Raw genomic sequence first — 54,717 nt, 5'->3', positions numbered from 1 at the left:
GGTCACGTCCTTGCGCACGGCCTTGTCCTCCGGGCCCAGCACATACACGTACTTGCGGTTCTGGTCGGTGAGGATCGCGCGATCGTCCACCAGCAGCGCCTGGGTTTCCCCGGCGCCCTCCAGGCGCACCCGCGCATACAGCCCGGGGGTCAGCTTGCCGTCGGGGTTGGGCAGTACCGCCCGGGCGCGGATGGTGCCGGTGGTGGCATCCACCCGGTTATCCAGGAAGTCCACCTGGCCACTGAAGGGAAAACTGTCGCGCTGGCTGGCCAGGCCGACCCGCACCTGATGGGCCAGCCCCGGGCGGGCACCCGCCACGGCCTGGTCGCTGTAGCGCAGGAAGCTGTGCTCGTCGGCATCGAAGTAGACGTATATCGGGTCCTGGGACACCACCGTGGTCAACACTGTCTGGTCGGCCTGGGCCAGGTTGCCGGCGGTGATCTGCGCCCGCCCGGCGCGCCCGGCGAACGGCGCCCGCACCTGGGTGAACCCCAGGTTGAGCCGGGCCATGGCAACATCGGCGATGGCCGCATTGACCTGGGCCTGGCCCTGGCCCAGGGAGGCGCTGCGGATATCGCCCTCCTCGCGAGAAATCGCCGCCTGGCGAACCAGCGCCTGGCCGCGCTGGTCCTGGGCCTTGGCCAGGCGCAGCGAAGCCTGGGCCTGCTGCAGGCGCGCCTCGGCGCTGGCCAGGGCCTCGCGGTAAGGCCGCGGATCGATCTCGAACAGCACCTGGCCCTGGCGCACCTGTTCACCATCGCGAAACGCCACCCGGTCGACATAACCACTGACCCGTGGCCGCAGGTCGACGGTGTCCACCGCACTGATGCGCCCATTGAACTGGTCCCACTCGCGGATACTGCGCAAGGCCAGGGTACTGACCTCCACTTCCGGAGCCTGCGCCGCCGGGGGCGCCTTGCTTTCACCACAGGCCGCCAAGGCCAGGACCACGCCGTACAACGCCACACCTCGCGATACACCACGGGCCCGGTAGAGAACTCGCTGGGCTGAATTCACGAACATGCACTCCCCGACAATCGAACATTGGTTTTTTTGCTGCCGGCACGGTACAAGTTAAAGTCAACTTTAAGTAAAGCCCTCCCAGGAGCGAGCATGTATTCCCAAGGCGATCCTCACCTGACCATCACCGAAATCGCCCGACGCAGCGGAGTCAACGCCTCGGCGCTGCGTTTCTACGAGTCCCGCGGGCTGATCAATTCAGCCCGCTCCGGCAGCGGCCACCGGCGCTATCCACGCTCGGTGCTGCGGCGCGTGGCCTACATAGTGTTCGCCCAGCGGGTGGGCTTCTCCCTGGAGGAAATCAGCGAGCAGCTCGACGGCCTGCCCAACAACCACGCCCCCATGGGCGAAGACTGGCAACGCCTGTCCGCCACCTGGAAAGCCCGGGTGCAACAGCGCATCGCCGAGCTGGAACGGCTGAACATGAGCCTGGAGGAATGCATCGGCTGCGGCTGCATGTCCATGGACCATTGCAAGATGAACAACCCGGGGGATATCTACTCGCGCAACGGCTGCGGCGCCCGGCGCTGGATCGGCGACGAGAAGATCGATGTGGAAGAATTGCGGGGGGAAGCTTGAGTTTCTGGCAGCTCAGTGGCTATCGGGGCTGCCAGCGTGTGCCTGGAGCTAGCCGAAGGTTCTCATGAACGGCTCGGCACACTGCCTGATTGCGGCGACGACCTGCGGTGCTTGTTCAACCCATTCTGGCGAACGGGCCAACACCCGCTCCACAACTTGTAGCTGCTCGCGAATGACCTCTTCGGGCCGCGCTACATCACAGACCCTGGCAAATTCCAGCAAGCCTTGGCGCGAAGAGAACAGAGACTTGTTGCCAAGCAGATCCAGTGCAAGGACATCTTCCGGAATGTACGCGGTGGTATTGACGATGTCGTAGGCCGGCGCAAGCCGTGCGTTGCGCTGGGTAGGATCGGAGTACAACAGGCCAAAATTCTTCAGGTGGGCATCGCCATTACCCACGATGCAACTCAGGCTTACCATGGCAAACAACTGGTCTAACGAGCCCCGCACGTGCTCGGGCGCACAGAACAGGCGGACTGCCTTGGCAATCGCCGAATAACTCTTGCTGTACTTCTGTTCGGTGCCCAGCCCCATCAGCGCAGCCATGTCCTCGAACCCCAGTGGGTCGAGCCGCTCGTCCCGATCGAAGCGACGCATGACGAACAATTTGCCGTTGGCGGATAGATAGAACTCCGGAACCGCAATCCCCGCCTCCCGGGCCATGGACATGCAAAGAAATTCGTTGATCGCCAGCCCTGGAAACTCATCCCGGCCACTTTTGATGATCAAGTCGGAAGTCTTCGAGGTAAAACGCGCTGGCATGGCGTCCTGCTGCTCAGGCACCAGCACCTTGGGCTGAACACCCGAGATACCGGCGCGCAGGATGTAGCGATCCACCAGGCCAGCGAAAATATCCTCGGTACCGTCCCAGGCCAGGATTTCCTCAAGCCGTTCTCCGGCAAACTGCTGGCGTTGCAAGAGCGCATCGATTTCAGGGGAGTGCACCATTACCCGGCCGATGGGAGAACTGCTGCCAGACAGGGCCAACAGCAACATGGGATCGATGCTCACCAACTTGGCCAGACGGTTGCGCAACTGCTCCAGAACATAACCTTCCGGCAGGTTCATCTGGAAAATCGGGTGCAGTTCGCGGTAGCGGTATTCCTCCAGGCGCACAGGCATCAACAGACTGATAGCGGCCTGGGCCACGGCGTCTTCGTGGTAGCGAAACAGATAGTCCCCGGCGGTATTGAAGACCTTTCCGCTCCCACCCTCTGGCGTTGCAACTTGCAGCATGGCCGGCATCACTCGAACACTCCCTGGATCTCGTCCAACGTGGGCATGGCGGCAGGCATCAGAGTGAACTCACAGTCCAGAGCTGCCAGTACTCGTGCGTACGCCATCATGCCCACCGACAAATCGCCCCTTTCGATGGTTATGACTTTCTGCCGGGTAATGCCCGCCAGGGAGGCCAAGCTGGCCTGGGTCAACCCGCGGTTCAGGCGGCGCTGGCGAATCTGCTCACCTAGACGCAATGTAATGAGTGCATGATCCATGTTCTATATACGTAACAATCAAATGTAAAAGTAACGTATACATTACCTACAAAAAAATCAAAGCGACTCAGACCAGTTGCATTCCAGGACCCAGGCAAAGCGGCTCCTGACCATCGGCGATACGGATTCCAGCCGCTATTGCTGACTTCTACGAACAACTGTATTGAGCATACCTGCCTGTTTCCCCCAGGCCGCGCCACGTACCTTGGCCCCACTGCAACCTGCCAAGGACTTTCCCATGTTCAATCGCTTGATCCTGCCCTTCACCCTGGTGTTTTCCATCGGTGCGGCCCATGCCGCCGATACCCAGAAGTGGTACCCCTCCAAATACGGCGCGCAAGACGAGATCGGCGCGGTCAACCTGCTGGATGCCCAATCGGTGCTCGATGCCGCGAAGCTGATCAAGACCGGCAAGACCTATCCGCTGGCGGTGCCCATCGACAAGAACCTGCCGGCCTTCCGCCACCGCAGCTTCCACCTGACCAACGTGCAACCCGGCGAAGCCGGCGGTACCTCCCTGGGGCCCAACAAGTTCACCTTCAACGATGAACTGGTGGTGGGCTGGACCGGGGTCGGCACCCAGCTCAACGGGATCGGCCACATCGGTATCGACAACGTCTACTACAACGGCAATCGTGCGGCGGACTTCGTCAGCGTCGAGGGCGTGAAGAAGCTCGGCATCGAGAAAGTGCCGCCGATCGTGACCCGGGGCGTGGTGCTGGACATGACCGCCGTCTACGGCAAGGCCATCGTCCCGGAGAAGACCGAGTTCACCGTCGCCGATATCCAGAAAGCCCTGGACCTGCAGGGCGTCAGCATCCGCAAGGGTGACGTGGTGCTATTCAACACCGGCTGGCTGGAGCTGATCGGCAAGGACAACCAGAAATTCCTCGCGGTCGAGCCCGGTATCGGCATGGAGGCCGCCAAGTGGCTGGTGGACAAGCAGATCGTGGCCTTCGGCGGCGACACCTGGGCCTCGGAAATCTACCCGGCCAAAGATGGCCAGGAGTTCCCGGTCAACCAGTACATGCTGGCCAAGAACGGCATCTACAACCTGGAGCTGATCGACAGCCGGGCGCTGGTCCGGGACAAGGCCTGGGAGTTCATGTTCGTCCTCGGCCAACCGCTGTACAAAGGCTCGACCCAGGTCAACATCAACCCGGTGGCGATCCGCTGATCGGCTGACCCGGATACGACCCGGCCGCGCCCTCCCCCGGAAGGCGCGGCTTTTTTATCGCCCTTGCTCAAAGCGGGCGCTCCATGACCAGGGTCCGCTCCTGGCCGTCGAACTGCTCGCGCACCGTGCGAAACCCCAGGCGCGCATAAAAACCTTCGGCGGTGATCGAGGCCGGGACGATCAACGACTGCTCGCCGGCCTCCCTGGCCGCTTGCTGCAAGACGGTCATCAGGTGCCGGCCGACACCGCGCTTATGCCAGGAGGGCTCGACGAACATGGTACGCACCACATTGGCGTCCAGGCTGGCGGTGCCCACCAGCACGCCATCGACCCAGGCGACGAACATCCGCCGGCGCTGCATCAGCTGCAGCACCCCGGCGGCGGTGAAACTGTGCCGGACCCGTTCGTTCACGCTTGCCGGGTAATCCCGGGCATTGCTGGTGAGCAGCGCCGCCAGGATCACCTGGCTGATCCGCGGGGCATCGGCCGCTGCGGCTTCACGTACCTGACACTGCATGAGCGCTCCCTGCCTGGCCCTGGTCAAAGGGCCAAATTACGTTGTGGCGCGCCGGCTGCCAAGGCGCTAGGGCAACTTGAACACCAGGCAGGGATTATCGTTCAAGCGCCCCTCGTACACCGGCTGCAGGTGCTCCAGCGCAGTGCCCTGGAGTTGTCCGCGTTCCTTGCGCGCGACAATCACCCAAGAGCCATGGGGCAGCCGATCCAGTTGTTGCACGGCGTCGTCCATGACGAACAGCGGTCGTTCGTCATAGTCCAGGTTCATCATGTAGCGCACCGCCCAGGTGTCCTGGCCGAGGTTGAAGAACACCAGCGGCCCGGGCCGTTCGGCCCGCAAGCGCTCGACCTGGGAGACGAAGCCCTGGGTATCGAACTGCAAGTCCTTGGCCGGATCCACCACCGATACCAGCAGCAGCCATTGCGCCGCCAGGGCCAGGCCACTGAGCAACACCAGGCGGCGTCCCCGGTCTGCCATGGTGCGCCGCCAGTGGTACAACGCCAGCACTTGCAGCAAGGCGAAGATGACGACCAGCAACGGCATCGACACCGGCGGCCAGTAGCCGTGCTTGTGCCAGCTATGGCGCAGGATGAACAGCACCACGATGCACAGCCCCGGCAACAAGGCCACCAGCCACTGGTAGCCCTGGCCCACGCGGGCCAGCCATCCCTTGGCGTTGAGCAGGCCGTAGGCCGCCACGGCAGCGAACATCGGCACCATGGGCAGGATGTAGTAGGCGCGCTTGAAACTCGGCACAGAAAGCCCGAACAAGATCATCAGGCCACAAGCCCCCAGGCGCAGCACCAGTTGCAACTGCGCATCGACATGGCGTCGGGCCCACTGGCGCCGTAGCACCCAGAGCGTGGCCAGGGCCAGGGGCACGACCGGAAAGTAACGGTACAGCGACAGCTGGAAGTAGAAGTAGAACGGCTCGCCGCTCTCATCCAGGCGCCCACGCACCTGCATGCCGTAGACCTGCTGGACAAAACCGTCACCGCCACTGATATAGGCAAGCTTCATCAGCAGCCACCAGCAGCCGGCCAGCAGCGCGAGCCCCGCGATGCCGTAACCCACTACACGCATGAACATCGCCTTGCGCGCTTCTGGGGTACGAGCATCGCCCAGCAACCAGTAGAAGCAGATCACGCCACACACCTCCACCAACCCCAGGGGCCCGCGGATGGCAAAAGCCAGCACCAGCAGCGGCAACACCGCCAGTTGTCGCCACCGCGAGCCCAGCTGCTCGCCGGAGTGCAAAAGGTAGAAGGCGCCCAGGCACAACAGGGAAATCATCTGGTCCAGGCAAACCGAACGCGACTTGTCGAGCAACTGGCTGGTCAGCGCCGTGAGCAGTACCGAAAGCAGGGCCCAGGTCCGCCCCTGGGGCGCCAGCAAGCGATACAGCAGGGCCAGCACCCCGGCCGACGCCAGGGCCGTGGGCAGGATATTGGCCAGGTGGTTGGGGGCGCCGAACACCTGGGCGAACAGGTAGCTGAAAAAAGTCGCAGTCCCCAGGTAGTCCGGATAGGGCTGGCCATAGGTGGTGGGAAACAAACTGGCGCCGTGACGGAACATCTCCTGCAGAAACAGTGCCCAACGCCCATCGAAGCCCTGGGGCTGCTCGTCCCAGATGCCCCAGGTGAACAACACCAGCGCCACCAGGTATACCGCCCAGGACTCTGCACCGAAACGCTTTTCTCGAACCATCTTCGCTCTACCAGAAAGTGCCGGTGCCTGGGCTCGGCGGGAAGCAGGCAATGTTGCCGGAGCGACCACTGAACAGTGCCTGAACGACCTTCTGAAAATCGCGGCGCTTCGTCAGCGGGCCAGGGAGCACGCGGAACCGGATCGCCAGCGACGCGGTGCCAAGGGCGACGCCCTGGCTCAGGTTGAACAGGGCCACAGGGCGCCCCTTCACTGCTGCCGCGCCTTGCCGGGGCGGCCAGCCTGCCTCTTGGCCGCGGTGGTGCGCCTGGGCTATAGCAGCCCGAGCGCCTTCACCGGGGTGTTTCGCAAGCTCCTGGGGCAGGCGCCCAGTCGCTACTTCGCCCGGGACCGGGCTTGAAAGGTCGCAGGCCCGGCAGTTGACCTGCCAGGCCCGGCCTGCGAGATCCGCGCTACAGGAACACGGCGGACAACATGCCCAGCGCGCCCAGGCAGAAGCCGATCAGCGCACCGCGCCCGGGCATCTGCTGGAACAGCGCCCAGATCACCAGCGGTTCCAGGAGCAGCAGCGAAGTCACCGAGACCACGGTGACGATCCAGATATCCCCCACCGCCATGTATCCCAGCCAGTAGGCCGCCAGCAGGCAAAGGCCACCCAGGCACATGATCAGCACCGGCACCAAGAGTCCGCTGCTCCCCGTGTTGCCGGCATGGGCCAGCCGCGCGACCACCACTTCACTGTAGATGGCGCAGAACTCGCCCAGCACCATCAGCCCTACAGCAGAAACTCCGAGTAATTCTTTAGACATGAAACAAACCCCTTCGTATTGAGAGCCCGATTTTTCAGCTCCCAGGCATTGATCGCTCCGTTGACGGAGCCGGCGTGGCAATGCACAGGGGTACGGGGCAACTCGGTTACGTTGAGGAACTTGATCATCTCCATCTCCTTCTGGGTGACTGACGCCAACATGGATCACAGCCCTGCTTGTATAAGTGATTTGCTCCCCCGGCGTCATCCGCCCGTGAGCCTTCGTCGCAAAAAAACCACGCAAACTCCACAGTCCACCAGCGCGCTTACCGATAGCCTGGGGTGGTCATCCTCAACCTGCAGCCATTGCCTACCATGTCCCAGCCTTCCCTCCCTGTTCGAACCGTACAACCCAGTGACTGGGTCGCCACCTACTTCATCGGCGTCGCGGCGCTGGCCCTGGTACTGACGCTCACGGTCTGCGTGATACTGCAGGTCTCCAACCGGGATCCGTGGAGCGACCTGGGCGGCTCGATATCGTTCTACGTGGTGGTGCTGCTGCTGAGCACGGTGGTGATCGGGATCAGCGCCGCCCTGCCCAGTGTTCTGTTCTTCTGGCTGGCCCAGCGGTTCACCTGGCACCGCCTGCCGATCTACCTGGTGTGCGGCGCCCTGGCCGCCCTGCCCACCATTGCGGTGGTGAAGAGCCTGCTTTCCGGTTTCATCAGCCTTTCAACCAACGCCCCCGGCGTGGCCCGCTATCTGCCCGCGATGCTGCTGTTCAGCGCTTCGGGAGCCTTTCTGGGCGCCATCTTCTGGTGGCGCAGCGGACGTCACCTGCGCTGACGCCATCCCCCAGACACCGGCTTGCCGACGAACAGACACGGGCCATGACCTTGGCCAGCCCACCTACCTGCTGAAGCGATATTTCCATGTCCTCGACACCCCCGACCCAACGCACAGTGCAACCTGAAGACTGGTTCGCCGCCTACTTCATCGGCGTCACCGCCCTGGCCGTGGTCGCGTCGGCAGGACTCATGCTGATGATGCTGGCCGGCGCCGGCACCGTGCGCTGGACCGAGATTTTCCAGGTGCTGTTCATGGGCCTGCTGACCCTGGTGGCGAGCGGCCTGGTGATCGGTATTCTCACAGCCCTGCCTTGCACCCTGTTCTTCTGGCTGGCCCATCGTTTTGCCTGGCGCAACGTGCTGATCTATCTGTTTTGTGGTGCAGTCTTTGCCTTGCCGACCATTCCCGTGGTGATGACCCTGATGCCCGATTCCTACGTCGACCTGCCCGAAGAGCCGCCAGTGCCCAGCCAGCTGGAGAACTACGCGTCCATGGCGCCGCTGTTCAGCACTTCGGGGGCCTTCCTGGGGTTGATATTCTGGTGGCGCAGCGGGCGCCATCTGCGCTGACGCGCCAGCGCCCGACACTCTCCTGCGCTTCAATGAGTTGCAATGGCGCCTGCCCGGGATTTCCCAACGCCCGCCGACCAGGCAGTTGCGTGACCTGGAAGCCGTTGGCCTGATACTGGACACGGCGTACGCCGAAGTCCCGCCGCGGTTGCAATGCCGATCAGTCAAGGAAATGGTAGGGGCGAGGCTTGCCCGCGATGGACTTGTGAACGCTGCGTTTATCCAGCCAATACGCGCTACCGTTGACGTCCCTCGCGAGCATTCGAGCGTCGACCGGCTGCTCCTACCGGGATCACCTGAGGCCCCTGGCCGGCGCCCCAACCGCCCCCTGACCGCTAAGCACGACTGTCACCAAAACCCTCCACTTGTTCACAATTCGTTAAGACTCGCCTGCGTATACTCCGGCGCTTGCCCGCAGCCCTCGCCTGCCTCCCCGGACGCCATCCATGTCACGACCTGCCCCGTTGTTGTTCCTGCTGGCCTGCCTGCTGTTCTTCTTCGCCCTGGGCAACCATGAGCTGCAGGGTTCCACCGAAACCCGGGTCGCCGGGATCGCCATGCAGATGCACCTGGACGATGACTGGGTCACTCCGCGCCTGTTCGGCGTGCCCTTCCTGGAGAAACCGCCGCTGAGCCTGTGGCTCGATGCCGGCGCCATCCGCGCCTTCGGCGGTACGCCCCTGTCGGTACGCCTGGCCTCGGCCTTTGCCGGGCTGTTCAGCGTCATGCTGCTGTATGGCCTGTTGCGGCGTTTCGGGCGTCCCGCCGCAGTGGCGCTGATGGCCGGGCTGATGCTGGCGACCATGGCCAGCTACTGGAGCAACGTACGCGGCGTGGGCGAGGATGCACTGCTGAGCCTGGGCGTGACCCTGGCCCTGCTGGCGTTCTTCCAGGCCCACCGGCGCCAGCAGGAGCGCCAGCCAGCCCCCCTGGCCTGGCTGGCATTCGCCGCCGGCATCGCCATCGCCACCCTGAGCAAGGGAGTACTGGGCCTGGCCATGCCGGGGGTGGTGATCTTCGCCTACCTGCTGGTGGACAGCCTGCTTGCCAAGCGCCTGGCCCTGGGCCATTGGGTACGCCCCGCCTTGCTGACCCTGCTGGGCCTGGTGCCCCTGGCGATCTGGCTGGCGCTGCTGTACCAGCGCGGCGGCACGGCCGCCCTGGCGCAAGTGCTGTGGACCAACAGCATCGGACGCTTCAGCGGCTCCTTCGTCGAGGCCGGCCACTACGAACCCTTCTATTACTACCTGGCCAAGCTGCCCCAGGCCTTCCTGCCGTGGAACATCCTGGTCTACCTGGGCCTGTGGCACTGGCGCAAGGAACTGGCGAACAACCGCTACCTGCTGTTCTTCGTGCTCTGGCTGCTGGCGCAGTTCACCCTGCTGTGCCTGGCGTCGAGCAAGCGCACCGTGTACCTGATGTCGCTGACCCCGGCAGCGGCGGTGCTGGCGGCCGAGTACGGGGCGGTGCTGTACCAGCGCCTCGCCCGGCGCGCTGCGGGCAATGGGTTCTGGAGCGCGGTGGGACGCCGACGCAAGGGCCTGGTCGTGGGGCTGATGGGCCTGGTGGTGGCCGCCTACCTGGCGAACGCCCAGTGGTTCGCGCCGCGCCTGGACCGCGAGATGTCCTTCGTGCCGGTGACCGACCAGATCAAGGCGCTACGCGCCGAGGGCCACCAGTTGGTGCTCTACCAGGCCCGCGAACGCATCGCCGGAGCCAGTGTGTTCTACGTCCAGACGGTGCTCCAGGACCTGGAGTCCGAGGCCCAGCTCATGGCGTTTCTCGCCGAGTCGCCCAAGCACATGGCGATACTGGGCGGGCTGGAGCCACCCAAGTCGCCGCTGCAGGTGCAGAAAATGATGATGGTGGGACGCCAGGCCTACTATTTCGTCAACCTGGCACCCACCCACTGACACAACGAAAAACGGCACCCATCGGGGTGCCGTCGAGCTTGTCGGAGCGAGTCGGTCGCACCCGGCAAGCGCAGGATTACTGCGGGTTCTTCAGCTTGACCACGTCACCGGAGACCTTGGTGGTATAGCCATTGAGCACCCAGGCCCAGAACCAGTTTTCCTGGACCTGGGTATTGATCAGCGCATCGCCGCCCTTGGCCTTGATGGCAGCATTCTGGGCACGCACGAAACGGCTGTTCTGCTGGATCGGGATGAACCCGAACAGCATGATCCCGGTGGCGGTCGCTTCACTGTGGCCGATGACCGTGTACTGGCTGCTGTCCAGCTGCTGGGTCTTCATCGGAGCGCCGGTGCAACCAGCGAGAACCACGCCGAAACAGACAGTGGCAACGACTTTATTGATGTACTTCACGACACGACTCCATGAGCAAAACGCCGGGGAATCATTTCCCGGGCGGCGGCACTCTACTCGGCAAATTGGCAAATAGCCATTATTCGGCCCACCCCCGGAATTTCTCCTTTTATCATTCCCCCCCGCTATAGCTCGCGCCCTGGCGCCCCTTGGGCGGGCGCAGGAATTGGCGACCACCTGGCGCGCACCTCCCCAGTTCGTCGGACGCGATCCAGCGCAGCAGCGCTGGGGCCGATACAACATCGGGGTGTAATAGTTCCCCGAAATAAGGGAGAGATTTCCTACTGCAAACCGGAATGGACATCTCCTTAGCATCGAACCGGCTTTATCCATAATTCCAAGGAGGTACCAAATGGACGTGAAAGACCTCAGCCTTATCGATGTTCGCCAACTTCCCCATTCGCTCCAGGCCCTCATCGACTGCATCGGCCTGGAAAACGCCTATCGCCTGACCTGCGAATACGGCGGCCGCCCCAAGTACATCCCCAAGCACGCCCAACGCACCACCCTGGCCCTGATCCTGCCGGCCGATGCCCTCAATGCACTGATCGAGCGCTTCGCGGGCCTGGCCCTGGAAATTCCCAAGGCCGACCACTTCTGCCGGCAGATCCGCAACCAGAACATCCAGTTGGAGAGCATGGGCGGGATTTCACGCAGCGTCCTGGCAGACAAATACGGCCTGAGCCTGCGCCAGATCGGCAATATCCGGCGCCTGGACGCCAGTACCTCCCGCTGAACGAGCACCTCTGGCCTGTGCCGATGACGCACCCGGCAGACCAGGGCAGGCTCATGCCATGGGCCAGCCAGAGGCGAATCGGCAAGAGTCGCGTCCACTCGGTGACCTCAGGGCTTGAGGCTCACCGAGCGCCAATCGCTGGCTTCGATCGACCCGAGCATCTTCGGTGCGCCGTCCAGGGTGTCGGTGGTGACGAACAGGGCCGCGCCGTATCCCAGGGTCGGAGTCGCCAGCTTCAGGTCACGTTCCAGTTGCGCCATGCATTCACTGTGGGTCACCAGCACCAGGTTATGTCCGGCGACCTTGTGCGCCAGGGCGTCGCGCAACATGTTGCCCTTGCAGTTGAAGAGCCAGTTGTCGCCGCTGCTGACCTTGCTGAACATGTAGCCGGCAGTCTGCGCGGTGCGGGTCAGGGGGCTGTTGTAGATGTCGGCATGGGCCAGGCCCAGTTGCTCGAACCGCGCACCGAGCCCCACCGCCACGTCCCGGGCGCGGTCGGTGATACCGTCGGCCGGCCCCAGGCAAGGGGCATTGGACTGGTCGCAGCGCTCCACATGGCGCACCAGGACGATCATGTCGCCCTTGGCCCAACCGCTGGCCAACGCCTTGAGCCCACTGGCATTGCCGTGGGCCAGGTCGGGAACCGCCGCCGACTGGAGCAGGTACAGGCCCGCCAAAAGGCCCAGGCCCAGGCCCAGCAACCACGCCAGGTGCCGCTTGTAACGGGCCAGGGTGCGTCCCAGGGATGGGCCCCTGGCCTGCGCCAATACCAGTCTTGTGGTCACGTTCCAGTCGCCCTTTAGAGAATGATCCGGGTTATCGAGCAGCCCGTGCCGAGGCCAGGCAGGCCTGGTGGCAGACGAGCTGCGCCGCATGCCCAAGGGCAGCGACCGGCCAGACTCTAGGGGGATGACCGTGGGGCAGCGGTGAAATCAATGTGAAAAAAAGCTCAACGCAAAGGCGGTGCATCCCGCAAAATAGCCGTCAAAGCCTGAAACATTGTCTTGGCGCAATGCCGACGAAATCGTTTTAGCTATGGCACATCCCGCCGATACACCCCCTACAAATCACCTTGCTGGTCACCAAGAACAACAATCTTCCGGCCAACTGAGATCAAGAAGCGCTACGTTCCTGGAGGAATTCAATGAATAGCTGGTTCGCCAACATCAGCGTCAACCTTAAGTTGGGCCTGGGCTTCGGCCTGGTCCTGGCCCTGACCACCATTCTTGCACTGACCGGCTGGACCAGCCTGGGCGGCATGATCGACCGCAGCAACTGGATGAGCGACATCACCCAGTTGAACATCGGCCTGACCAAGCTGCGAGTCACACGCCTGCAATACATGCTGACCAACGGCGACGAAACCGCCGCGCAGAATGTCCAGGTCACCCTGGACGACTTCAGCGCCCAGCAGAAGAAGCTCCTGGCGTCGTTCCAGAGCCCGGAGAACATCAAGCTGCTGCAAGGCCTGGGCGCGACCATCGCCGCCTACCAGGACTCGCTGAACAAGATGCGCAACGCCTACCGCACCGGCAACGCCGCGCGCCAGGCCATGAACCAGAATGCCGACGACGCCAACGACCTGATCAACGGGATCAACGAGCGTGTCAAGCAGATGCCCCTGAGCGACGAGCGTTTCGAACAGTTCCAGGCCATCACCGAGGCCAAGGAAGCCTTCCAGCTGGCCCGCTATGAAGTGCGTGGCTACGTCACCACCAGCAACCCGGAGACCGAGCAGAAGGCCGTCGCCCAGCTCAACGCCGCGATCACCGAGCTCGAGCAGCTGAACAAGCACTTCAGCCGCACCCAAGGCGATGTCCTGCAACGCCTGACCACGGCCCTGACCGGCTACCGCAGCTCGCTGCAGACCTTCAAGGCAGCCTTCTCCGACGCCGTGCAGGCGCGCAAGGAAATGACCGACCAAGGCGCCGATATCGTCGAGCGCAGCGATGCCCTGTACCAGATCCAGCTGGATCGCCGCGATGTCGAAAGTGCCCAGGCCCGTAGCCTGCAACTGACCAGCACCCTGCTGGCGCTGCTGGTGGGCGTGCTGGCCGCGGTGATCATCACCCGCCAGATCACCCGTCCGCTGCGCGAGACCCTGGTAGCGGTCGAGCGCATTGCCTCCGGCGACCTGACCCAGGACCTGCACGTCACCCGTCGTGACGAACTGGGCGTGCTGCAACAAGGCATCGCCCGCATGGGCGTGACCCTGCGCGAGCTGATCGGCGGTATCCGCGACGGCGTGACCCAGATCGCCAGTGCCGCCGAGGAACTGTCGGCGGTGACCGAGGAAACCAGCGCCGGGGTCAACAGCCAGAAAGTCGAGACCGACCAGGTAGCCACCGCCATGCACGAGATGACCGCCACCGTGCAGGAAGTCGCGCGCAACGCCGAGGAAGCCTCCCAGGCTGCGGCCGCCGCCGATGGCGAAGCCCGCGAAGGCGACAAGGTGGTGGCCCAGGCCATCGAGCAGATCGAGCGCCTGGCCAGCGAAGTGGTGCGCTCCACCGACGCCATGAACATGCTGCAACAGGAAAGCGACAAGATCGGCAGCGTCATGGACGTGATCAAGGCCGTGGCCGAACAGACCAACCTGCTGGCCCTGAACGCCGCCATCGAAGCCGCCCGCGCCGGTGAAGCCGGTCGTGGTTTCGCGGTGGTGGCCGACGAGGTCCGGGCCCTGGCCCAGCGCACCCAGAAGTCCACCGAGGAAATCGAGGAACTGGTGGCCGGCCTGCAGAACGGTACCCAGCAAGTGGCGACCGTGATGCACAACAGCCGGGTGCTGACCGACAGCAGTGTCGACCTGACGCGCAAGGCCGGCGCCTCCCTGGAGAACATCACCCGCACGGTGTCCAACATCCAGTCGATGAACCAGCAGATCGCCGCCGCGGCCGAAGAACAGAGCGCCGTGGCCGAGGAGATCAGCCGCAGCATCATCAACGTGCGCGATGTGTCGGAACAGACCGCCGCCGCCAGCGAGGAAACCGCGGCCTCCAGCGTCGAGCTGGCCCGCCTGGGCGGCCAACTGCAAATGATGGTCAGCCACTTCCGCGTCTGACTTGTAGCACGCCCTTCGCTCATGTAGCCGCAGCCTTCGGCAGCGGCTACATGAGGCCTGTCGGACAGGCATTTACAGCGTTCGCGGTTTGCCCTTACCTTTCCCGGTCTCCATCCTGCTGTCCGAAGGATTCGTTGCCAGGAACCCAATCATGCCCAGCCTCGGTTTTACCTCGGTCCCGCCCCTGCTCAAGTACCTGCTCTATGCCGAGCAGCTGGGTATCGCCACGGAACCGGCGCTGGCGGCCGCCGGCTTGCAGGCGGCGCAGTTGAACGACACCAGCCTGCGCCTGCCGGTGGAGGTCCATGAACGCCTGCTGGACTACTTCTGCCTGCATTCGGGCGACCCGCTGTTCGGGCTCAATTCGGCACGCTTCGTCAAACCCAACTCCTGGAACGTACTGGGCTACATCACCATGAACTGCGCGACCCTGGGCGAAGCCATGGGCCGCATCATGCCGTTCGAGAAACTGGTGGGGGACATGGGCACCAGCCGCGCCGAAGTGCTAGGCGACGAAGTACGCCTGATCTGGAGCTGCCGCCACCAACGCCCGGACATCCGCCGGCACCTGGTGGAAAACGTGCTCGCCTCCTGGCTGCTGTATGCCCGCTGGATCGCCGACTCGCAGCTTTCGCCGGGTGCGGTGTGGTTCGAGCATCCACTGCCGGAACTGGCCCGGCTCGAGCAATACGAAGCGCTATTTGGCTGCCCGGTGCTGTTCCAGCAACCCTGCTCGGCCCTGGTGGCACCCCTGCACTACCTGCAACTGCCCCTGCGCCAGGCCGATGCGCGGCTGCTCAAGACCCTGGAAGACCATGCCCAGGCGATGATGGCCTCGCTGGCCGATGCGCCGGTGGCGCTGCAGGTGCAGAACGTCCTGCGCCAACTGCTCAAGGATGGCCTGCCGCGCAAGGAACAGGTGGCCGAACAGCTGCAAGTGTCGGTCAGTACCTTGCAGCGCCAGCTGCTCAAGGCCGGCACCTCCTACCAGCAGATCCTCGACGACCTGCGCCAGGAGTTGGCCGAGCACTATCTACGGCACAGCGAGCTGTCGATCCACGACATCGCCGATCGCCTGGGCTTCACCGAACCCCGTTCGTTCCACCGCAGCTTCAAGACCCGCACCGGCCTGACCCCGGGCCAGTTTCGCCAGGCTGCCCTCCCCTGCGCACAGGCCTGACCCGCATCAGGCACTGATGGTATTGGTGAATACCAACCGGTTACCGAAAGGATCGCTGATGGTCATGTCCAGGCTGCCCCAGGGCATGGCCTGGATACGCGGATCGGTGAACGGCAACTGCTTGGCCAGCAGCTGCTGCTGGAAGTCCTCCAGTTCGTCGGTATGGATGCGCAGCGCGGCGCCCGGGCTGCCGTCGCCCTGGTGCTCGGACAGATGCAGCACGCACTCGCCCCGGGAGACCTGCATGTACAGCGGCAGGTCGTGGGTGCAGCGGTGCTGCCAATCGAGGTGGAAGCCCAGGAAGTCCAGGTAAAACGCCCGGGCCTCGGCTTCATCGAAGATGCGCAGGACGGGGGTGGTTTTGCCAAAGCACATTAGGTGACTCCCTGACTGGAAACAGGTCGCTGAGAGCGACCCCGATTGCCAGCACTTCGGCGCCACGCGAGCTTTCTTTAATATCAATGCGCCACTACTGTGACGGCGATCAACAAATCAGCCTGGCGCATCGAAGCCCTGGCGCAAATCGCCATCCCGGGGCAGGAAGCGCCCATGGCGCTGCTCGCTGGCCTGGCCGGCGGCATAACTGCTCACGCCATTGACCCAGACCCCGTCGATCCCCTGGGCCGGGCGCCGTGGTTCCTGGAAGTCGGCCACGTCCCGGACCCGCTCTGGATCGAACAGCACCAGGTCGGCCCAATAGCCTTCGCGGATCTCGCCACGCTGGCGCAGGCCGAAGCGCGCCGCCGACAGGCCGGTCATCTTGTGCACCGCGGTGTGCAGCGGGAACAACCCCAGGTCGCGACTGAAGTGGCCCAGCACCCGGGGAAAGGCGCCCCATAACCGGGGATGGGGGAACGGGTCTTCCGGCAGGCCATCGGAGCCGACCATCGTCAGCGGGTGGGCGAGGATGCGCCGCACGTCGCTTTCGTCCATGCCGTAGTACACCGCTCCCGCCGGTTGCAGGCGCTTGGCGGCGGCCTGCAGGTCCAGCCCCCAGTCGGCGGCGATCTGCGAAAGGTCGCGTCCGCCCTGCTCGGGATGCGGCGTGGACCAGGTGATGGTGATGCGATAGGCATCGGTGACCTGCTTGAGGTCCAGGGTCGAGGAACTGGCGGAATAGGGATAGCAGTCGCAGCCCACCGGATGCTCCTGCGCCGCCTGTTCCAGGGCCGCCAGCAGTTGCGGGCTGCGCCCCCAGTTGCCGGCGCCGGCGCACTTGAGGTGGGAGATGATCACCGGTGCCCTGGCCGAACGGCCGATCAGGAAGGCTTCGTCCATGGCCTCCAGCACCGGCTCGAACTCGCTGCGCAGGTGCGTGGCATACAGCGCGCCGAAGGCCGTCAACTCCTCGGCCAGCTGACGCACCTCATCGGTCTCGGCGCAGAAGGCACTGGCGTAGGCCAGCCCGGTGGACAGGCCCAGGGCGCCCTGCTCCAGGCTGTCGCGCAGTTGCCCGCGCATCGCCGCGATCTCGCTGGCGCTCGCCGTGCGGTACAGGTCCGCCAGATGGTTGCTGCGCAGGGCGGTATGTCCCACCAGGGCCGCGACATTCACCGCCGGGCGGGCCGCATCCACCGCCGCGCGGTAGTCGGCGAAACGCGGGTAGACGAACATCTCGCGCTGCCCCAGCAGGTTCATCGGATCCGGCGGATCGCCCTTGAGGGTCACCGGCGCGGCGCTGATGCCGCAGTTGCCGACCACCACCGTGGTCACCCCCTGGCTGAGCTTGGGCAGCATCTGCGGCTGGCGGATCACCACCGTGTCGTCATGGGTGTGCACATCGATGAAGCCCGGGGCCAGCACGCGGCCGGCGGCATCGATCTCGACCTCGGCGAGCGCACCGGCCAGCTCGCCGATGCGCTGGATGCGCCCGTCGAGGATGGCCAGGTCGGCGTGATAGCCAGGACGGTCGCTGCCGTCGATGACCAGGGCATTGCGGATCAGAGTGTCGTAGCGCATGTCAGTCTCCCAGGGGCAGGCTGTCGGCGCCGCCACGGTAATGGTCCAGGGCCAGCTTGATCCTGCGCAGGCGCTCTTGATTGTCGTCGGGCATGGCCAGGGCCAGTTCCGTGGCCAACACGTCGATGGCCAGCAGCATGCCGTAGCGGGCGGCGGTGGGCTTGTAGATGAACGGGGTCTCGGCGCTTTGCAGTGGCAACAGCACGTCCGCCAGCCCGGCCAGGGGCGAGTCGGGCAAGGTGATGGCGAGCACGGCGGCGCCGTAGCTGCGGGCCAGGGTCACCGCGTCCAGCAGCTCCGGGGTGAGGCCGCTGAGGGAACAGGCGATCACTGCGTGCTGCGGTCCCAGGGAGGCAGCGGTCACCCGCATCATCACCGGGTCATGGCAGGCGGCGATGCAGTAGCCCAGGCGCACCAGGCGCACCTGCAGCTCGGCGCTGCACAGGGTCGAACAGCCGCCGGTGCCGAAGGCGTGGATCATCCGCGCGCGGCCCAACAGGCGCACCGCATCGGCGAATTGCGCCTCCTCGAAACCCGCCAGGTGCCGGTGCAGCGTCGCCTCGATATCGCCGACGATCTGGCGGTAGAAACCGGACGCCTCGGTGCTCGCCCCCGGATCGAGGAAGCGGCTGCCCACGCCGCTGGCCTGGGCCAGTTGCAGGCGCAGCTGGCGCAAGTCCCGGCAGCCGACGCTGCGGGCGAAACGCGACAGGGTCGCGGCACTGACCTCGGCGCGCCGGGCCAGCTCCTCGAGGCTGGCGGAGGCGGCGAAGCCCACGTCATCGAGCATCAGCCGGGCGATCCGCGCCTCCCCGGTGCTGAGATCGTCCAGGCGCGAGCGGATCTGGTAAAGGATGTCCATCTAGAGAAACTCCGCGAGAACCAGGGTCAGGCCGAAGGCGATCAGCGAGATCAGGGTCTCCAGCACGGTCCAGGTCTTGAAGGTCTGGATGACGCTCATATTGAAGTATTCCTTGACCAGCCAGAAGCCGCCGTCGTTGACATGGGAGAGGATCACCGAGCCGGCGCCGGTGGCGATCACCAGCAGTTCGGGGTGGGGATAACCCAGGCCGACGGCCACCGGCGCCACCACCCCCGAGGCGGTGGTCAGGGCCACGGTGGCCGAACCGGTGGCGACCCGCATCAGCACCGCGAACAGCCAGCCCATCCACAACGGCGACAGCTGGAACTGATGGGCCAGGCCGGTCACCTGCTCGGTCACCCCGGAGTCGATGAGGATGCGGTTCAGGCCGCCACCGGCGCCCACCAGGAGGGTGATGCCGGCGGTCGGCGCCAGGCATTCGTTGGTGAACCTGAGGATCGACTCGCGGTTCAGCCCCTGGGCCAGGCCCAGGGTCCAGAAGCTCACCAGGGTGGCGATCAGCAGGGCGATCACCGAGTTGCCGATGAACAACAGGAACTGGTTGAGCCCGGTACCCGGGGCGGCGATCAGGTTGGCCCAGCCGCCCAGCAGCATCAGCACCACCGGCATCAGGATGGTGCCCAGGGTCAGGCGAAAGCTCGGCAGCCGCACGCGCGGTTCACGATTGATGAACTGCTGCTCCAGCGGGTTGTGCGCCGGCAACTGGATGTGCGGCACGATCAGCCGCGCATACACCGGGCCGGCGATGATCGCCGTGGGCACGCCGATCAGGATCGCGTACAGCAAGGTCTGTCCCACCGGTGCCTGGTAGGCCTGCACCGCCAGCATCGCCCCCGGATGCGGCGGCACCAGGGCATGCACCACCGACAGCCCGGCGACCATCGGCAGGCCGACCATCAGCAGCGATACCCCGACCCGCCGCGCCACGGTGAAGGCGATCGGCACCAGCAGCACGAAACCCACCTCGAAGAACAACGGCAGCCCCACCAGGAAGGCGATGCAGACCATGGCCCAGTGGGCATTGCGCTCGCCGAAACGGGCCACCAGGGTGCGGGCCACCTGCTCGGCCCCGCCGGATTCGGCCATCAGCTTGCCGAGCATGGTGCCCAGGGCCACCACCAGGGCGATATGCCCCAGGGTCTTGCCGACCCCGGCCTCATAGGCCGCCACCACCCCGGAGGCCGGCATGCCGGCCACCAGCGCCAGGCCCACCGAGACCAGGGTAATGACGATGAAGGGATTGAGCCGGTAGCGCGCGATCAGGACGATCAACGCGATGATGGCGACTGCGGCGTAACCCAGCAGTCCGTAAGCCGGTACAGGAGCCACGGATACCTCCTTGAAAACAGCGTCGTTTCGAATGGTTATGAAAGTTTTTAATCACTTCAGGCAGTGAATTTCAAACCATATGAAACTGATTTTCGTAAAGAGGCAGGCTTTGTCGTGCATGGCTATGCCAAGGCCCCGGTGATGAAAATCGGCACCGGGTATTTTCATGCATATGTCGGGCGGGACGGGCGAGCGCGAAGGCTCGCCCGCAGGCCGTCAGTCGTGCTGGACCCGGGCGCGCTTGAGCAGCTGCTTGCAGCGCTCGGACAGGTGCAGCACCCGCAACTGCTTGCCGGCCTTGGCATAGCGTTCGCGCAGGGTCATGAGCGCGGCGATGGCCGAATAGTCGACGAAGCTCAGGTGCCGGCAGTCGATGGTCACCCGCGATGGGTCGTTGGCCGGGTCGAACTGGTTGAGGAACGGCGTGGTGGAAGCGAAGAACAAGGTGCCGTGCAGGTGGTAGAGCTTGCTGCCGTCGGCTTCCAGGTGGCTGTCGGCGTACAGCTCGCGGGCCTGCTGCCAGGCGAAATTGAGGGCGGCGATGACGATGCCGCACATGACCGCGGTGGCCAGGTCGGTGAACACGGTGATCACCGTCACCGCGAGGATCACCAGCACGTCGTTGAGCGGCACCTTGTTGACCACCCGCAAGGAGGCCCAGGCGAAGGTCTGCTGCGACACCACGAACATCACGCCCACCAGCGCCGCCAGGGGAATGCGCTCGATCAGCGGCGACAGGAACAGCACGAACAGCAGGATCAGCACCCCGGCCACGACCCCGGACAAGCGCCCACGGCCGCCGGAACTGAGGTTGATCACGGTCTGGCCGATCATCGCGCAGCCACCCATGCCGCCGAAGACGCCGGAGACCATGTTCGCCGCGCCCAGGGCCACGCACTCGCGGTTGGTGTAGCCGCGGGTCTCGGTGATCTCGTCGGTGAGGTTCAGGGTCAGCAGGGTTTCCAGCAAGCCGACCATGGCCATCAGGAAGGCATAGGGCGCGATGATGCCCAGGGTTTCCAGGGTCCAGGGCACCTCCGGCAGCGCCAGCGCCGGCAAGCCGCCGGCGATGTGGGCCATGTCCCCCAGGGTGCGGGTCGGCAACCCCAGCACGTACACCAGGAGGCCCACGCCGAGGATCGCCACCAGCGCCGGCGGCACCGCCCGGGTCAGGCGCGGCAGCAGGTAGACGATGGCCATGGTCAGCGCCACCAGGCCGGCCATCAGGTACAGCGGCTGGCCGCTGAGCCAGTGCTCGCCGCTCTTGAAATGCTCCAGCTGGGCCAGGGCGATGACGATCGCCAGGCCGTTGACGAAGCCCAGCATCACCGGGTGCGGCACCATGCGCACCAGCTTGCCCAGGCGCAGCAGGCCGAAGGCGATCATCACCAGCCCGCCCAGCAGTACCGTGGCCAGCAGGTACTGCACGCCGTGCTGCACCACCAGGGCGACGATCACCACCGCCATGGAGCCGGCAGCACCGGAGACCATGCCCGGACGGCCGCCGAACAGCGCGGTCAGGGTGCAGATGAAGAAGGCGCCGTACAGGCCCATCAACGGGTTGAGGTGGGCGACCAGGGCGAAGGCGATGCACTCGGGCAGCAGGGCGAAGGAGGTAGTGAGTCCGGCCAGGACATCGGCACGCAGACGTTTTGCTTTCATGATTGACCTGATAGTTGGGCCGCGCAGGGGCCCGGGGAATGGCGGGGGAAATCAGGCGGGAATGGTACGGAATCAAGACGCCGCCGACCAGCCGGCCGTCGGCGCGCAGCCAAGCCCTTGCCGGAACCGGCGTACCGGCTCAGGCAAGGGCGCAGCGGTTACTTGACGACTTTGCCGACGCCACGCCCACGTGGGTCGGAAGCGGTTTCAAGCTGGGAACCATTGACCCGGATGGCCTGGATATCACCCATCTCCCAGCCCTGGTCCTCGAGGGTGTAGCCCATGGCCTTGAGTTCATCGGCGACCTGGCCGGTGAGCGGCGCATAGGCGTCGTAGTAGATCGTGTCCTTGGGCAGCAGTTGGTGATGCACGCGTTGCGCGGCCACGGCTTTCTCCAGGGGCAGGTGGAAGTCGTAGAGGTTGTTCAACACCTGGAAGATCGAGGTGAAGATCCGCGATCCGCCGGGAGTGCCCAGCACCAGGGTAACCTTGCCGTCGCGGGTCACCAGGCTCGGGCTCATGGACGACAGCATGCGCTTGCCCGGGGCGATGGCATTGGCATCGCCACCCACCACGCCGAAGGCATTGGCCACGCCGGGCTTGGCGCTGAAGTCGTCCATCTCGTCGTTGAGCAGGAACCCCGCGCCCTTGACCACCACGCCGCTGCCGTAGTCCCAGTTCAGGGTGTAGGTATTGCTCACTGCATTGCCCTGGGCATCGACGATGGAGAAATGGGTGGTCTGGTGCCGCTCCAGCCCTGGGCGCACCTTGTCGGTGGGCGAGATGGCGTCGGGGTTGACCTGGGCCGCGCGCTGCTTGAGGTAGGCCGGGTCGGTCAATGGCTTGACCGGCACCTCGGAAAACGCCGGATCGCCCAGGTAGTCGGCACGGTCGGCGAACACGCGCTTCTCGATTTCCGCCAGCAGGTGGATGTACTTGGCCGAATTGAGCTCGACGCCCTTGAAGTCCGCGGCGCGCTCTTCCTTGATGCCGATCAGCTGGGCCAGGGCGACCCCGCCGGAACTGGGCGGCGGTGCGGTGTACAGCACGTTGCCACGGAAACCCACCTGCAGCGGCTGGCGCCACTGGACCTTGTAGTCCTGCAGGTCCTGCTTGGTGATCAGGCCCTTGTCGGCCTGCATCTGGGCCACCAGCAAGTCGGCGGTCTTGCCGCTGTAGAACTCCTTGGCGCCCTGATCGGCGATGCGTTCCAGGGTCGCCGCCAACTCCGGCTGGCGGAAGGTCTGGCCGGGTTGCATGCTGCCAAAGTAATCACCGAAGTTGGTGCTGCCGTTGAACAGCTTCAAGGCATCCTCGCGGTACTGGTACTGCTTTTCCGCCACCTTGAAGCCGTTCCTGGCGTAGGCCACTGCCGGGGTGACGAGTTCGCTCCAGGGCAGCTTGCCGAATTTCCGGTGGGCCTCCCACAGGCCCATCACGGTGCCCGGCACCCCGGCGGCGCGGGCGCCCACCAGGCTGAGGTTCTCGATCACCTCGCCCTTGTCATTCAGGTACATGTCGCGGGTCGCGGCCTTGGGCGCGGTTTCCCGGTAGTCGAGGAAATACGGCTTGCCGTCGATGAACAGCGTCATGAAGCCGCCACCGCCGATATTGCCGGCCTCGGGATAGGTCACGGCCAGGGTGAAGGCCGTGGCCACCGCAGCGTCCACCGCATTGCCGCCCTTCTTGAGGATCTGCGCCGCGACATCGGCGCCGTACTGGTTGGGTGCGGCCACCGCACCGCCTTCAAGGGGCGCGGCGAAGGCTGGAATACTGGCAGCGAGCGCCAGGCCCAGGGTGAGGGTCATGCACGGCAAGATACGCATGGAGTCCGTCCTTTATGGTTGTTTTCAGACCAGACGAACCTTAGCAGGCCGTTGAAAAACTATCTGCGTTGCCATCGCTGCGTTAAAAACAGGCTGGTGCGCCAGCCCGGTCAAAATGCTCATTTACCATTTGTAAACTGCGCTTTTTCGCCTGTTTTCGCCTTGCGCTGGCTGCCTCGCCTACGTTTTTCAACGGCCTGTTAGACGCTTTGTTGCGCGGAGGGCAAACGCCCACAGCAAAACGGCCGCCCGCAGGCAGCCGTTTGTCGCAGATGGATCAGTGGAGCAGACGTTCCTCAGACCATCTCGTGCTCGATCCACTCCAGCACCGAAGTCCGCTGCGGCGCCCAGCCCAGCAGCTCGCGGGCCTTCTTGCCGCGCACCCGGCTGTTGGAGCCCAGGCCATAGTTGGCCATCTCGTAGCCCCACTCGGCCTCGGCGGCAGGCAGCGGCCAGTCCTCGGGTTCGCCCAGATGCAGGGCACGGGCCATGGCGCGGGTCATGTCGATGAAGGATGCCTCGCCGCTCTCGACGAAGTAGAAACTGCCCGGGGTGTTGCCGGTCAGGGCCAGGGCGTAGAGCGCCACCACGTCCTCGATGTGCACGTTGGACCAGATGTTCTGCCCCGGCCCGACGTGGCGCACCACACCGCTCTTGCGCGCTTGCTTGAGCAGGCGCGGCAGCTGCACGCTGTCACGCTTGACGCCCAGGCTGTGGCCGTAGATCAGGGTGTTGCACAGCACCGCCGAGTTCACCCCGTCCTTGGCCGCCGCCAGGATCAGGTTGTCGATGGCCACCCGGGCGGCCTTGTCCACGGTGGGCTCCGGCAACTGGTCTTCGTAGTAGACGGTATCGCTGGCCTTGCCGCCGGAAGCGTCGCCGACGATGCTCGAACCGCTGGTATGCAGGAACGGCTTGTTCGAACCCTTGAGCGCGGCCAGCAACACTTGCACCGCACCACGATGGTCGCTGCTGGCAGCGTTGATCACCGCGTCGGCGGCCCGGGCCTGTTCGCCCAGCAGGGCGCTGTCGTCCAGGCTGCCCACCACGGGCTTGATGCCCAGGGCCGTCAGCTCGGCGGCTTGCTCGGCGCTGCGCACAAGGCCAGTGACCTGATGCCCGGCCTTGACCAGGCCGGTGGCGATGGAACCGCCGATGAAACCCGCGGCACCGGTAACGAATACGTTCATGGAGAGACTCCCTGGGTGGATAAGTGATGGCGCCAGTATCGGCGCGCCTGTTCCGACGAAACAGCCGGGCTGGACCAAATCACTCTTGCGCAGGAATCACGAATCCCCAGCCTGGGAAGCATGACCTCAGCCCTCGAAGCCCGGGTCAGCGTAGTCGGCCAGCTTGCCCTGGATGAAGTCCAGGAAGCACTGGATGCGCAGGGCCAACTGCGAGTTGCGGTAGTACACGGCGTTGATCGGCTGGCGGTAGCCGCTGTTGAACTCGCCGAGGATCGGCATCAGGCGCCCGGCACGGATGTCGTCGATGGTCATGAAGTGCGACAGGCAGGCGATGCCCTGCCCCTCCAGTACCAGGTGGCGCAGGGTCTCGCCGCTGGAGGCGCTGATGCCCGGCTGGATCTGCCAGCGGTCGCCATGGGGGTGGCGCAGCGGCCAGTGGTTGAGGCTTTCGGTCTGGGTGAAGCCCAACAGCGTGTGTGCGCTGAGCTCGGCAACGCTGTGCGGGGTGCCATGGCGTTCCAGGTAAGCCGGGCTGGCCAGGATGCGCAACGGGCTGCAACCCAGGGAGCGGGCATGCAGGGTCGAGTCGGCCAGGGTGCCGATGCGGATCGCGATATCGGTGCTCTGCTCCAGGAGATCGATGATCAGGTCGTTGCTGTTGAGCTCCAGCTGGATATGCGGGTACAGACTGCGGAACTCGGCGATGTAGGGCACGATGGCATGCAGCATGAACGGCGAGGCGGCGTTGATCCGCAGGCGTCCCGAAGGGGTCTGCTGGCGCGACGACAGGCGCTCTTCCAGTTCGTCCATCTGGTCGAGGATCGACTTGGCCTGCTCGAAGAAATACTTGCCCTCCTCGGTCAGGTCCATGCGCCGGGTGGTGCGGTTGATCAGCGTGGTATCGAGCTTGGATTCCAGGCGCGACAAGGTGCGGCTGACCGCCGATGGCGTCTGCCCGACCTGCTCGGCGGCGGCGGAGATGGAACCGCACTCGATGACACAGACGAAGATCTGCAGTTCGTCGGATCTGGCTTTCACAGGGAACCCTCTATCGATTGGTAGCTGTAGCCGCGCGCAGACTGCGACGCGCGGCGGCTACAGGAACGGCCTACCGATATTAGCGGCTTTGGGCCTCAAGGCCGAACACCTGGCGCAGATGCTGCTCATAGCGGCGCACGTCGCCCTCGACGTCCGGACGCTTCATCACGTCGACGCAGAGGAAGGTCGGCAGGGGGCTCATGCCCAGGAACTGGTTGGCCTTGTGGAACGGGAAATAGACCGCGTCCACCCCTTTGCCTGCGAAGAAATCGCTCGGGTCGTCGAAGGCCTGCTGCGGTGCATTCCAGGTCAGCGAGAGCATGTACTGCTTGCCCTGGACCAGGCCGCCGCTGCCGTACTTCTGCGAAGCGTCGGAGCGGGTCCGGCCGTCGTTGGCATACAGGCTGCCGTGACCCTGGGTGAAGACTTCGTCGATGTACTTCTTGACGATCCAGGGCTCGCCCATCCACCAGGCAGGCATCTGGTAGACGATCACGTCGGCCCAGAGATACTTCGCCACTTCTTCCTGGGCGTCGTAGCCCTGGTCGATATGGGTGACCTTGACGTCCAGGCCGCCACGATCCAGCACCGCCAGCGCAACCTCATGCAAGGTAGTGTTGTAGCGGCCATCGGAGTGGGCGAATTGCTTGGCGCCATTGAGCAGCAGTACTTTTTTCATGAGCGGGCCCTGTCGCGGGAACGGCCCCTTGCATGCGTCGCGCGACGCCAGGCCGTTGGGGTGGAAAACGAGGGCGGCAGGTTAGTGAAGGGCTCGCGCGGGAATAAGCCCCGGGCGCTCAAAATACATTTGCCGTAAAGGCATGAATCAAACCTTGATTGTTGCCTTAGAATCCCTGGCAATTTCCTTTGCCATGAGTGCATCGCCATGTCCCGCCAGGCTTTCATCCTCCATGCCAAGACCCGCCCCGAACGGGCTGCCGAATTCGAAGCGCTGTTCCTGGGTTATGTCGCCGCCAGCCGGGCCGAACCCGGCTGCATCGAGTACCACATGCTGCGCGACCGGCAGGACCCCAGCCTGTTCATCTTCTACGAAGTCTGGGAGTCCCAGGAGGCACTGGACGTGCACTCCAACCTGCCGCACATGAAGCAGTTCCGCGATGCGCGCATGGAGTATCTGGAACGCGACTTCGAGATCCGCGCCATCGACATGCTCAGCCCGGCTTCTGCTAGCCGCTGACGAGCAGGTGGGCCCCCAGCAGGGCCAGGCCGATGAAGAACACCCGCTTGAACAGCAATGCGCTGATGCGCTGGCGCAACCACTGCCCCAGCCACATGCCCAGCAGCGCCGGAACCAGGGCCAGCAACGAGGCCCCCAGCTCCGCACCGCCCAGTTGACCGCCCCAGGCCAGGCCGGCGGCCAGGGCCAGGGTCGAGACGGTGAATGACAGGCCCAGGGCCTGGACCAGCGCATCGCGGCCCAGGCCCAACGCTTGCAGGTAAGGCACCGCCGGAATCACGAACACCCCGGTGACCGCAGTGACCAGGCCAGTGGCCAACCCACACAAGGGCGCCAGCCAACGCTCATGGGCCGGGGCGATGCGCAGCTGCGGCAAGCACAGGCCCGCCAGGGCATAGAGCAACAGCGCCGCGCCCAGCCCCCGCACCACCCACGGCCCACCATCGATGCCCAGCCACAGGCAGCCGCCCAGGGTACCGGCGCAGGTCGCCAACAACAGCGGCCACAAACGCCTGAGCAGGGCCGGCAGGTGCCCACCCAAAGCCAGTTGCCAGAGATTGGTCAGGCTCGCCGGAATGATCAGCAAGGCCGCAGCCTGCGCCGGAGCCATAGCCAGCCCCAGGAGCCCCATGGCCACCGTGGGCAGGCCCAGGCCGATCACACCCTTGACCATGCCAGCCATGACGAAGATGCCGAGCACCCATAAAGACAGGGCCAGGCCGAGATCCTGATAGAACGCGAGGGAAGTATTCATGGGCCTATCCTGCACTCGCCAGGCTGCGCTGAAAATCTGCCATATACTGAGCCAGCCTCTTGCCGTACAAGAGGCTGGCTCTCGATACCCTGGCTGTGGAGGCCCCGCATGCACTTCGACCTGGTGGACCTGCGCTTGTACTTGAATGTCCTCGAAGCCGGCAATATCACCGCCGGTGCCCACCGCAGCCACCTGTCCCTGGCCGCCGCCAGCGCGCGGATCCGCGCCATGGAAAGCTCCCTGGGGATCGAGTTCCTCGAACGTGGCCGTCGCGGGGTCAGCCCGACACCGGCCGGCAAGGCCCTGGCCCAGCACGCCCGGACCCTGCTGCGGTATGCCGAGCACCTGCAACAGGACCTCACCGAGTACGCCAGGGGGGTCAAGGGCCAGGTGCGCTTGCTGTGCAACACCAGCGCCCTGAGCGAATACCTGCCGGAGTTGCTGGCGGACTTTCTGCGTGGCCGGCCCCAGGTCGACATCGAGCTGCAGGAGCTGCCCAGCATGCGCATCACCCATGCCCTGCGCCAGGGCGCGGCGGAGCTGGGCATCGTCTCCGACGCCGTGGATACCCATGGCCTGGAGAGCCGGCCGTTTCGCGACGACCCGCTGTTCCTGGCGATGCCTGTGGACCACCCATTGCGCCAGCAGGCCGAACCGCGCTTCAGCGACACCCTGGCCCACGACTATGTCGGCCTGGCCAGCCACAGCGCCCTGGCGGTGTACCTGGAAGAACAGGCCCTGCACCTGGGCCGGCGCATGCAGTTGCGAATCCGCGCCGAAGGCTTCGACGCCGCCCTGCGCATGGTGGCCCGTGGCGCCGGGCTGGCCCTGGTGCCCCAGGCCGCCGTGGAACGCAACCGCCACCTGGCCCTGCATGCCCGGCCCCTGGGCGAGCCCTGGGCCCGGCGCCGGTTGCTGCTGTGCGCCCGGGATTTCGCCACCTTGCCGCTGTATGCCCAGGAGCTGTGCCAGGCCTTGCTCGAACCTTGACTCTACCCCTAGGGGCAGACCTTAGCCTGCGGGCCTCTTCCTCAAGGACCAAGGCAATGAGCAAACGCATCCTGGTGATTCTCGGCCACCCCTCCCGCGCCAGCCTGTGCGCGGCATTGAGCGAGCGCTATGTCGCCGCGGCGCAGCAGGCCGGCAATGAAGTGCGCTGCCTGTACCTGGGCGACCTGCGCTTCGATCCGGTGCTGCAGGAGGGTTACCGACGGATCCAGCCACTGGAGGACGACCTGCAGCGAGCCCAGGCCGATATCCTCTGGGCCGAGCACCTGGCCTGGGTCTTCCCCATCTGGTGGGGCGGGATCCCGGCCTTGCTCAAGGGCTTTCTCGACCGGGTGCTGCTGCCCGGCTACGCCTTCAAGTACCGCCCCGGCAAGGCCTTTCCCGAGCAGTTGCTCAAGGGCCGCACCGCCGACCTGCTGGTGACCATGGACACCCCGCCCTGGTACTACCGCTGGTTCTACCGCATGCCCGGCCTGCACCAGATGCGCCGCACCACCCTGGCCTTCTGCGGCATCCGCACCTTGCGCACCCTGGCTTTCGGCCCGGTGCTGGACGCCAGCGACCTGGCCCGCGCCAGCTGGTTGCAGCAGGCGGAGCGACTTGCCAGGCGCTGAATCTGCCCGATAATGCGCGGCACCCGGCCAACCTGCCCGGTCCAGCACAAGGAAGCCGCCATGTACATCGGCCAAGCCGCGCGATTGTCCGGAACCACCATCAAGAGCATCCGCCACTACGAGGCCATCGGCCTGTTGCCCGAAGCGCCGCGCCAGGGCCGCTACCGGCTCTATGACGCGCAGAGCGTCGAGCAACTGGTGTTCATCAAGTGCGCGCAACAGCTGGGATTCAAGCTCAAGGAGCTGCAACAGGTATTCGCCGCCCACCAGGGCCAGGCCTTCCCCTGGGACCAGGTCCAGGCGGCCCTGGCGCGCAAGAAGCGCGACCTGCGGCGCCAGATCGATGACCTGCAACAACTGCACGCCCGACTGGAAGCCTTCGAGGACAGCCTGCAACAGGCCCGGGAGGAGTGCCCCCTGGACAGCCTCTAGCGGGCCGTTGAAAAACTGGCGGCGTTGCCATCGCCTATGTTTTTCAACGGTCTGCCAGGGCCGCCCGGGAAGCGGCGCATCAGACTTGCGACAACGCGGCCGAGCTCCTGGACCGGCGGAAGAACAGCCAGTAGACCAGGCTCAGCAACAGCAGGAAGGGTACGCCGAACACCAGGGTCATCTTGAATGCATCGGTGAAGAAGGTAGTGATCATCACCGCCCCCATCAGGAACAAGCCGAGCAAGGTGCTGTAGGGAAACAGGCGCATGCGGAACGACAACGGCTGCTCGCCATGGCGCTGGTGGTAGCGCCGGAAGCAGTAGTGGGTGAGGAAGATCATGAACCAGGTGAAGATCGCGCCGAACATCGAGATCGCCATCATCAGGGCGAACGAGCTCTCCGGGTAGAACACGTTGATCAGGGTCGCCAGGGCGATGCCGGAGCTGGACAGCAGCAAGGCATTGAGCGGGATCCCGCTCTTGCTCAGGGCGCCCATGGATTTGGGCGCATAACCGGCGCGGGACAGGCTGAACATCATCCGCGTGGTGATGTAGAGCTGGCTGTTCATGGCCGACAACGCGGCGATCAGGATCACGAAGTTCATCACCCCGGTGGCCCCGGGAATGCCGATGGTCTGCATCACCGTGACGAACGGACTCTGGGCCTTGCCCGCCTGGACCCAGGGCACGATGGCCAGCATCAGTGCCAGGGTCAGCAGGTAGAACACCACCAGGCGCAGGATGGTGGCGCGAAACGCCTGCTTCACCGCGCGCTGCGGATCCTTGGCCTCACCGGCCGCCACCGCGATCATCTCCACGCTCAGGTAGCTGAAGATCGACACGATCACCGCGATCCACATGCCCTGCAAACCGTTGGGGAAGAAGCCGCCGTGGGCGCTGTAGTTGTGCACTCCGTAGTCGGGGTTGCCGGAGCCGAACACCACGTACACCGCCAGGATGATGAAGCCGACGATGGCGGCGATCTTGATGGTGGAGAACCAGTATTCGAAGTTGCCGAAGGTCTTCACGCTGATGGCGTTGAGCAGGATCAGCATGCTGGAGAAGGAGATGATCCACACCCACTCCGGCACGTTGGCGAACCAGTACTTCATGTACATGGCGATGGCCGTGACCTCGGCCCCCACCGCCAGGACGATGGCCGCCCAGTAGGCATAGCGCACCAGGAAACCGGCCAGGGGCCCGATGTAGAACTCGGCATAGGCGCCGAAGGAGCCGGAGGTGGAATGGGCCACGGTCATTTCCGCCAGGCACCCCATCAGCAGCAGGGTGATCAGGGCGCCGATGGCATAGCTGAGCAGCACGCTGGGCCCGGCATAACCTATGGCATAGGCGCTGCCCATGAACAGCCCGGTACCTATGGCTCCACCGATGGCGATCATGCTCATCTGGCCGGCGGTCAGCTGCCGCCTCAGGCCGTGCTCGCGATTGGAAATCGCTTCGAAACCCTTGTTGGTGGTGGTCACGTTCAGTGCCTCTTTATTGTTGTGTGCACGTGTTGATCTATTTGGCGGCGCGTCCTTGTGCCACGCAGTGTCGTCATGCGGCGCAGGCCGCGAGCGAGCCGGACCCGGTCGCGGCCTGCGCCAGCGGCTAGCGGCTTCAGGTCACGCTGTGGCGCACCTGGAACTGCGGTTGCGCCCAGGTCTTGGCATCGAGGATCTCGCCGAGGATCTGCACCGCGTCCCACACCTCACTGAAGGTGGTGTACAGCGGGGTGAAGCCGAAGCGCATGATTCGCGGCTCGCGATAATCGCCGATCACGCCCCGGGCGATCAGGGCCTGGATCACCGCGTAGCCCTCGGGATGCTCGAAGCTCACGTGGCTGCCGCGCTTGGCGTGCTCACGGGGGGTCACCAGCGTGAGCTGGTGGCCGGCGCAGCGCTGCTCCACCAGTTCGATGAACAGGTCGGTCAGGGCCAGGGACTTGCGCCGCAGGCTCTGCATGTCGGTCTGCTCGAAGATCTCCAGGCCGCACTCGACCATCGCCAGCGAGGTGATCGGCTGGGTGCCGCACAGGTAGCGGGCGATACCGCTACTGGGTTCGTAGGCGGTGGCCATGTCGAACTGCCGGGCATGGCCGAACCAGCCGGACAACGGCTGGGTCACCAAGTCGCACAGTGCCGGGGCGACCCAGGCGAATGCCTGGGAGCCGGGGCCGCCATTGAGGTACTTGTAGGTGCAGCCGATGGCGTAGTCGGCGCCGCAACGCTTGAGCTCCACCGGCACCGCGCCGGCCGAGTGGGCCAGGTCCCAGATGCTCAGGGCGCCGGCCTCGTGGATCAGCCCGGTCAGTTGCTGCATGTCGTGCATGTGGCCGGTCTTGTAGTTGACGTGGGTGAGCATCACCACCGCGGTGTCCTGGTCGATGGCCGCCGGCACCTGCTCGGGGCTGTCCACCAAGCGCAGCGAATAGCCCTGCTGGAGCAGCTGGGTCAGGCCTTCGGCGATGTACAGGTCGGTGGGGAAGTTGCTGCTTTCGGAGACGATCACCCGGCGCTCGGGCGCGCGCTCGGCCTGCACCTGCAAGGCGGCGCTGAGCACCTTGAACAGGTTGATCGAGGTGGTGTCGGTGATCACCACTTCCCCGGCATCGGCGCCGATCAGCGGCGCCAGGCGATCGCCCAGGCGCTGGGACAGGTCGCGCCAGCCGGCGCTGTTCCAGCTGCGGATCAGGCCATCGCCCCACTCCTGCTCGATCACCTGTCGGGCCCGCTCCAGGGAGGCCACGGGGCGCGCGCCCAGGGAGTTGCCGTCGAGGTAGATGACCCCCTCGGGCAAGGCGAAGCGCTGGCGCAGCGGCGCCAGGGCATCTTGTTCATCGAGGCGCAGGCAGTGGTTTTTATCGATCATTGGAAGTCCTGTCTTGGTCAGTGCCCTGCCCGTCCCGAGCGGGAACGCAGGGCGTCGGCAATGGATAAACCCGGAAAATAATGAACGAAGCGATGGAGAATTTTCGTGCAAAGTGCGGCGCGATCCCGTACTAATCTCGAATTAAATTCTAAACCTTCAATAAAAAACGTGGATTTATGCCAGCCATGATTCTCGACGCCACCGACTTGCGCATCCTCCATCACCTGCAACAGGACGGGCGCATCAGCAACCAGGAACTGGCGGAGAAAGTCGCCCTCTCGCCCTCGGCCTGCCTGCGCCGGCTGCGCATGCTGGAGAACGAAGGCATCATCAGCGGCTACCGCGCCCAGCTCGACGCCGAACGCCTGGGCATCGAACTGGAGGCCATCGTCCACGTGTCCCTGCGCCAGGATGTGGAAGGCTGGCACGAGACCTTCATCGCCAAGGTCCAGCAGTGGCCGGAGGTGATGGCCGCCTACGTGATCACCGGAGCCAGCAACTACGTACTGCGCATCCAGGCACGCAACCTCAGGCACTTCTCGGACTTCATCGTCAACCACCTGAACCGCGCCAGCGGGGTCACCGACATCCGCTCGGAAATCGTCCTGCAGAAGATCAAGGAACAGAACAACCTGCTGGACCTGGTGCCACGCAAATGACCGCCGCGCCACCGCTCAGTTGCGGGTCGGATGGCGCTGGGCCGTGACACTCGGGGCTTCGTCGAACAGCTTGCGGTACTCGGCGGAGAACCGCCCCAGGTGGGTGAAGCCCCAGCCCAGGGCAATCTCGGAAATGTTGCGCGCCGCGCCTTGCTCGAGAATTTCCTGGCGCACGCCGTTGAGTCGATGGCGCTTGAGATAGGCCATCGGTGACAGCGCGAAGTATTTGCCAAAGGCCTCGAACAGCTTGTAGCGCGAAACCCCGGCGGCGGCTTCCAGGTCCTCCAGGTGCACCGCCTCGCGGGCATGCTCCTGCAGGTATTGGCGGGCCCGCACCAGGTAATGCGGCAGCTTGACCCCGAGCACCTGGCGCAACTCGCTGGAGTAATTGTTGGGCTGGGCCAGGATCAGGCCCTTGATCAGCGAGTTCTCGATCTCCCGGGTGAAGGCCAGTTGCTCGTAGAGCTCGTTGCCCTGGGCCAGTTCGCCGAGGAAGTGCCGGGCCATGCGCCACCAGGAAGCGGTCGCGCCATGCAGCGCATCCATGCCCGGCTCGAAGCGCAGCGGCTGCTGCACCGGTCGTTGCAGCAGGGCCTCCAGGGCCTCGCTCATGGCCGGCCGGGAAATCACCACCTGCAGCTTGCGACAGTCGCCGGAGATGGCCAGCGCCTGGCTTTCATTGGGGGCGATGATCACCCCATGGGCGCTGTCGGAGTGCAACAGGTGGCCGTCCTTGCTCAGCTCCTGCTGGCCACACAGCGGCAAGCTCAGGCTGTAGCTGCTGAAGCGCTCGATATCCTCGATATCCACCACCACGTCGGTGCCGTACTCGATGATGCCCAGGGTGGTGGCCCGCGACCTGAGCACATGGGCACTGTGGTGGAAACGGATCCGCTCCGGAGTGGCGGTCTCCAGGCGATGCGGGCCGCAGATGCCCGACATCCAGCGCCTGGCGCCTTCGAGGTCGTAGTGATCGACGCGAATATCGCGCAACTGCCCATCAGCCTTGTTGTTCATCACGGCACACCCACGGCAATTTTCTTTAGCGCGCTCTGACGGCGCGTCTTGTCTGGCAGGGCAAGTTTTGCGCCAACCGGCGAAGCTGCCAACCCAGTGGATAACAATAGCCGACTAAGTGGATAAACCGCCCGGCCATCCGGGTCGTGTCCACCCTCGTGCTGCCACCTGCCGTGTAGAAACGCCCCACTCTGCAGCCACTACACGGGGCGCCGCCGGGGGCTTTCACCCAACCTCCCGCGCTCGACCGCCACAACAGGCACCCTGGCCAATTTGTGGATGCGCTTGGCCGACTAAGCGGATAGCCACCCCTGCCCCGCTCTCACTCTAATGACCGTACCGATTGGCCTGAATAAAAAAGGTACCGACCATGAGTGGTGCAAGAAGCGTCGAACAATGGCAGGAGTTCATCCACGGCTGCCTGGATTTTCGCCCCGCTGACGGGGTGTTCCGCATCGCCCGGGAGATGTTCACCGAGCCCGAGCTGTTCGACCTGGAGATGGAGCTGATCTTCGAGAAGAACTGGATCTACGCCTGTCACGAAAGCGAACTGCCCAACAACCACGACTTCGTCACGATGCGGGCCGGACGCCAGCCGATGATCATCACCCGCGACGGCGAGGGCCGGCTCAATGCGCTGGTCAACGCCTGCCAGCATCGCGGCACCACCCTGACCCGGGTCGGCAAGGGCAACCAGTCGACCTTCACCTGCCCCTTCCATGCCTGGTGCTACAAGAGCGACGGCCGTCTGGTGAAGGTCAAGGCCCCCGGCGAGTACGCCGAGGATTTCGACAAGGCCACCCGCGGCCTGAAGAAAGCCCGGATCGATAGCTACAAGGGCTTCGTGTTCATCAGCCTGGACGTGAGCGGCGAAGACTCCCTGGAAGACTTCCTCGGCGACGCCAGGATCTTCTTCGACATGATGGTCGCCCAGTCGCCCACCGGCGAGCTGGAGGTGCTGCCGGGCAAGTCCGCCTACACCTACGACGGCAACTGGAAACTGCAGAACGAGAACGGCCTGGACGGTTATCACGTCAGCACCGTGCACTACAACTACGTGGCCACGGTGCAGCATCGCCAGCAGGTCAACAGCGAGACCGGCACCGCCAGCGCCACCCTGGACTACAGCAAGCTCGGAGCCGGCGATGCCGCCACCGACGACGGCTGGTTCGCCTTCGCCAACGGCCACAGCGTGCTGTTCAGCGAGATGCCCAATCCGGCGGTGCGCTCCGGCTACGCCAGCATCATGCCGCGCCTGGTGGAGGAGTACGGCCAGGCCCGGGCCGAATGGATGATGCATCGCCTGCGCAACCTGAACATCTATCCCAGCCTGTTCTTCCTCGACCAGATCAGCTCGCAGCTGCGGATCATCCGCCCCATGGCCTGGAACAAGACCGAGATCATCAGCCAGTGCATCGGCGTCAAGGGCGAGAGCGACGCCGACCGGGAAAACCGCATCCGCCAGTTCGAGGACTTCTTCAACGTCTCGGGCATGGGCACCCCGGACGACCTGGTGGAATTCCGCGAGGCCCAGCGCGGCTTCCAGGCCCGCCTGGAACGCTGGAGCGATGTCTCCCGCGGCCATCATCGCTGGGCCACCGGGCCGACCGCCAACACCCGGAACCTGGACATCCAGCCGGCCATGACCGGCACCGAGATCACCCATGAAGGGCTGTACGTCAACCAGCACGAAAACTGGCAGCGCTTTCTCCTCGACGGCCTGCAGCGCCGGCCCCTGAAACTGCGGGAGGCATGACCATGGATGCACAACTGCAATACCGCATCGAACAATTCTTCTATCGCAAGTCCGAGCTGTGCGACGCCCAGGACTGGGACGCCTACCTGCAACTGTTCGCCCCGGACAGCGTGTTCCACCTGCCCCAATGGGATTCCGAGCATGTCTATACCCAGGACCCCAAGCGCGGCATGTCGCTGATCTACTACAGCAACCGCTCGGGCCTGGAGGACCGGGTGTTCCGCCTGCGCACCGGCAAGGCCGCGTCCACCATCCCGATGCCGCGCACCCTGCACACGGTCAGCAACCTGCGCATCGCCCCAGGCGAGCAAGAGCTGCTGCAGGTTCGCCTGAACTGGCACACGTTGTTCTACCGCCTGGCCACCTCCGAGCAGTTCTACGGCCACGCCACCTATGACCTCAAGCCCCACGGCGAGAGCTGGCTGATCCAGCGCAAGCACGTGGTGCTGCTCAACGACCAGATCAACTCGGTGCTGGATTTCTATCACCTCTGACTCGACGGATATTCTCCATGACGCACAAGGTCGCGTTCAGCTTCGCCGACGGCAAGACCCTGTTCTTCCCGGTGCACGCCAATGAAATATTGCTCGACGCCGCCCTGCGCAACGGCATCAAGATCCCCCTGGACTGCCGCGAGGGGGTGTGCGGCACCTGCCAGGGCCGCTGCGAGGCGGGCCAGTACAGCCAGGACTACGTGGACGAAGAGGCGCTGTCGGCCCAGGACCTGGCGCAGCGCAAGATGCTCAGCTGCCAGACCCGGGTGCAGTCCGATGCGGCGTTCTACTTCGACTTCGATTCCAGCCTGTGCCACGCCGCCGAGCCGGTGCGCTATCGCGCCTCGGTCCAGGAGGTGCGCCAGGTTTCGGACAGCACGGCGATCCTGCGCCTGGACCTTGGGGCCAACCCGGCCCCGCTGGACTTCCTGCCCGGCCAGTACGCCCGCCTGGGCATCCCCGGCACCGGCACCAGCCGCGCCTATTCCTTCGCCAACCGCCCGGCGGCGGACCAGCAGTTGCAGTTCCTGATCCGCCTGCTGCCCGACGGGGCGATGAGCAACTACATCCGTGAGCGTTGCCAAGTGGGTGACAGCCTGGAACTGGAAGCGCCGCTGGGCGCCTTCTACCTGCGCCAGGTCAGCCGCCCGCTGCTGCTGGTGGCCGGCGGCACGGGGCTGTCGGCGTTGCTGGCGATGCTCGAGCAGATCGTCGAGCAAGGCTGCCAGCAACCGGTGCACCTGTACTACGGGGTGCGCCACAGCGCCGACCTGTGCGAGCTGGAGCGCATCCAGGCCTACGGCGAGCGCCTGCCCGGGTTTCGCTTCACCCCGGTGATCAGCGATGCCGATCCGGCCTGGACCGGCAAGCGCGGCTACATCAGCGAACATTTCGACACCGAGGAACTACGCACCAGCGAGGCCGACATGTACGTCTGCGGGCCACCGCCGATGGTCGATTCGATCCGCGCCTGGCAGCAGCAACAGGGCCTGGAGCACGTCCAGCTGTATTACGAGCGCTTCACCGACAGCACCAACTGACTCCACCGGCGATCGCCCAACGCCCTGCCAGGACATCGGACACCGGACACCGGACACCGCCCGACCACAGGTCGGCCCAGCGGCAGATGGCAGCAAGAACAGGGACTTGGGCGTGTTCGGCTTTACTACGGGAGCTTGACGCGGAGTAATATCTGATCCCGTCGACAATAAGACGCGACCGCTGCCTGCATCCGGGTAGCGGTCCTGATAACAACTAGAAGAGAGCGCAAGTTAGTGGATCAGACCTTGAAGCAGGGTGAACTCAAGCGTGGCTTGAAGAACCGCCATATTCAGCTGATCGCCCTGGGTGGGGCGATCGGCACCGGACTCTTCCTCGGCTCGGCCGGGGTCCTGAAGTCCGCCGGACCCTCGATGATCCTGGGTTATGCGATCGCCGGATTCATTGCCTTCCTGATCATGCGCCAATTGGGCGAGATGATCGTCGAAGAGCCGGTGGCCGGCTCCTTCAGCCATTTCGCCCACAAGTACTGGGGCGGCTACTTCGGGTTCCTTTCCGGCTGGAACTACTGGGTGCTGTACGTGCTGGTGGGCATGGCCGAACTCACGGCGGTGGGCAAGTACATCCAGTTCTGGTGGCCGGAAATCCCCACCTGGGTCAGCGCCGCGGTGTTCTTCGTGCTGGTCAACCTGATCAACATGATGAACGTGAAGTTCTACGGCGAGGCCGAGTTCTGGTTCGCCATCATCAAGGTGGTGGCCATCGTCGGCATGATCGTGCTGGGCTGCTACATGCTGTTCAGCGGTAGCGGCGGCGCCCAGGCCTCGGTGAGCAACCTGTGGTCCCATGGCGGCTTCTTCCCCAACGGCGGCACCGGCCTGCTGATGGCCATGGCCTTCATCATGTTCTCCTTCGGCGGCCTGGAGCTGGTGGGCATCACCGCCGCCGAAGCCGCCGAACCGCGCAAGGTGATCCCCAAGGCCATCAACCAGGTGGTCTACCGGGTCCTGATCTTCTACGTCGGCGCCCTGGCGGTGCTGCTGTCGCTGTATCCGTGGGACGAGCTGCTGGTGAGCCTCAACGCCGGCGGCGACTCCTACAGCAGCAGCCCCTTCGTGAAGATCTTCGCCCTGATCGGCAGCGACGCGGCGGCGCAGGTCCTCAACTTCGTGGTCCTGACCGCGGCGCTCTCGGTGTACAACAGCGGCGTGTACTGCAACAGCCGCATGCTCTACGGCCTGGCCGAACAGGGCGATGCCCCGCGCGCGCTGATGAAGCTCAACAAGCAGGGCGTACCGGTGCTGGCCCTGGGTATCTCGGCGCTGATCACCATGCTCTGCGTGCTGGTCAACTACCTGGCTCCGCACGAAGCGCTGGAGCTGCTGTTCGCCCTGGTGGTGGCGGCCCTGATGATCAACTGGGCGTTGATCAGCCTGACCCACCTGCGCTTTCGCAAGGCCATGGCCGAGCAAGGCGTGGTGCCTTCGTTCAAGGCCTTCTGGTCGCCGTTGAGCAACTACCTGTGCCTGGCCTTCATGGTCATGATCATCGGCGTGATGCTGATGATCCCGCCGATCCGCGCCTCGGTGTACGCGATCCCGGTGTGGATCGCGCTGATCTGGGTGTTCTACCGCCTGAGCCAGGCGAAGAAAGCCAGCCAACCGGCCCTGCGCTGACCTCATCAGGGGCCGCGTGCAGGCCCCTGTGCAAAGCCAAGCCCGGCCTTGCTCCAAGGCCGGGCTTTTTCATGCCCACCGCAAAAGTGGTCTGCTGCCATCTACACAAGCGGCCTGAAATTCCAGGCCGCTCGCTCTCTAGAATCGACGCTCTTCCCGGCGATATCGGCCCGGGAACCGGATCCTGGATGGAGAGTGGCATATGAGCAGAACGACCGCGGGCCTGAGGCCGAGCGATTTCTTTTCCCCCACGGTGGCGGCGCTGATCTCGGTGCTGGTGAACTATGGCGGGACCTTCGTCCTGGTGCTCCAGGCCGCTGAACTGGCCCAACTGACGCCGGCCCAGACCGCCTCCTGGGTCTGGGCGGTGTCTGTGGGCGTGGGCGTCACCGGACTCTGGCTGAGCCTGCGCCACCGGGCTCCGATCATCACCGCCTGGTCGACACCCGGGGCGGCGTTCCTGGCCACGGTACTGCCTGGCACGCCCTACGCCGAAGCGATCGGCGCCTACATGGTCTCGGCCCTGGGCTTCATGCTCCTGGGCCTGTCCGGGGCCTTCGACAAGCTGGTGCGGCTGATTCCCCAGGGGATCGCCGCAGGTTTGTTGGCCGGCATCCTGCTGCAGTTCGGGATCAATGCCTTTGGCGGCGCCAGCAGCGATCCCTGGCTGGTGATGGTGCTGCTGGTGTCCTATGCACTGCTGCGGCGCTTCACCTCGCGGTTCGCCGTGGTGGGTATCCTGCTCATCGGCCTGGGCCTGTTGGTGGCCCAGCAGCGGATCGACTTCGGCGCCTTGCAGCCGAGCCTGGCGACGCCGCTGTTCACCGCTCCGCAATTCTCCGTCCAGGCCCTGCTCGGGGTGGCGCTGCCGCTGTTCGTCATCACCCTGACCGGCCAGTACATGCCGGGCATGCTGGTGCTGCGCAACGATGGCTTCGCCACCAGCGCCAACCCGCTGCTCAGGGTCACCGGGCTGGGCTCGCTGCTGATGGCGCCGTTCGGTGCCCATGCCTTCAACGTGGCGGCGATCACCGCCGCCATCTGCACCGGCAAGGATGCCCACCCGGACCCGAGCAAGCGCTACCTCGCCGGCATCGCCTGCGGGCTGCTGTACATCCTGGTGGGGACCTTCGGCGTGACCCTGGCCAGCCTGTTCCTGGTGCTGCCCAAGGCGTTCATCGGCACCCTGGCGGGCCTGGCGCTGCTGGGCGCCATCGGCGGCAGCCTGGGCAACGCCATGGCCGATGCCAGGACCCGGGAAACCGCGCTGATCACCTTCCTCGCCACGGCGGCCAATGTCACCTTGCTGGGCATCGGCGGGGCATTCTGGGGGCTGCTGGCCGGCTTGACCGCCCACCTGCTGATCCATGGCCGGTATCGCCGCTTCAGCGCCAGCAACGCACGTTCCTGAGGCGGGCCAACAGGCCGTTGAAAAACGTAGGCGAGGCAGCCAGCGCAAGGCGAAAACAGGCGAAAAAGCGCAGTTTACGAGTGGTAAATGAGCATTTTGACCGGGCTGGCGCACCAGCCGGTTTTCAACGCAGCGATGGCAACGCAGGTAGATTTTCAACGGCCTGCTAAGGGGTTCGCAGGGCCTGCCCCAGGCGCGCCATGGCGGCATCGATTTCATGGGCGCTCAGGGACGCATAACCCAGCAGCCAGCCTTGCTCCTTGTGTTGGCCGGCATACAGCCGGCTGAGCCCGGGCAGTTGCAGGCCGATGGCAGCCGCCCGGCGCTGGGTCTCGTGCTCGGTCCAGCCGGGTTCCAGCAGGCAGGGGATCTGCAGGCCGCCTGGCGGCGGCAAGGCCCGGGCGATGCCCGCCAGATGGCGCTCGATGGCCTCGAGCATGGCCTGCCGGCGGCCGGCGTAGAGCTTGCGCATGGCCCGCACGTGAGCGTTGTAGTGCCCCTCCTCCATGAACCGCGCCAGGGTCAGCTGGAGGATCTGCGGAGTGTGGCCGTCCATGATGCTGCGGGCCGCGCTGAAGGGCGCCACCAACTCCTCGGGCAGGACCATGTAGCCCATGCGCAGGCCGGGGTACAGGGTCTTGCTGAAGGTGCCGATGTACAGCGTCCGCTGGTAGGGGTCCAGGCCCTGGACGCAGGCGGTGGGCAAGCCGTCGTAGTGGAACTCGCTGTCGTAGTCGTCCTCGATGATCCAGCGTTGGTGCTCGGCGGCCCAGCGGGTCAGTTCCAGCCGGCGCTCCAGGGCCAGGGTGGCGCCACTGGGGTACTGGTGCGACGGGGTCACATAGACGCACTGGGCGCCGCTGCGGTCGGCCCGCAGCAGGTCGGTGCGCAGGCCCTGGGCGTCGACCTCGATGGGCACGATCCGCGCCTCGGCGGCTTCGAAGGCCTTGCGGGCGCCGAAGTAGCCGGGGTTCTCCATCAGGATCGGCTTGCCGGCGTCCACCAGCAGTTGGGCACACAGGAACAGCGCCTGGCGCGTACTGCTCAACACCAGGATCTGCCCCGGCACCACCTTGGCCCCGCGCTCCAGGTTGAGGTAGGCGGCGATGGCCTTGCGCAGCGGCTCGGCGCCTTGCGGATCGCCATGCAGCAGCACCGTGGCGCGGGACTCCTTGAGCACCTGGCGCTGCAGGCGCTCCCAGGCCGCCAGCGGAAAGCTGCGGGTTTCCGGCAGGCCCGTGGCAAAGGCACGGACCACTTGCTGGTCGCTGACCCCGCCGCGCTCGAACAGCACCCGCCCCCGGCGGCTCAGGCCCGAACCCGGCTCCCGGGCACTGGACGGTTGCTCCTGCCAGCGCAGGCGGCGACGCGCCGCGCCGCGCAACTGGGCGCCGATGGTCTGGCTGACATAGCTGCCGGATCCTTCGCGGCGGACGATGAAGCCATCGCGCTGCAACTGCACATAGGCGTTCTCCACGGTATCGCGCGATACCCCCAGGGACTTGGCCAGGACCCGGGTCGCCGGCAGCTTCAATCCCGGGTCGAGGGCGCCATCAAGGATCAGCCCGCACAGGGCGCGCTGGATGCGCTGATGCAGGTCCAACGCCTGGAACTCCGGGTCGTTGAGCCGCATGTTCAGGGTCTCGAGTTCGAATATCTGGGCCATGTGGTCTGCCTGGGCAAGTGAAAATCCGCCTGAAGGGCGGCCACTTTAACTCCGGGAACCTGGTCGGTCACCTGCTGGCCGGCCGATGAAAAACGCCCCGGCTGGCGGGGCGTTGGTCTGGATCATTGCGGCGAACGTACGCGCCACAACTCGGGGAACAGCACGGTATCGAGCATCTTGCGCAGGTAGCCCACGCCCTCGGTTCCGCCGGTGCCGGGCTGGAAGCCGATGATCCGCTCCACGGTGGTCACATGGCGGAAGCGCCACTGGCGGAACGAGTCTTCGAGGTCGATGAACTTTTCCGCCAACTGGTACAGGTCCCAGTATTTCGCAGGATCGGCATACACCTGGCGCCAGGCCGCCTCTACCGACGGATCATGCTGGGTCGCGCTGGTGCTGTTGAGCGCCAGGCGCTGCGGATCGATGTCCAGGCCGCTGCGGGCCATCAGGGCGATCGCCTCGTCGTACAGCGACGGGGTGGCGATGGACTCCTGCAGCGCCTGCAGCAGCTCGGGACGGTGGGCATGGGGACGCAGCAGCGCCGCACTCTTGTTGCCCAGGATGAATTCGATATCGCGGTACTGGAACGACTGGAAGCCCGAGGACTGGCCCAGGTACGGACGGATGGACTTGTATTCCGAAGGGGTCATGGTGGCCAGCACCGCCCAGGCATGTACCAACTGGTCGAAGATCCGCGAGACCCGCGCCAGCATCTTGAACGCCGGCGCCAGCTGGCTCTGGCGCACCTGCTCACGGGCGGCCTTGAGTTCGTGGAGCATCAGCTTCATCCACAGCTCGGAGGTCTGGTGCTGGATGATGAACAGCATCTCGTTGTGGTCTGGCGACAACGGATGCTGGGCGCTGAGGATGCGCCCCAGGTCCAGGTAGTCGCCGTAGCTCATGGAGTCGGAGAAATTCAGCTGGGCGTTATGCCATTCATCCGGTGGGTTGCTTGAAAAGGGACATTGGCTCATCGCGTGGGCTCCTCGTCTCGGTCGGCTGGGTCCGGCACCTGTGCCTGGGCAAGGGTGCGCGAGTGGCCCGCCGTATTAGTTATTGTAGGAATCAATCGGCCAACGGGCGCAGGATCGCCCGCACCGGACTGGCATCCAGGTGGGCGAAGCGCAGTGGCAGGGCAATCAGTTCGTAGTCGCCTTCGGGCACCTGGTCGAGCACCACTCCTTCGAGGATCGCCATGCCATGCCGGGCCACGGAGTTGTGGGCATCCATGGTCTTGGACTGTTGCGGGTCCAGGGAGGGCGTGTCGATGCCCACCAGGCGCACACCGAGGCTGGCCAGCAAGTCGATGGTGGCCTGGGCGACGGCGGTGAAGTCAGGATCCCAGGCGCTCAGCGGAGCCTCACGGTAGGTCCGCAGCAGCACTCGCCGGGGCAGGTCGTCCAGGCGCCCGAGCAAGTCCTCGGGTTGCACCAGCGGGCCGCTGTCCAGGCAGTGCAGGACCCGGCACGGGCCCATGTACACATCCAGCGGTACTTCGCCGATGGGCAAGCCGTCAGGGCGGTAATGCAGCGGCGCATCGACATGGGCGCCGGTGTGGGGGGACAAGGTGATACGCCCGACATTCACCGGGCACTCGGGCCCGAACTGCCAGACGCGCTCCTCCTGGAATGGGGTATCCCCCGGCCAGGTCGGGGTCGCGGTACTCAAGGGTGGGCTGATATCCCACCAGCGGGGAGTGTTTTCCATGGGTGCGGCTCTCGGTCGGTCCGGACTGAATGATACGAGCGAAGCCGGTAAAGATTCTTGCGAAATAACGCGAGCAACCCTGGATGTTTCGCAAGAACTGCCAATAAAGCCGGATTTGGCGGATGAATCTTTCAAGCCTGCAAGCAGCTCCAAGCCCCCGGTGCAGCGTTTCTGGATAGCTGGGTGTCGAGTCCAGGCATCCCCACTGGCGCCGTGCGCTATAGGGTGCGCTTTCCAGTTCGCGACCTGCCAGGAGCACAGCATGTCCAAGCCCATCACCGTTCTGCGCGATACCCATCCACTGCCGGTCCTCGACGCCTGCAAATGGGAAAAACTCGAAGGCGATCCCCATACCGTCAACCTCAACGCCTACACCAGCGAAGATGGCAGCAAGATCATGGGCACCTGGATCTGCACCCCGGGCAAATGGCGGGTGGCCTACGAGAAATGGGAGTACTGCCACTTCCAGGAGGGCTACTGCGTGATCACTCCGGATGGCCAGGAGCCGATCCACCTGCGAGCCGGCGACATCTTCGTGGTCGAGCCCGGCATGCGGGGCACCTGGGAAGTGGTGCAGACCGTGCGCAAGTATTTCGTGTTCGCCTGAGTCCTGCCGTACAAGGCGAGACCGCGCCCGGCCTGGCGACGCCCGGCTCGGCGCAACCCGCCAAATGTCGTTATAATCCCTGCCAAATGGCAAAGGCAGGAGTCACGCCCATGGTTGCAATGACCGGTAGCGACATCGCTGTGAAACGACGCGGCAAACCCGTATTGAAGGATCGGACCTCGCAGATCCTGCTCGGTGGCCGGGCGCGTTTCGACGACCGCATCTCCATCTATCGCCTGACCGAGGAAGGCATTCCGCTGGCGGCGATCGTCAAGTTCGTGTCTTCGGTGCCCATGCTCAAGGACGAACAGGTCCTGGCCAAGATCATCGGCCTGTCCGAGCGCACCCTGCACCGGCGCCTGAAGACTCCCGACGAACCGCTGAACCCGGAGCAGAGTGCCCGGGCGGTGCGCTTCGCCCAGGTCCTGTCCAAGGCCCAGGAGATCTTCGGCAGCAGCGAACAGGCCCAGGAGTGGATGGCCAAGCCGGTGATGGCCCTGGACGGCCACAAGCCGGTGGACCTGCTGACCAACCCCATCGGCTTCGAGCTGGTGGATGAGTTTCTCACCCGCCTGGAATACGGGGTCTATCAGTGATCAGCGTCCCCGGCGGCAGTGCCGTCCACTTCTGGCGCCTGGACGCCGCGCAGCACGCCGACAGCTGGGACAGCGGCATCGGCGCCGAGCTGTGTGGCGGGCGCTGGAACTCCAAGGGGGTCAAGGCCGTGTACGGCAGCGCCGACCCTGCCACGGCGATCCTCGAGGTGGCCGTGCACAAGGGGTTCGCCGCGCTCGACCAGGTGCCCCATGTGCTGACCGGGGCGCTGATCCACGACCCGTCGACCATCTACCGCCTGGACGAAGGCCGCGTGCCCAATCCCAACTGGCTGGTGCCGGGCATTCCCAGTGCCGGCCAGCAGCAATTCGCCGACCAGTTGCTGGCCGAGCATCCCTTCGTGCTGGTGCCCTCCTCGGTTTCGCGCCACAGCTGGAACATCCTGCTCAACCCGCTGTTGGCCAAGGGGTTGTACCAGGTGGTGATCCAGGAGCGCTTCGGCCTCGATACCCGCCTCAATCCGCCAGCGCGCACTCCGGCTGGCCGGCCCAACTGAGCGGGCAAAAAAAAACGGGAAGCCGCCCGACGCGGATTCCCGGAAACGTCCCCATTCGGGGGGCTGCGATCATGAGACGGTATTCGTGGCGAGGACTTGGCCCCCGCCACGCAAAGGGCTACTGCGGCTTGCGGTAGCTGTTGACGATGGCCGAGAAGTCCTTGCCACCTTCCCCGCGCTGGCTCATGGCCTGGTACAGCTGCTGGGCCACCGCGCCCAGCACCACCGGCTGATGGGCCTGGCGGGCAGCCTCGGTGGCCAGCCCCAGGTCCTTGAGCATCAGCTCGGCGCCAAAACCGCCGGTGTAGCCGCGCGCGGCAGGCGCGGTCTCGATCACTCCCGGCCACGGGTTGTAGGTGTCGGAGCTCCAGCAACGCCCGGTGGAACTGTTGATGATCCCGGCCAGCACCTTGGTGTCGATACCCAGGGCATCACCCAGGGCCATGGCTTCGCTGACGCCGATCATCGAGATGCCCAGCAGCAGGTTGTTGCAGATCTTGGCGATCTGCCCGGTGCCGACCTCGCCACAGTGCACGATATTGCGACCCATCTGCGCCAGTACCGGCTGCAGGGTGGCGAACAACTCGGCGCTGGCCCCGACCATGAAGGTCAGGGTGCCGGCCTGGGCGCCGCCAGTGCCGCCGGAAACCGGCGCATCGGCCATGGCCACGCCCTGCTTGGCCGCGGCATTGGCCACTTCGCGGGCGGTCTGCGGGTCGATGGTGCTGCAGTCCACCGCCGGCACGCCACGGGCGATGCCCGCCAGCACGCCGTCTTCGCCGAGCCAGACGCTACGCACATGGGCGGCGGCCGGCAGCATGGTGATCACCAGTTCGGCGCCTGCGGCGGCGGCCTTGGGCGAGGCGCTGATGCGCCCGCCCAGTTGCGCCAGCTCGGCCAGCACGCTCTGGTTGAGATCGAACAGGTTCAGCTGGTGGCCGGCCTTGATCAGGTTGCGGGCCATGGGCGCGCCCATGTTGCCCAGGCCGATGAATGCGATGTTCATGTCAGGCTCCTCAACGCAGGCTGATGGTGGTGTTCACACCGTCGTTGACGCTGTCATCGTCGAACCAGCGGCTGGTGACGGTCTTGGTCTGAGTGTAGAACTGCACCACTTGCTTGCCGTACGGCCCCAGGTCGCCGAGCTTGGAACCGCGCGAACCGGTGAAGCTGAAGAACGGTACCGGCACCGGGATCGGGATGTTGATCCCCACCTGGCCAACGTCGATTTCGCTCTGGAACTTGCGTGCCGCCGCGCCGCTCTGGGTGAACAGGCCGGTGCCGTTGCCGAAGGGGTTGGCGTTGACCAGGGCGATGGCCTGGTCGAGGGTGTCGACTTCCAGCACCACCAGCACCGGGCCGAAGATTTCCTGGGTGTAGATCTGCATGTCGGTGGTCACCCCGGAGAACAGGGTCGGGCCGACGAAGTTGCCTTGCTCGTAGCCCGGGACCTTGACGTCACGGCCGTCCAGCTCGAGCTTGGCGCCTTCCTTGATACCGCTTTCGATCAGGCCCAGCACGCGCTCCTTGGCCCGCTTGGAGATCACCGGGCCGACATCGGTGCCCGGCTCGCAACCGGCGTTGACCTTGAGCTTGCTCGCGGCTTCCTTGATGTCCGGCAGCCATTCACGAGCCTTGCCCACCAGCACCGCCACCGAGGTGGCCATGCACCGTTGGCCGGCCGCGCCGAACGCCGCACCGGCCAGGGCGTTGACGGTCTGGGTACGGTTGGCGTCAGGCAGCACCACGGCGTGGTTCTTGGCGCCCATCATCGATTGCACGCGCTTGCCATGCTTGCCCGCCAGGTCATAGACATGGGTGCCGACGGCAGTGGAGCCGACGAAGGACACGGCCTTGATGTCGGCGTGGGTGCACAGGGCATCCACCACTTCCTTGCCGCCATGGACCACGTTGAGCACGCCGGCCGGAACTCCCGCCTCCACCGCCAGCTCCACCAGCAACATGGTGGACAGTGGGTCTTGCTCGGAAGGCTTGAGGACGAAGGTGTTGCCGCAGGCGATGGCCATCGGGAACATCCACAGCGGGATCATCGCCGGGAAGTTGAACGGGGTGATGCCGGCGCACACGCCGATAGGCTGGCGCAGGGTGTAGGTATCCACGCCGCCGGCGACGTTCTCGGCGAACTCGCCCATCTGCAGGGTGCCGATGGAGCAGGCATGCTCGACCACTTCCAGGCCACGGAAAATGTCACCTTCGGCATCGGCGATGGTCTTGCCCTGCTCGGCGCTCAGGACCTGGGCGATACGCTTGGAGTGTTCGCGGATCAGGGCCTGGAGCTTGAGCATGATGCGCATCCGCGCGCCGATCGGGGTCAGTTTCCAGGTCTGGAAGGCGCGTTGGGCCGCGGCGATCGCGGCGTCGACTTCGGCAGCGGTGGCAAATGGCACCTTGGCCAGCACTTCCTGGGTCGCGGGGTTGACGATGTCATGCCATTCCTGGCTCTGGGACTGGACCCATTGACCGTCGATCAACAGCTTGACCTGCTGCAGGGTGGTGCCACCGGGCTGGAGGGATGCGTTCATGGGGTCTCCTGACTTCTTGGGTTCTTATGCAGGGAGCCAAGGCATTGCAGGCCTTGAAAAGAGAGGCGTCGCGAGTTGGTGTCGGACTGTTTTTGGAGTATAGATGTGCAAACTTCTAATAAGAACGCACATAAAATCCGGTCCATCATGCAAAAAAACATCACCTCCCTGAGCGGCCTGAACTGGGACGACCTGAAGTTCTTCCTGGAAGTGGCCCGTACCCGCAAGGCCAGCAGCGCGGCCAAGCGCCTGGCGGTGGACTACACCACGGTGTCGCGGCGCATCGGTTCGCTGGAAACCGCCCTGGGCACCCTGTTGTTCGAGAAGTCCCGTACCAACGGTTTCGTCCTGACCGCCGAGGGCCAGCGTCTGCTGGGATACGCCGAGGCCATCGAAAGCACCCTGCACATGGCCTGCGAGCAGGTCTCGGGGTCCGGCGTGGCGCTCTCCGGGCATGTACGCATGGGCTGCACCGAAGGCTTCGGCACCTTCTTCATCACCCCGCAGTTGAGCCACTTCCTCGGCGCCTACCCGGCGATCTCGGTGGATATCCTGCCGCTGCCGCACTTCATCAGCCTGTCCAAGCGCGAGGCCGATATCGTCATCGCCCTGGAGCGCCCGGAGCACGGGCCTTATGTGTGCTGCAAGCTATGCGACTACCGCCTGCAGCTGTACGCCACCCAGGAATACCTCGACCGCCACCCGCCGATCCGCCGCCCCAGCGACCTGGGCGAGCATCAGTTCATCAGCTATGTCGACGACCTGGCCTTCAGCTCCGAGCTGCTGTACCTGGCCAACGTGGTGCCCGGGGCCAGCGCCCACCTGCGCAGCACCAGCGTCATCGCCCAATACGTGGCGGCGCAGCAGGGTCGCTCGCTGGCGATCCTGCCGTGCTTCCTCGCCGCCCAGGACCCACGCCTGCTGCCGGTGCTGCCCAAGGAAATCAACCTGACCCGGCAGTTCTGGATGTATTGCCGGGAGGACCTGCGCAAGCTCAAGCGCATCACCTTGCTGTGGGATTACATCAGGGAAGTGACCGAGCAGAACCAGCCCCTGTTGATGGGGGACAGCCGGAACATGTCGTTCAGCGCCCCCTAGATGGCCCTCTGGCATTCGCGCGGCCTGGAGAAACGGCCGTAGGACTACAGCCGCTATAGCGTGGATCGCCGGTCAGTCGGCGATCACCACGATCGATACCCGGCGGTTCTCGGTGCGCCCGGCCGGGGTGCTGTTGGAAGCCACCGGCTCGCTGCTGCCCAGGCCGCGCAACTGGATGTTCTCTTCACGCATGCCGACCTGGGTCAGCACCTTGACCACGCTCTTGGCGCGGCGCACGGAAAGTTGCACGTTGTAGGCCTCCTTGCCCGAGGCATCGGTATGGCCGTCGACCCGCACCTTCTGGATATCGACGCTGAGCAGGGCCGTGCCGATGCGCTGGACGATCGCGGTGCTGGCCGGGTTGAGGCTTTCCACGTCGCTGCCGAACAGGACCTTGCCCGACAGGCCGAAGGCCCAGCCTTCATCCGTCAGTTCGAAGCCCTCCTGTTTCAATACCGCGATCTGCTTCGGGGTCAGCCCCTTGGGCGGCACGCTCTGGCAACCACTCAGGGCCAGCAGGGCCATGAACACCAGGGTGCTGAAAAGTCGAACCGGACGTTGCATCGATGAAAACAAGGGAATTAGCTCCTGTTTTGAACCTGGACGGGGGACTCCGCCCCCACTGTGTGTTGCCCGCCTCGCGCGCCACGCTTGGCCTGGTACATGGCCGCGTCGGCGGCGTTCAACAGACTGCCCGGAGTGGCGCCATGCTCCGGGTACACGGCGATGCCGATGCTCAGCGACGTCAGGATCGACAGGCTGCCAGGCAACTGGATCGGCACCTCCATGCTGCTGATGATCTTGTCGGCGATGCGCTGGGCATCCTCGACCCGGTGCAGCGGCGTCAGCAGCACCGCGAATTCGTCGCCACCCAGGCGCGCCACCAGGTCGTCCTCACGCAGTTGCGCGCGGATCCGCGTCGCCACCGCCACCAGTACCGCGTCGCCGGCGGCATGGCCGAAGTTGTCGTTGATCTCCTTGAACCGGTCGCTGTCCAGGAACAGCACCGCCATGCGCTCGTTGTGCTTGTTGGCGCTGCGCAAGGCGCGGATCAGCCGGCCCTCGAAGAACGCCCGGTTGGGCAGGCCGGTGAGGCTGTCATGGCTGGCCTGGTGGGCCAGGGTTTCGTTTTCGCTCTGCAGGTGGGTCTGCCAGACCTCCAGCTCATCGAGCAGGGCATTGAAGTCATTGCCCAGGTTGTCCAGCTCGGCGATTTGCGCCGGCGGCACCCGCTGGTCGAAGGCTCGTTCGCGCCGGGCCGCGTGGGCCACGTCCGCCAGGCTGCGCAGGGGGCCGGTGATGCCGCGCAATTGTCGGCGCGCCAGGTACAGCGCCGCCCAGGCGCTCAAGGCGATGCACAGCACGATGCCCACCAGGCCGCTGAAGAGGAAGCGCAACAGGTTGCCGCCATGGCCGGTGACGTTGACCGTGCCGATCTCCTGGCCCTGGCGGAAGATCGGCAGGCTGATGGGTTTTTCCAGGAAGGCACTGGCGATGTGCATTTCCAGGTTGGCCAGCAGGCCGCTGTCGGGGCGCTGCCAACTGGCCAGCAACTGGCCCTGGCTGTCGTACACCTTGGCATCGGCCACCTCTTCGGTGGAGGCGATCAGGGCCAGGGAGTCGGCGGCCGCGCCGCTGTCGTTGAACACTACCGCGGCTTCCACCGTGTAACTGATGGAGCGGGCGATCAGGTGCAGGTTGTGGTCGGCGTACACCCGCAGCGCCAGCACGCCCAGGCAGGTCAGGGACAAGCTGGCCAGGCCGATCGCCAGCAAGGCGACCGCCAGGTGGCCGCGACCTATGACCGACCGCAACGTGGGACGGGGGTTGGGCTTGAACAGTTTCATGGCGTGGCCGGGCGTCGACGGGACAGTTGCAGCACGCTGGGATGGATTCTCACCCCACTGCGGGCTACGGAGTCCAGGTTGACCTCGAACGACACCTGGCTGTCGCTGACCCGCAGGCAGAACAGGCTGCCCACGGTGCATTGGTCGCCGCCCTCGCTGATGCTCAGTACCGGCTGGCCGGTCAACGAGCTGAAGAGCCGGGTGCGTTCCTCGACGGTCAGCTTGCCGACATAGACCGAGTCGCAGTCACTGGCGATCTTCGGGTTGCTGGCCAGCAGGCGGCGCACCACTACCGGGCGCCCGGTCGCCTGGGTGGCGCCCTTGAGGAGATCGTCGGTGTATTCGGTGGGACCTACCACGCACAGTCGCAGCTGGGCGGGCTCCACCGGCCAACGAGCGTAGCTGAGGATGCCCAGCACCACCTGCGTCACTGCCTTCGCGCGCTGCTCGGCCAGGCTGACCGAGGCCGAGGGCTCCGGCTGAGCGATGGCCAACAGGCTGAACAGGCAGAGGAAGGTCGACAGCACGCACTGCCGCCACCCTAAAATACGCTCTGTCCTCAAGACAGCCACGTCCATGCAGGGAATCTCGTTGATTTTCACGGAAATGATGCCGCAACGATAGCACAGCCCAGGAAAGTGCCGCGATATCGAAGCGCTGCAAGATGCCTGGAACCGGGGCGTCAGTCCAGCTCCAGCATCAGCCCGCTCAAGCGCTTGACCTTGCGCCGCACTGCCTCCTCGAACACTCCGGCACGGGGCTCGATCAGGCTGAACCAGTCCTTGGCGCGGGTGATGCCGGTGTAGATCAGCTCCTTGGTCAGCACCGGATTCAACGCATCGGGCAGGATCAACGCAGTGTGGGCGAACTCCGAGCCCTGGGACTTGTGCACCGTCATGGCATAGACCGTCTCGATATCATTCAGACGGCTGGGTAGTACCAGGCGCACTCCGCCCTGGCCGTCGTTGCGCGGGAAGGCCACGCGCAGCACCTGGCGCCCCCCTTGCTCCGGCAGGTGCAGGGCGATGCCGATATCGCCGTTCATCAGGCCCAGGCCGTAGTCGTTGCGGGTCATCAGCACTGGCCGGCCCTCGTACCACTGCTGGTCGCTGTCGATCAGCCGCGCCTTGAACAAGGCCTGGGTCACGCGCAGGTTGAGGTTCTCCACGCCCCAAGGCCCCTTGCGCACCGCGCACAGCAGCTGGAAGCGGTCGAAGGCCTGCAAGACATGACGTGCCCAGTCGGTCCAGAGCCGGTCGTCGACAGCAGTGTCGGCGGCGGGACGCTGGCTGCGCAGGACATTCAGGTAGTGACGATAACCTTGCGGCCCTTCGCCGTGACCTTCCAGCAACAGCCGCTCCAGGGCCCGATCCTGTTCGCCCTTGAGACCCAGGCAGTACAGGTCGGCATGACTGCGCGCCGCCAGCAGGCGACGGGCTTCGTCGGCTTGCTGCTGGTTGACCCAGCGCGCCAGCTGGCCGATGCCGCTGCCTTCGCCGAAGCGCCGGGAGTGACGCAGCATCACCACTTGCTGGGCCAGCGGATGCTGGTGCCCGGTGTCTTCCTGCAAGCCGCTGGTGGAGAGGTCTTCACCGCTGACCGCTTCCAGCCAGGCCCGGGTCCGAGGGTCATACCAACCGGCCTCGGCATCGCGGCACAGGTCGCCCAGCACCGCCCCGGCCTCCACCGACGCCAACTGGTCCTTGTCCCCCAGCAGCACCAGGCGGGCATGGGCCGGCAAGGCGTCCAGCAGGTTGGCCATCATTTCCAGGTCGATCATCGAGGCTTCATCCACCACCAGTACATCCAGCGGCAGGCGATTGCCGGCGTGATGGCGGAAGTGCCGGGTGCCGGGTCGATTGCCCAGCAGACGGTGCACGGTGGTGACGTCGCTGGGGATCTTTTCCCGCACTTCATCGGCCACCGACAGCGAGCGAACCTGCAGGCTGATGGACTCGGTCAGACGCGCCGCCGCCTTGCCAGTGGGCGCCGCCAGGCGGATGCGCAGCGGCTTGCGCGCCTCCACCGCCGGCCCCTGGAGCAAGGCCAGCAGGCGCACCACGGTGGTGGTCTTGCCGGTGCCCGGGCCGCCGGTGATGATGCTGAACGCACCCCGGGTGGCCAGGGCGCAGGCGAGCTTCTGCCAGTCGACGGGACCGGATGGCCGGGCCGCGCCGAACAAGTCGTCGAGGCGCCGGGCCAGGTGTTCCGGGGCCGCCTCGGTCTGGGCCAGGCGCTGGCGCAAGGCCTGGTCGATGCGCCGCTCGTAGGCCCAGTAGCGCCTCAGGTACAGGCGCTTGCCCGACAGCACCAACGGCCGTTGCCGGGCGGCCTCGCCATGATCCGCCGCCAGGGCCACCAGCCGGCTGCCGGCCAGCACCTTGCACCAGTGGGCGCCTTCGAGGCTGGCCAGGACCTGGGACGGCAACACCGGGGCGCCGCCCTGCACATCGCCCTCGGGTGGCAGCGACAGGGCGAAATCCGGCTCCTTGAGTGTCTCGAACAGATCCAGGCAAACGTGCCCATGTCCCAATTGATGGCTGGTCAGGGCCGCGGCCATCAGCAGCAGCGGGTCGCAGTCCGGATCCAGTTCATGGAGGAAACCGACGAAGGCCCTGTCCAGGGCCCGCAGCCAGCCACGGGCGACCCAACGATCGAGCAACAGCAACAGGTCGGCACAATGGCTCAGTGGCGCCAGGTCCGGGGCTTGGGGAACCGGCTCGTCCAGGGCGCCAAACAGGTCCGGGGTCATAGCAGTACTCCCTGCTCCCAGGCCGGTTCGGCCTTGGGTGGCTCGGCCCGGCCCTGGAACATCAGGTCCAGGCGTTCGATCAACTGCCGTGGCGGCCGGGCGAAGTACACGCCCTGGCTGGCCGAATGGGTACCGCGCAGGAACAGGTACAAGGCGCCGCCCATGTGCCGGTCGTAGTCGTAGTCGGCCAGGCGGGCTTTCAACTGTCGATGCAGGGCCAGCAGGTACAGCACGTATTGCAGGTCGTAGCGGTTGTCGAGAATCGATTGTTCCATGGCCTGCTCGGTGTAGGCGGCGTCATCGGCGCCCAGCCAGTTGGATTTGTAGTCAGCCACGTAGTAACGGCCGTGGTGCTCGAACGTCAGGTCGATGAAACCCTTGAACATGCCATTGAGCAGCACCGGCTCGGCGGTGACCCGGGCCGCGCCCTGATGAGTCTGCTGGCGCACCAGTTCATCAAGCTTGAGCACATCGACCTTGTGGCTGGCGAACCAGAACTCCATTTCGACCCGGTACTGGTCAAGTTGTCCCAGCACCACCGGCGGCTGGCCATCGCCAACGGGCATCGGCGCCTGCAACAGATGCTGCAGCCAGCCGCTCAGGGTCGGGATCCAGCCTTGCCAGCCACGACGGTTGCAGCGGCGGGCGACGGCATCGGTGATCGCCTCGGGGCTGGCATCGAAACC

The 54,717-nt window shown here is 65.2% G+C and carries 55 protein-coding genes and 2 pseudogenes (1 of these 57 only partly in view); 25 read left to right on the top strand and 32 right to left on the bottom strand.

Going from position 1 to position 54,717, the window contains the following annotated elements:
- On the bottom strand, nucleotides 1–1,017 hold the 5' portion of the coding sequence (locus CAG11_RS26525) for an efflux RND transporter periplasmic adaptor subunit (protein WP_256578740.1). The gene continues 183 nt to the left of window position 1, outside the view; only the first 1,017 of its 1,200 coding nucleotides appear in the window; the start codon lies at nucleotides 1,015–1,017; the stop codon falls past the left edge of the window.
- Nucleotides 1,018–1,113: 96 nt separating this feature from the next.
- Between CAG11_RS26525 and soxR the strand changes: the two genes are divergently transcribed.
- Nucleotides 1,114–1,599 carry a redox-sensitive transcriptional activator SoxR gene (soxR, locus tag CAG11_RS26520; protein ID WP_022638981.1) on the top strand — a complete coding sequence of 162 codons (486 nt, stop codon included), beginning with the start codon at nucleotides 1,114–1,116 and terminating at the stop codon, nucleotides 1,597–1,599.
- Nucleotides 1,600–1,647: 48 nt separating this feature from the next.
- Here the strand turns inward: soxR and CAG11_RS26515 are convergent, their stop codons facing one another.
- Entirely contained in the window at nucleotides 1,648–2,844 is a 1,197-nt protein-coding gene (locus CAG11_RS26515) for a type II toxin-antitoxin system HipA family toxin (protein WP_022638980.1), read from the bottom strand.
- Nucleotides 2,844–3,095, bottom strand: a complete 252-nt coding sequence (locus tag CAG11_RS26510) for a helix-turn-helix transcriptional regulator (RefSeq protein WP_022638979.1) — start codon at nucleotides 3,093–3,095, stop codon at nucleotides 2,844–2,846. The genes CAG11_RS26515 and CAG11_RS26510 overlap by 1 nt, the downstream gene beginning before the upstream one ends.
- A 238-nt stretch (nucleotides 3,096–3,333) precedes the next feature.
- Here CAG11_RS26510 and CAG11_RS26505 point away from each other — a divergent pair, with 238 nt between their 5' ends.
- A complete protein-coding gene (locus CAG11_RS26505) occupies nucleotides 3,334–4,272 on the top strand; it encodes a cyclase family protein (RefSeq protein WP_085598948.1) in 939 nt (312 codons plus the stop codon).
- A gap of 67 nt (nucleotides 4,273–4,339) precedes the next feature.
- Here the strand turns inward: CAG11_RS26505 and CAG11_RS26500 are convergent, their stop codons facing one another.
- The 3 genes from CAG11_RS26500 to CAG11_RS26490 all read right to left on the bottom strand — a co-directional run bounded on the left by CAG11_RS26500 (nucleotide 4,340) and on the right by CAG11_RS26490 (nucleotide 6,692).
- Entirely contained in the window at nucleotides 4,340–4,789 is a 450-nt protein-coding gene (locus tag CAG11_RS26500; protein ID WP_085598946.1) for a GNAT family N-acetyltransferase, read from the bottom strand.
- Nucleotides 4,790–4,855: 66 nt separating this feature from the next.
- On the bottom strand, nucleotides 4,856–6,496 hold the full coding sequence (locus tag CAG11_RS26495; protein ID WP_085598944.1) for a glycosyltransferase family 39 protein: 1,641 nt from the start codon (nucleotides 6,494–6,496) through the stop codon (nucleotides 4,856–4,858).
- A 7-nt stretch (nucleotides 6,497–6,503) separates the two neighbouring features.
- Nucleotides 6,504–6,692, bottom strand: coding sequence for a hypothetical protein (locus tag CAG11_RS26490; RefSeq protein ID WP_143494770.1), 189 nt, complete (start codon nucleotides 6,690–6,692; stop codon nucleotides 6,504–6,506).
- Between the two features lie 42 nt (nucleotides 6,693–6,734).
- Between CAG11_RS26490 and CAG11_RS34200 the strand changes: the two are divergent.
- Nucleotides 6,735–6,854 (top strand): annotated as a pseudogene (locus CAG11_RS34200) (AraC family transcriptional regulator); the annotation flags it as partial.
- A gap of 52 nt (nucleotides 6,855–6,906) precedes the next feature.
- Here the strand turns inward: CAG11_RS34200 and CAG11_RS26485 are convergent.
- Nucleotides 6,907–7,224: a hypothetical protein gene (locus tag CAG11_RS26485; RefSeq protein ID WP_022638973.1), complete on the bottom strand. Its 318-nt coding sequence runs from the start codon at nucleotides 7,222–7,224 to the stop codon at nucleotides 6,907–6,909.
- A 353-nt stretch (nucleotides 7,225–7,577) separates the two neighbouring features.
- On the opposite strand from CAG11_RS26485, the gene CAG11_RS26475 reads away from it, so the two are divergent.
- From CAG11_RS26475 to CAG11_RS26460, 4 genes are all read left to right on the top strand, one after another.
- The gene (locus CAG11_RS26475; protein WP_085599030.1) at nucleotides 7,578–8,048 is read left to right on the top strand and encodes a hypothetical protein; all 471 of its coding nucleotides are present in this window, start codon (nucleotides 7,578–7,580) and stop codon (nucleotides 8,046–8,048) included.
- An 86-nt stretch (nucleotides 8,049–8,134) separates the two neighbouring features.
- Entirely contained in the window at nucleotides 8,135–8,620 is a 486-nt protein-coding gene (locus CAG11_RS26470; protein ID WP_177409182.1) for a hypothetical protein, read from the top strand.
- The gene (locus CAG11_RS34195; protein ID WP_371916605.1) at nucleotides 8,610–9,137 is read left to right on the top strand and encodes a winged helix-turn-helix transcriptional regulator; all 528 of its coding nucleotides are present in this window, start codon (nucleotides 8,610–8,612) and stop codon (nucleotides 9,135–9,137) included. Before CAG11_RS26470 ends, CAG11_RS34195 begins: the two co-directional genes overlap by 11 nt.
- Complete coding sequence (locus CAG11_RS26460) at nucleotides 9,067–10,533, top strand: glycosyltransferase family 39 protein (protein WP_085598936.1); 1,467 nt, start codon at nucleotides 9,067–9,069, stop codon at nucleotides 10,531–10,533. The genes CAG11_RS34195 and CAG11_RS26460 overlap by 71 nt, the downstream gene beginning before the upstream one ends.
- Before the next feature lie 76 nt (nucleotides 10,534–10,609).
- Here the strand turns inward: CAG11_RS26460 and CAG11_RS26455 are convergent, their stop codons facing one another.
- Entirely contained in the window at nucleotides 10,610–10,945 is a 336-nt protein-coding gene (locus CAG11_RS26455) for a hypothetical protein (RefSeq protein WP_085598934.1), read from the bottom strand.
- Between the two features lie 352 nt (nucleotides 10,946–11,297).
- On the opposite strand from CAG11_RS26455, the gene CAG11_RS26450 reads away from it, so the two are divergent.
- Nucleotides 11,298–11,681: a transcriptional regulator gene (locus CAG11_RS26450; protein ID WP_085598932.1), complete on the top strand. Its 384-nt coding sequence runs from the start codon at nucleotides 11,298–11,300 to the stop codon at nucleotides 11,679–11,681.
- A gap of 107 nt (nucleotides 11,682–11,788) precedes the next feature.
- On the opposite strand, the gene CAG11_RS26445 is transcribed toward CAG11_RS26450, so the two are convergent.
- Nucleotides 11,789–12,466: a histidine phosphatase family protein gene (locus CAG11_RS26445; RefSeq protein ID WP_085598930.1), complete on the bottom strand. Its 678-nt coding sequence runs from the start codon at nucleotides 12,464–12,466 to the stop codon at nucleotides 11,789–11,791.
- Nucleotides 12,467–12,939: 473 nt separating this feature from the next.
- Between CAG11_RS26445 and CAG11_RS34570 the strand changes: the two are divergent.
- From CAG11_RS34570 to CAG11_RS26435, 3 genes and pseudogenes are all read left to right on the top strand, one after another.
- Nucleotides 12,940–13,839 (top strand): annotated as a pseudogene (locus CAG11_RS34570) (methyl-accepting chemotaxis protein); the annotation flags it as partial.
- 42 nt (nucleotides 13,840–13,881) lie between these two features.
- A complete protein-coding gene (locus CAG11_RS34565; protein ID WP_371263511.1) occupies nucleotides 13,882–14,745 on the top strand; it encodes a methyl-accepting chemotaxis protein in 864 nt (287 codons plus the stop codon).
- 151 nt (nucleotides 14,746–14,896) lie between these two features.
- Complete coding sequence (locus CAG11_RS26435; protein ID WP_085598925.1) at nucleotides 14,897–15,925, top strand: AraC family transcriptional regulator; 1,029 nt, start codon at nucleotides 14,897–14,899, stop codon at nucleotides 15,923–15,925.
- Between the two features lie 6 nt (nucleotides 15,926–15,931).
- Here the strand turns inward: CAG11_RS26435 and CAG11_RS26430 are convergent, their stop codons facing one another.
- The 9 genes from CAG11_RS26430 to CAG11_RS26390 form a co-directional block, all read right to left on the bottom strand.
- Nucleotides 15,932–16,300: a glyoxalase superfamily protein gene (locus CAG11_RS26430; protein WP_085598923.1), complete on the bottom strand. Its 369-nt coding sequence runs from the start codon at nucleotides 16,298–16,300 to the stop codon at nucleotides 15,932–15,934.
- 117 nt (nucleotides 16,301–16,417) lie between these two features.
- A complete protein-coding gene (locus tag CAG11_RS26425) occupies nucleotides 16,418–17,884 on the bottom strand; it encodes an amidohydrolase family protein (protein ID WP_085598921.1) in 1,467 nt (488 codons plus the stop codon).
- 1 nt (nucleotide 17,885) lies between these two features.
- Complete coding sequence (locus CAG11_RS26420) at nucleotides 17,886–18,746, bottom strand: MurR/RpiR family transcriptional regulator (RefSeq protein WP_085598919.1); 861 nt, start codon at nucleotides 18,744–18,746, stop codon at nucleotides 17,886–17,888.
- The gene (locus CAG11_RS26415) at nucleotides 18,747–20,096 is read right to left on the bottom strand and encodes a gluconate:H+ symporter (RefSeq protein ID WP_085598917.1); all 1,350 of its coding nucleotides are present in this window, start codon (nucleotides 20,094–20,096) and stop codon (nucleotides 18,747–18,749) included.
- A gap of 216 nt (nucleotides 20,097–20,312) precedes the next feature.
- Nucleotides 20,313–21,758, bottom strand: coding sequence for a SulP family inorganic anion transporter (locus tag CAG11_RS26410; protein ID WP_085598915.1), 1,446 nt, complete (start codon nucleotides 21,756–21,758; stop codon nucleotides 20,313–20,315).
- A 158-nt stretch (nucleotides 21,759–21,916) separates the two neighbouring features.
- Nucleotides 21,917–23,584 (bottom strand): gamma-glutamyltransferase, encoded by a 1,668-nt coding sequence (gene ggt, locus CAG11_RS26405; protein WP_085598913.1) that lies wholly within the window; start codon nucleotides 23,582–23,584, stop codon nucleotides 21,917–21,919.
- A gap of 296 nt (nucleotides 23,585–23,880) precedes the next feature.
- Nucleotides 23,881–24,774: an NAD-dependent epimerase/dehydratase family protein gene (locus CAG11_RS26400; protein WP_085598911.1), complete on the bottom strand. Its 894-nt coding sequence runs from the start codon at nucleotides 24,772–24,774 to the stop codon at nucleotides 23,881–23,883.
- Nucleotides 24,775–24,900: 126 nt separating this feature from the next.
- Nucleotides 24,901–25,812 carry a LysR family transcriptional regulator gene (locus tag CAG11_RS26395; RefSeq protein WP_085598909.1) on the bottom strand — a complete coding sequence of 304 codons (912 nt, stop codon included), beginning with the start codon at nucleotides 25,810–25,812 and terminating at the stop codon, nucleotides 24,901–24,903.
- A 79-nt stretch (nucleotides 25,813–25,891) separates the two neighbouring features.
- Nucleotides 25,892–26,491: an NAD(P)H-dependent oxidoreductase gene (locus CAG11_RS26390; RefSeq protein WP_085598906.1), complete on the bottom strand. Its 600-nt coding sequence runs from the start codon at nucleotides 26,489–26,491 to the stop codon at nucleotides 25,892–25,894.
- Between the two features lie 207 nt (nucleotides 26,492–26,698).
- On the opposite strand from CAG11_RS26390, the gene CAG11_RS26385 reads away from it, so the two are divergent.
- Nucleotides 26,699–27,010, top strand: coding sequence for a putative quinol monooxygenase (locus tag CAG11_RS26385; protein WP_053136805.1), 312 nt, complete (start codon nucleotides 26,699–26,701; stop codon nucleotides 27,008–27,010).
- On the opposite strand, the gene CAG11_RS26380 is transcribed toward CAG11_RS26385, so the two are convergent.
- Nucleotides 27,000–27,764 (bottom strand): sulfite exporter TauE/SafE family protein, encoded by a 765-nt coding sequence (locus CAG11_RS26380; RefSeq protein ID WP_085598904.1) that lies wholly within the window; start codon nucleotides 27,762–27,764, stop codon nucleotides 27,000–27,002. The two genes, CAG11_RS26385 and CAG11_RS26380, sit on opposite strands and share 11 nt — an antisense overlap.
- 108 nt (nucleotides 27,765–27,872) lie before the next feature.
- Between CAG11_RS26380 and CAG11_RS26375 the strand changes: the two genes are divergently transcribed.
- From CAG11_RS26375 to CAG11_RS26365, 3 genes are read left to right on the top strand one after another with little or no spacing between them, the layout of a single operon-like run.
- Complete coding sequence (locus tag CAG11_RS26375) at nucleotides 27,873–28,754, top strand: LysR substrate-binding domain-containing protein (protein WP_085598902.1); 882 nt, start codon at nucleotides 27,873–27,875, stop codon at nucleotides 28,752–28,754.
- 56 nt (nucleotides 28,755–28,810) lie between these two features.
- Nucleotides 28,811–29,386 carry an NAD(P)H-dependent oxidoreductase gene (locus tag CAG11_RS26370; protein ID WP_085598900.1) on the top strand — a complete coding sequence of 192 codons (576 nt, stop codon included), beginning with the start codon at nucleotides 28,811–28,813 and terminating at the stop codon, nucleotides 29,384–29,386.
- 60 nt (nucleotides 29,387–29,446) lie between these two features.
- Entirely contained in the window at nucleotides 29,447–29,818 is a 372-nt protein-coding gene (locus CAG11_RS26365; RefSeq protein ID WP_085598898.1) for a MerR family transcriptional regulator, read from the top strand.
- 79 nt (nucleotides 29,819–29,897) lie between these two features.
- On the opposite strand, the gene CAG11_RS26360 is transcribed toward CAG11_RS26365, so the two are convergent.
- Together CAG11_RS26360 and kynU are read right to left on the bottom strand one after the other, a co-directional pair.
- Nucleotides 29,898–31,301 carry an amino acid permease gene (locus CAG11_RS26360; RefSeq protein ID WP_085598896.1) on the bottom strand — a complete coding sequence of 468 codons (1,404 nt, stop codon included), beginning with the start codon at nucleotides 31,299–31,301 and terminating at the stop codon, nucleotides 29,898–29,900.
- Between the two features lie 136 nt (nucleotides 31,302–31,437).
- A complete protein-coding gene (gene kynU, locus CAG11_RS26355) occupies nucleotides 31,438–32,688 on the bottom strand; it encodes a kynureninase (protein ID WP_085598895.1) in 1,251 nt (416 codons plus the stop codon).
- Nucleotides 32,689–32,873: 185 nt separating this feature from the next.
- Here kynU and CAG11_RS26350 point away from each other — a divergent pair, with 185 nt between their 5' ends.
- Entirely contained in the window at nucleotides 32,874–33,347 is a 474-nt protein-coding gene (locus tag CAG11_RS26350) for an Lrp/AsnC family transcriptional regulator (protein WP_022638944.1), read from the top strand.
- Nucleotides 33,348–33,362: 15 nt separating this feature from the next.
- Here the strand turns inward: CAG11_RS26350 and CAG11_RS26345 are convergent, their stop codons facing one another.
- Nucleotides 33,363–34,364, bottom strand: coding sequence for a helix-turn-helix domain-containing protein (locus CAG11_RS26345; RefSeq protein WP_085598893.1), 1,002 nt, complete (start codon nucleotides 34,362–34,364; stop codon nucleotides 33,363–33,365).
- A gap of 370 nt (nucleotides 34,365–34,734) precedes the next feature.
- On the opposite strand from CAG11_RS26345, the gene antA reads away from it, so the two are divergent.
- From antA to CAG11_RS26320, 5 genes are all read left to right on the top strand, one after another.
- The gene (antA, locus tag CAG11_RS26340) at nucleotides 34,735–36,120 is read left to right on the top strand and encodes an anthranilate 1,2-dioxygenase large subunit (protein WP_022638942.1); all 1,386 of its coding nucleotides are present in this window, start codon (nucleotides 34,735–34,737) and stop codon (nucleotides 36,118–36,120) included.
- A 2-nt stretch (nucleotides 36,121–36,122) separates the two neighbouring features.
- Nucleotides 36,123–36,614: an anthranilate 1,2-dioxygenase small subunit gene (gene antB / locus CAG11_RS26335; protein ID WP_085598892.1), complete on the top strand. Its 492-nt coding sequence runs from the start codon at nucleotides 36,123–36,125 to the stop codon at nucleotides 36,612–36,614.
- A gap of 17 nt (nucleotides 36,615–36,631) precedes the next feature.
- Nucleotides 36,632–37,654: an anthranilate 1,2-dioxygenase electron transfer component AntC gene (antC, locus tag CAG11_RS26330; protein ID WP_085598890.1), complete on the top strand. Its 1,023-nt coding sequence runs from the start codon at nucleotides 36,632–36,634 to the stop codon at nucleotides 37,652–37,654.
- A 234-nt stretch (nucleotides 37,655–37,888) separates the two neighbouring features.
- Entirely contained in the window at nucleotides 37,889–39,289 is a 1,401-nt protein-coding gene (locus tag CAG11_RS26325; protein ID WP_031319922.1) for an amino acid permease, read from the top strand.
- A 202-nt stretch (nucleotides 39,290–39,491) separates the two neighbouring features.
- Nucleotides 39,492–40,700: a benzoate/H(+) symporter BenE family transporter gene (locus CAG11_RS26320; RefSeq protein ID WP_085598887.1), complete on the top strand. Its 1,209-nt coding sequence runs from the start codon at nucleotides 39,492–39,494 to the stop codon at nucleotides 40,698–40,700.
- 166 nt (nucleotides 40,701–40,866) lie between these two features.
- Here CAG11_RS26320 and CAG11_RS26315 read toward each other — a convergent pair whose 3' ends face one another.
- The 3 genes from CAG11_RS26315 to kynB form a co-directional block, all read right to left on the bottom strand.
- Nucleotides 40,867–42,366 carry a PLP-dependent aminotransferase family protein gene (locus CAG11_RS26315; protein ID WP_085598885.1) on the bottom strand — a complete coding sequence of 500 codons (1,500 nt, stop codon included), beginning with the start codon at nucleotides 42,364–42,366 and terminating at the stop codon, nucleotides 40,867–40,869.
- 122 nt (nucleotides 42,367–42,488) lie between these two features.
- Nucleotides 42,489–43,340 (bottom strand): tryptophan 2,3-dioxygenase, encoded by an 852-nt coding sequence (gene kynA, locus CAG11_RS26310; protein ID WP_085598883.1) that lies wholly within the window; start codon nucleotides 43,338–43,340, stop codon nucleotides 42,489–42,491.
- 91 nt (nucleotides 43,341–43,431) lie between these two features.
- Nucleotides 43,432–44,073 (bottom strand): arylformamidase, encoded by a 642-nt coding sequence (kynB, locus tag CAG11_RS26305; RefSeq protein ID WP_085598881.1) that lies wholly within the window; start codon nucleotides 44,071–44,073, stop codon nucleotides 43,432–43,434.
- Between the two features lie 262 nt (nucleotides 44,074–44,335).
- Here kynB and CAG11_RS26300 point away from each other — a divergent pair, with 262 nt between their 5' ends.
- From CAG11_RS26300 to CAG11_RS26290, 3 genes are all read left to right on the top strand, one after another.
- Nucleotides 44,336–44,680 carry a cupin domain-containing protein gene (locus CAG11_RS26300; RefSeq protein ID WP_085598879.1) on the top strand — a complete coding sequence of 115 codons (345 nt, stop codon included), beginning with the start codon at nucleotides 44,336–44,338 and terminating at the stop codon, nucleotides 44,678–44,680.
- A 110-nt stretch (nucleotides 44,681–44,790) separates the two neighbouring features.
- Nucleotides 44,791–45,276, top strand: coding sequence for an antitoxin Xre/MbcA/ParS toxin-binding domain-containing protein (locus CAG11_RS26295; protein WP_085598877.1), 486 nt, complete (start codon nucleotides 44,791–44,793; stop codon nucleotides 45,274–45,276).
- The gene (locus tag CAG11_RS26290) at nucleotides 45,273–45,791 is read left to right on the top strand and encodes an RES family NAD+ phosphorylase (protein WP_085598875.1); all 519 of its coding nucleotides are present in this window, start codon (nucleotides 45,273–45,275) and stop codon (nucleotides 45,789–45,791) included. The genes CAG11_RS26295 and CAG11_RS26290 overlap by 4 nt, the downstream gene beginning before the upstream one ends.
- A 118-nt stretch (nucleotides 45,792–45,909) precedes the next feature.
- On the opposite strand, the gene mmsB is transcribed toward CAG11_RS26290, so the two are convergent.
- Nucleotides 45,910–46,797 (bottom strand): 3-hydroxyisobutyrate dehydrogenase, encoded by an 888-nt coding sequence (gene mmsB, locus CAG11_RS26285; RefSeq protein ID WP_085598873.1) that lies wholly within the window; start codon nucleotides 46,795–46,797, stop codon nucleotides 45,910–45,912.
- A gap of 10 nt (nucleotides 46,798–46,807) precedes the next feature.
- Nucleotides 46,808–48,334 carry a CoA-acylating methylmalonate-semialdehyde dehydrogenase gene (locus CAG11_RS26280; protein WP_085598871.1) on the bottom strand — a complete coding sequence of 509 codons (1,527 nt, stop codon included), beginning with the start codon at nucleotides 48,332–48,334 and terminating at the stop codon, nucleotides 46,808–46,810.
- A gap of 147 nt (nucleotides 48,335–48,481) precedes the next feature.
- Between CAG11_RS26280 and CAG11_RS26275 the strand changes: the two genes are divergently transcribed.
- Complete coding sequence (locus CAG11_RS26275) at nucleotides 48,482–49,432, top strand: LysR family transcriptional regulator (RefSeq protein ID WP_022642129.1); 951 nt, start codon at nucleotides 48,482–48,484, stop codon at nucleotides 49,430–49,432.
- Between the two features lie 72 nt (nucleotides 49,433–49,504).
- Here the strand turns inward: CAG11_RS26275 and CAG11_RS26270 are convergent, their stop codons facing one another.
- The 5 genes from CAG11_RS26270 to CAG11_RS26250 form a co-directional block, all read right to left on the bottom strand.
- Nucleotides 49,505–49,996 (bottom strand): OmpA family protein, encoded by a 492-nt coding sequence (locus CAG11_RS26270; protein ID WP_022642128.1) that lies wholly within the window; start codon nucleotides 49,994–49,996, stop codon nucleotides 49,505–49,507.
- Between the two features lie 17 nt (nucleotides 49,997–50,013).
- Nucleotides 50,014–51,279, bottom strand: a complete 1,266-nt coding sequence (locus tag CAG11_RS26265; protein ID WP_022642127.1) for a diguanylate cyclase domain-containing protein — start codon at nucleotides 51,277–51,279, stop codon at nucleotides 50,014–50,016.
- A complete protein-coding gene (locus tag CAG11_RS26260; protein ID WP_085598869.1) occupies nucleotides 51,276–51,857 on the bottom strand; it encodes a YfiR family protein in 582 nt (193 codons plus the stop codon). Before CAG11_RS26260 ends, CAG11_RS26265 begins: the two co-directional genes overlap by 4 nt.
- Nucleotides 51,858–51,961: 104 nt before the next feature.
- A complete protein-coding gene (gene recD, locus CAG11_RS26255) occupies nucleotides 51,962–54,031 on the bottom strand; it encodes an exodeoxyribonuclease V subunit alpha (protein ID WP_085598867.1) in 2,070 nt (689 codons plus the stop codon).
- A partial coding sequence (locus tag CAG11_RS26250; protein WP_178081832.1) for a PD-(D/E)XK nuclease family protein occupies nucleotides 54,028–54,717 on the bottom strand: 690 nt, incomplete at its 5' end. The genes recD and CAG11_RS26250, both read right to left, overlap by 4 nt.

This window comes from Pseudomonas sp. B6(2017), from assembly GCF_002112765.1.
In the GTDB taxonomy this organism is placed as follows: Bacteria; Pseudomonadota; Gammaproteobacteria; order Pseudomonadales; family Pseudomonadaceae; genus Aquipseudomonas; species Aquipseudomonas piscis.
This window is presented reverse-complemented; position numbering and strand designations above follow the sequence as displayed.

What these genes read in the sequence shown, in the direction of transcription:
- soxR (WP_022638981.1), top strand. Translation starts at nt 1,114, where the DNA reads ATGTATTCCCAAGGCGATCCTCACCTGACCATCACCGAAATCGCCCGA.
- CAG11_RS26515 (WP_022638980.1), bottom strand. Translation starts at nt 2,844, where the DNA reads ATGCCGGCCATGCTGCAAGTTGCAACGCCAGAGGGTGGGAGCGGAAAG.
- CAG11_RS26510 (WP_022638979.1), bottom strand. Translation starts at nt 3,095, where the DNA reads ATGGATCATGCACTCATTACATTGCGTCTAGGTGAGCAGATTCGCCAG.
- CAG11_RS26505 (WP_085598948.1), top strand. Translation starts at nt 3,334, where the DNA reads ATGTTCAATCGCTTGATCCTGCCCTTCACCCTGGTGTTTTCCATCGGT.
- CAG11_RS26500 (WP_085598946.1), bottom strand. Translation starts at nt 4,789, where the DNA reads ATGCAGTGTCAGGTACGTGAAGCCGCAGCGGCCGATGCCCCGCGGATC.
- CAG11_RS26495 (WP_085598944.1), bottom strand. Translation starts at nt 6,496, where the DNA reads ATGGTTCGAGAAAAGCGTTTCGGTGCAGAGTCCTGGGCGGTATACCTG.
- CAG11_RS26485 (WP_022638973.1), bottom strand. Translation starts at nt 7,224, where the DNA reads ATGGTGCTGGGCGAGTTCTGCGCCATCTACAGTGAAGTGGTGGTCGCG.
- CAG11_RS26475 (WP_085599030.1), top strand. Translation starts at nt 7,578, where the DNA reads ATGTCCCAGCCTTCCCTCCCTGTTCGAACCGTACAACCCAGTGACTGG.
- CAG11_RS26470 (WP_177409182.1), top strand. Translation starts at nt 8,135, where the DNA reads ATGTCCTCGACACCCCCGACCCAACGCACAGTGCAACCTGAAGACTGG.
- CAG11_RS26460 (WP_085598936.1), top strand. Translation starts at nt 9,067, where the DNA reads ATGTCACGACCTGCCCCGTTGTTGTTCCTGCTGGCCTGCCTGCTGTTC.
- CAG11_RS26450 (WP_085598932.1), top strand. Translation starts at nt 11,298, where the DNA reads ATGGACGTGAAAGACCTCAGCCTTATCGATGTTCGCCAACTTCCCCAT.
- CAG11_RS34565 (WP_371263511.1), top strand. Translation starts at nt 13,882, where the DNA reads ATGGGCGTGACCCTGCGCGAGCTGATCGGCGGTATCCGCGACGGCGTG.
- CAG11_RS26435 (WP_085598925.1), top strand. Translation starts at nt 14,897, where the DNA reads ATGCCCAGCCTCGGTTTTACCTCGGTCCCGCCCCTGCTCAAGTACCTG.
- CAG11_RS26430 (WP_085598923.1), bottom strand. Translation starts at nt 16,300, where the DNA reads ATGTGCTTTGGCAAAACCACCCCCGTCCTGCGCATCTTCGATGAAGCC.
- CAG11_RS26425 (WP_085598921.1), bottom strand. Translation starts at nt 17,884, where the DNA reads ATGCGCTACGACACTCTGATCCGCAATGCCCTGGTCATCGACGGCAGC.
- CAG11_RS26420 (WP_085598919.1), bottom strand. Translation starts at nt 18,746, where the DNA reads ATGGACATCCTTTACCAGATCCGCTCGCGCCTGGACGATCTCAGCACC.
- CAG11_RS26410 (WP_085598915.1), bottom strand. Translation starts at nt 21,758, where the DNA reads ATGAAAGCAAAACGTCTGCGTGCCGATGTCCTGGCCGGACTCACTACC.
- ggt (WP_085598913.1), bottom strand. Translation starts at nt 23,584, where the DNA reads ATGCGTATCTTGCCGTGCATGACCCTCACCCTGGGCCTGGCGCTCGCT.
- CAG11_RS26400 (WP_085598911.1), bottom strand. Translation starts at nt 24,774, where the DNA reads ATGAACGTATTCGTTACCGGTGCCGCGGGTTTCATCGGCGGTTCCATC.
- CAG11_RS26390 (WP_085598906.1), bottom strand. Translation starts at nt 26,491, where the DNA reads ATGAAAAAAGTACTGCTGCTCAATGGCGCCAAGCAATTCGCCCACTCC.
- CAG11_RS26385 (WP_053136805.1), top strand. Translation starts at nt 26,699, where the DNA reads ATGTCCCGCCAGGCTTTCATCCTCCATGCCAAGACCCGCCCCGAACGG.
- CAG11_RS26380 (WP_085598904.1), bottom strand. Translation starts at nt 27,764, where the DNA reads ATGAATACTTCCCTCGCGTTCTATCAGGATCTCGGCCTGGCCCTGTCT.
- CAG11_RS26375 (WP_085598902.1), top strand. Translation starts at nt 27,873, where the DNA reads ATGCACTTCGACCTGGTGGACCTGCGCTTGTACTTGAATGTCCTCGAA.
- CAG11_RS26370 (WP_085598900.1), top strand. Translation starts at nt 28,811, where the DNA reads ATGAGCAAACGCATCCTGGTGATTCTCGGCCACCCCTCCCGCGCCAGC.
- CAG11_RS26365 (WP_085598898.1), top strand. Translation starts at nt 29,447, where the DNA reads ATGTACATCGGCCAAGCCGCGCGATTGTCCGGAACCACCATCAAGAGC.
- kynU (WP_085598895.1), bottom strand. Translation starts at nt 32,688, where the DNA reads ATGATCGATAAAAACCACTGCCTGCGCCTCGATGAACAAGATGCCCTG.
- CAG11_RS26350 (WP_022638944.1), top strand. Translation starts at nt 32,874, where the DNA reads ATGATTCTCGACGCCACCGACTTGCGCATCCTCCATCACCTGCAACAG.
- CAG11_RS26345 (WP_085598893.1), bottom strand. Translation starts at nt 34,364, where the DNA reads ATGAACAACAAGGCTGATGGGCAGTTGCGCGATATTCGCGTCGATCAC.
- antA (WP_022638942.1), top strand. Translation starts at nt 34,735, where the DNA reads ATGAGTGGTGCAAGAAGCGTCGAACAATGGCAGGAGTTCATCCACGGC.
- antB (WP_085598892.1), top strand. Translation starts at nt 36,123, where the DNA reads ATGGATGCACAACTGCAATACCGCATCGAACAATTCTTCTATCGCAAG.
- antC (WP_085598890.1), top strand. Translation starts at nt 36,632, where the DNA reads ATGACGCACAAGGTCGCGTTCAGCTTCGCCGACGGCAAGACCCTGTTC.
- CAG11_RS26320 (WP_085598887.1), top strand. Translation starts at nt 39,492, where the DNA reads ATGAGCAGAACGACCGCGGGCCTGAGGCCGAGCGATTTCTTTTCCCCC.
- CAG11_RS26315 (WP_085598885.1), bottom strand. Translation starts at nt 42,366, where the DNA reads ATGGCCCAGATATTCGAACTCGAGACCCTGAACATGCGGCTCAACGAC.
- kynA (WP_085598883.1), bottom strand. Translation starts at nt 43,340, where the DNA reads ATGAGCCAATGTCCCTTTTCAAGCAACCCACCGGATGAATGGCATAAC.
- kynB (WP_085598881.1), bottom strand. Translation starts at nt 44,073, where the DNA reads ATGGAAAACACTCCCCGCTGGTGGGATATCAGCCCACCCTTGAGTACC.
- CAG11_RS26300 (WP_085598879.1), top strand. Translation starts at nt 44,336, where the DNA reads ATGTCCAAGCCCATCACCGTTCTGCGCGATACCCATCCACTGCCGGTC.
- CAG11_RS26295 (WP_085598877.1), top strand. Translation starts at nt 44,791, where the DNA reads ATGGTTGCAATGACCGGTAGCGACATCGCTGTGAAACGACGCGGCAAA.
- mmsB (WP_085598873.1), bottom strand. Translation starts at nt 46,797, where the DNA reads ATGAACATCGCATTCATCGGCCTGGGCAACATGGGCGCGCCCATGGCC.
- CAG11_RS26280 (WP_085598871.1), bottom strand. Translation starts at nt 48,334, where the DNA reads ATGAACGCATCCCTCCAGCCCGGTGGCACCACCCTGCAGCAGGTCAAG.
- CAG11_RS26275 (WP_022642129.1), top strand. Translation starts at nt 48,482, where the DNA reads ATGCAAAAAAACATCACCTCCCTGAGCGGCCTGAACTGGGACGACCTG.
- CAG11_RS26270 (WP_022642128.1), bottom strand. Translation starts at nt 49,996, where the DNA reads ATGCAACGTCCGGTTCGACTTTTCAGCACCCTGGTGTTCATGGCCCTG.
- CAG11_RS26265 (WP_022642127.1), bottom strand. Translation starts at nt 51,279, where the DNA reads ATGAAACTGTTCAAGCCCAACCCCCGTCCCACGTTGCGGTCGGTCATA.
- CAG11_RS26260 (WP_085598869.1), bottom strand. Translation starts at nt 51,857, where the DNA reads ATGGACGTGGCTGTCTTGAGGACAGAGCGTATTTTAGGGTGGCGGCAG.
- recD (WP_085598867.1), bottom strand. Translation starts at nt 54,031, where the DNA reads ATGACCCCGGACCTGTTTGGCGCCCTGGACGAGCCGGTTCCCCAAGCC.